This window comes from Altererythrobacter lutimaris (assembly GCF_013371495.1).
GTDB classification, from domain to species: Bacteria; Pseudomonadota; Alphaproteobacteria; order Sphingomonadales; family Sphingomonadaceae; genus Erythrobacter; species Erythrobacter lutimaris_A.
In genome coordinates, this window is the sequence record NZ_JABWTA010000001.1 from 2,245,906 (window position 1) to 2,300,549 (window position 54,644).

Here is a 54,644-nt window from a genome sequence, read left to right on the forward strand (position 1 = left end):
TATTGATTGGATACACGCATGCCTGGTGCATTACTCGATACGTTAAACGGTCAGCGCCAGGACAAGGCGCCCATGTGGCTCATGCGTCAGGCCGGGCGCTATCTGCCGGAATATCGCAAGCTTCGGGCAGAGAAAGGTGGGTTCCTCGATCTCGTCTATGACAGCGAAGCGGCGTGCGAGATTACCTTGCAGCCATTGCGCCGGTTTGGTTTTGATGGCGCGATCCTGTTCTCCGATATCCTGATTGTCCCGCATGCGATGGGGCAGGGGTTGGAATTCCTCGTAGGCGAAGGGCCCAGACTGTCGCCGCCTTTGCTCGAAGCAGAACTGTCGAGCTTCACGTCGCAATATGAGCGTTTCGAGCCGATCTACGAAACCGTGCGTCTGTGCCGTGCAGCGCTCGATAACACTGTCACGATGCTGGGCTTTGCTGGCAGCCCGTGGACAGTCGCGACGTACATGGTGAACGGCGAGGGTAGCCGCGATCAGCATGCAACACGCGAGCTTGCGTACACCGATCCCGGCCGTTTTCAGGCAATCGTCGATGCGATTGTGGAAGTGTCTGTCACTTATCTGCGCGGACAAATTGATGCGGGCGCAGAAGCCGTGCAATTGTTCGACAGCTGGGCAGGGAGCCTTGCACCCGATCAGTTCGACAAATGGGTCATAGCGCCCAACTCAGCGATCACAGCAGCGATCAAGCAGTCGCACCCCGATACGCCAGTGATTGGCTTTCCGAAGGGTGCAGGCGCGAAGCTCGCCGCCTATGCGCATGAAACGGGGGTGGACGCGCTGGGTCTTGATGAAACTGTCGATCCGGTCTGGGCCAATCGCGAAGTGCCGCAAGGCATGCCGGTTCAAGGCAATCTTGATCCGCTGATGCTGATGGCAGGCGGCGAGCCTTTGAAGGATCGTATCCGGTTCATTCTCGATGCCTTTGCCGACCGTCCGCATGTCTTCAATCTGGGCCATGGCATTGGCCAGTTCACACCGATCGAGCATGTTGAGCAGCTGGTTGAAGCGGTGCGCGGCTCCTAGTGAGGATATACGTAGGCGGGCAGGGGGTGACGAAGGACCTCAGGCTTCCTAGATACTTTCGGTGATGCAGGATGTTATCGCAGTGACCTATCTCTGGTTTAAAGCAGCGCACATCATTTTCATGGTGTTCTGGCTGGCAGGGCTCTTCATGCTGCCGCGCCAACTGATTTATGTGCACGCAGCTTCTGCAGGCTCTGACGAGCAAGCCTTGTGGATCAAGCGGATGGGTCTGCTACGCAAGATCATCCTCACCCCCAGTATGATCATCGTATGGATCGCAGGGCTTCTCATGGCCTATCAGATCGGGTTGTTCAGCGGCGGCGCGGGGTTGGGGTGGCTTCATGCCAAATTGCTGCTCGTCGTGCTTCTGACAGGCTTTCACGGGTTCCTGGTCGCGCAAGTGAAGAAGAATGCGCGCGGCGAGCGGCCTTTAAGCGAGAAACAGCTGCGTCTGTTTGGCGAGATACCTGGGCTGCTGCTGGTCCTGATCGTCATTCTTGCGATCGTGAAGCCGTTTTAATCGGCGCATAGGCTCAGCTAATCGGAAACCGAGTTGACGCAGGGGTTCGCGCCCAGTATTTCGCACACTTCCAAACCGGCATTGCTGACGCGGCAAAACGCGAAGCAAGGTCTGCTTTCTCCAAGCCCTGGTCCTCATATCCGAGGCACTGACCTGTCGGCCAATCACTAATCCTCTTGGACTGAATAAACACATGCATCTCAAAGACTTGAAACTCAAAGCACCGGCCGAACTCGTTCAGATGGCCGAAGAACTCGGCGTTGAAAGCGCATCGACCATGCGCCGCCAGGACTTGCTGTTCAGCATCCTTCGCGAGCTCGCTGAAGATGAAGAATATGAAGAGAAGATCATGGGTATCGGCACGATTGAAGTGCTGCAGGATGGCTTTGGTTTTCTTCGCTCGCCTGAAGCGAACTATCTCGCCGGCCCGGACGATATTTACGTCTCGCCCAACCAGATCCGCAAATGGGGCCTGCGCACAGGCGATACGGTCGAGGGCGAAATCCGCGCACCCAAGGAAGGCGAGCGCTATTTCGCACTTACCGGCCTCACGACGGTCAACTTCGAAGATCCGTCGCAGGTCCGCATGCGCACGAACTTCGACAACCTCACGCCGCTTTATCCTGAGGAGAAGCTCAATCTCGATACGGTTGATCCGACGGTGAAGGACAAGTCGGCGCGTGTGATCGATATCATTTCACCGCAAGGTAAGGGCCAGCGCGCTCTGATCGTTGCGCCGCCGCGCACGGGTAAAACGGTTCTCCTGCAAAATATCGCGAAGGCGATCACGGACAACCATCCGGAAGTGTTCCTTCTGGTCCTACTAGTCGACGAGCGTCCGGAAGAAGTCACCGATATGCAGCGTTCTGTGAATGGCGAAGTGATTTCTTCGACATTCGATGAGCCTGCCCAGCGCCACGTACAAGTTGCTGAAATGGTTATTGAAAAGGCCAAGCGTCTGGTCGAGCACAAGAAGGATGTCGTGATCCTGCTCGACTCCATTACGCGCTTGGGCCGCGCCTACAACACGGTCGTGCCGAGCTCTGGCAAGGTGCTGACCGGTGGTGTCGATGCCAACGCTCTGCAACGTCCGAAGCGCTTCTTCGGTGCAGCGCGTAACATTGAGGAAGGTGGTTCGCTTTCCATCATTGCAACCGCGCTGATCGATACCGGTAGCCGGATGGACGAAGTAATCTTCGAGGAATTCAAAGGCACAGGTAACTCGGAAATCGTGCTCGACCGCAAGGTGGCCGACAAGCGGATCTTCCCGGCACTGGATGTCGGCAAGTCTGGCACACGCAAGGAAGAACTGCTGGTCGAGAAGGACAAGCTGTCCAAGATGTGGGTCCTGCGCCGTATCCTCATGCAGATGGGCACGGTCGATTCCATGGAATTCCTGCTCGACAAGATGAAGGATTCCAAGACCAACGAAGACTTCTTCGAAACGATGAACCAGTAAAGGTCGGGCCTCTTTCGATCTTGATGCAAAGCCCTGTCTTGCGGTCTCGTAAGGTAGGGTTTTGCGTCCCGATGGCTCCAGATGCCTAGGTGACTGTCTATCCCGCATTTAGGGAATCTTTAGGGCAGGGCGGTTAGTTAATCGCGAGCGATCCAGATCGTGAGATCGCGCATGGGTTAGCGACAATGAGCACCAGCTTGGAACAGATCATCTACACCAGCATTGCATCGCCCGATGTGCATGGCGGTGATGTGTTCGATATCATCGCGCAGGCTTCCAAGCGGAACAAGGATCGCGGGATCACCGGTATCCTGACATTTGTCAGAGGACGATTCTTCCAGGCGATCGAAGGGTCAAAGGAAGAATTGGACAAGCTATTGCGGTCGCTTGAGCGGGATGGCCGCCATCACAGCTTGAGAGTATTAAATCGACGCGTGATCTCAGAGCGGCAGTTTGAAAACTGGGCGATGAAGCGTCTTGCTGTGAAGGATATTGCTTCCGCACGGCGTGAAATCACAAGTTTGCTCGGCCATCACGCGGATGCAAAGACGATCCTTTCGAGCTTCGAATCTTTCCTCAAGAACGAGAGCAACAAAGCGGCCTGAGCCTATCCTGCTTTTTGCTTTTCAAGCTGCCGACCCATCATTTCCCAGACTTTGTTGACGGCTTGAAGCGGCCTCACCATCACTTTGAAATCCTTGATGGTTCCGTCTTCGTCAAACGTGATCATGTCAATCCCATTGACCTGAATGCCTTCCATTTCAGTCTTGAACTCAAGTACGAGGTTGTTTCCGTCCACAATCTCGCGTTCATAGTGGAAAGTGTCGTTGTCGAGCGTTTGTCCCGCTGCCGCCAGATAAGCGACAGTGATCGCGCGTCCGACTTGCGGGGTGTGCACGACGGGCGAGTGAAACACCGCATCTTCGGCAATGATCTCGGCCAGGTCTTCAGGCTTGCTGCCTGCTTCAATAACACGGTGCCAATTGGCGAGCCCTTTCTGAGCGCTCATTTGTATTCCCCCTACATTTCCGGTGAGGCGAGGGGTCTCTCACCCCCACGACTTCGCGTGTAATCCTCAACCCAGATGCTCGGCGAAGAATGCACTGGTTCGCCCGTCAGCCAATTGTGCACCTTTTTCGTTCCGGCGATTGCCCATTTCGGCAGCAAATCCGTGATCGAGCCCTTCATAATCGTACAGCGTGACTTTCTCGTGACCGTCGAGGCCAGCATGCATGGCAGCTTGCGCTTCAGGTCCGACAAAGTGGTCAGCGGTCGGGATATGCAGCAATAGCGGGTTTGCGATTGCGTCTTTCTCGTCCAGCATCTGGTCGATCATCACGCCGTAGTAGCCAACCGATGCATCCACATCGGTGCGTGCCGCTGCCATGTAAGCGAGCCTGCCGCCAAGACAGTATCCGACGCAACCGACTTTGGCGGTTTCGCCTGCATCCCGGATCCAGTCGATCGTAGCTGCGATGTCCTTTACCCCGTCATCAGGATCATATTTCCCAAAATATTCAAGGGCTTCATTGAATTCCGCTTCGACATCAGGATCAAGCTCAAGTCCCGGTTTCATGCGGAAGAACAGATCTGGCGCAACTGCGAGATAGCCCTGGCTTGCCCAATCTTCGCACTTCTTGCGAATGCCAGGGTTCACGCCGAAAATCTCCTGGATCACAATGATTGCGGCTTTGGGAGCGCCTTCAGGGCGGGCAACATAAGCGTTGAAGGACGCTTCGCCATCAAGCGTCGCGATGGAGACCGTTTCAGTGTTCGACATGGGGGAGGTTGCTCCTTTGAGTTGCACGCGATTTGCGCTTATTTCTTGCATGCAGGCTTTGCCAAAGCCAGACAGCCATGAGAAGCCTGCATTTGATGGGATAACGGAGAAAGCGCGATGAAGGTCCATGTAGAGATTGATTGTACGCCGGAAGAGGCGCGGGCGTTCATGGGGCTGCCGGACGTGTCCAAAGCGAACAGCGTCTATGTCGACACGATGACCAAGGCGATGAAGGGCGTGACGAGCCCTGACCAGTTGCAGGAATTTGCGCAACAGCTCGCGCCGATGGGCCAAGTCGGGATGAAGCTCTTCCAGAACTTTGTCGAAGGCTCGATGAAAGCAGGCGCGGCTGCGGCTTCCGGGGCGGCCAAGAAGAAGGACTGACGTCAACCCGTCAGCAGCTAACTGGGCTAACTTCTTATGAATGATACGATTTTCGCGCTTTCGAGCGGCATGCCTCCAGCAGCGATCGGCATTATTCGGATCAGCGGGCCTGAGGCGGGGGTGGCGTTAGAGGCCCTAACTGGCCGCGCTGTCGACCCTCGCAAAGCCAGTTTGGCGCGTTTGTGTGATGGTGATGGTGCTTTGCTCGATGAAGCGCTGGTCCTTTGGTTTCCCGGGCCGGGCACAGCCACCGGCGAAGACCTTGCAGAATTGCATTGCCACGGGGGCAGGGCGGTCATTGCTGCGGTTGAAGAGGCTCTCGGGGCTGTGGACGGCTTGCGCAAAGCCGAGCCAGGCGAATTCACACGCCGCGCTTTTGCCAATGGGCGGATGGATCTGGCTGAGGCTGAGGGATTGGCTGACCTTTTGGCAGCAGAAACCGAGCTGCAACGGCGGTCTGCACTCACAATGGCGGAAGGGAGTTTCTCGCGTGTCGTGGAGGGTTGGCGCGATCGCGCATTGGCCCTGTCCGCAGAAGTGGAAGGGGTGCTCGATTTCTCGGATGAGGAAGATTCGAGCGATATGCCGGCTGATTTCGCGGTGCGCTTGTTGGACTTGGCAAGTGAACTACAGGATTGGTTGGAGCGTCCACGCGCAGAGCGTCTGGGGGAGGGGTTTCGCGCGATCCTCGCAGGACCACCAAATGCAGGGAAGTCCACTCTTTTCAATGCCTTGGTGGATAGTGAGGCGGCTATAACCTCACCGATTGCCGGCACCACGCGCGATGTGATTGAACGTTCAGTGTCTCTCGCTGGTATACCGTTCACTTTCGTTGATACAGCCGGATTGCGCGAGGTTGACGATGATACCATTGAAGTGATTGGTGTGGAACGCGCTCGCGCGGCAACAGCGCGGGCGGACGTAGTGTTATGGCTGGGTGATGAGGGCCAGGGGCCAGCAGGCGCATGGGAGATTGCGGCTCAGATCGATCGACCCGAACATCTGTCCAAAGCTGATGCTCGCCACAGAGTGTCAGCGGTAACCGGTGAAGGGCTTGGCGATCTCAAGGACGACCTGATCGCGCTGGCCGGCAATTCGATGCCCAAGCCGGGCGAAGCGGCGCTTAACGCGCGTCAACATGACCTCATTGCTGAAGCGTATGCCGCTTTGACCGACATTCAGGATCGCAAGGACTTGCTCATCCTGGGGGAGGGGCTGCGCGCTGTGCGAGTAGCGTTTGACCGATTGATCGGCCGTGCAACGACGGAGGACATGCTCGACGCCTTGTTTGGACGATTTTGCATCGGGAAGTGATGTTCCACGTGAAACATCTGCGCGTTTTGGCGCCCTGACCCGAGAATCCCCTTTGACGCTGCGGCGTTGCAAGACTATTTGAGCCACGATCATGCAGAGCTTTGATGTCCTGGTTGTCGGCGGCGGTCACGCCGGTGTCGAAGCGGCTTGCGCCGCGGCGCGGATGGGCGCGCACACGGGGCTGGTTAGCTTTGATCTCGAAGCCATAGGGGCGATGAGCTGCAATCCGGCTATTGGTGGACTGGGTAAGGGCCATCTGGTTCGTGAAGTCGATGCGCTGGATGGTGTGATTGGTCGCGCGGCTGATGCTGGCGCGGTCCACTATCGGATGCTTAACCGCTCAAAGGGCAGTGCAGTTTGGGGTCCTCGCGTTCAGGCGGACCGGGTACTGTTCAAAGCGGCTGTTCAGAAGATCGTCCGGGCTCAAGCCAATCTGACATTGATCCAAGGCGAGGCAGCGGCGCTACGTCTCGAAGGTGACCGAGTGTCAGGATTAGAGCTTGCAGATGGAACGATGTTGGAGGCCCCGGCTGTCATCCTCTGTACCGGCACATTTCTCGGCGGAACGCTGTTCCGCGGCGAAGAGCGGTTCGAAGGTGGTCGCATCGGTGAGAACGCCGCCCATCGCTTGGGTGAACAGCTTCGTGGTGCGGATCTGCCCATGGCAAGGCTTAAAACCGGAACCCCGCCACGTCTGGATGGCCGAACCATCGACTGGGCCTCGCTCGACGAACAGCCTTCCGATGGCGAGAGTTGGACGATGTCTCCGCTGACGGAGAGCCGCGCGAACCCGCAAGTGTTCTGTGCCATTACCAGGACAACTGAAGCCGCGCATGATGCCATTCGCGCGAACCTCCACCGTTCTCCGCTCTTCACCGGAGCGATCGATGCGGCTGGACCGCGCTATTGCCCTTCGATCGAAGACAAAATCCATCGTTTCGGGGATCGCGATGGTCATCAGGTCTTCCTCGAGCCTGAGGGGCTCAACACGCATCTGGTTTACCCGAACGGGATCAGCACATCGCTTCCGGTGGATGTACAGCTGGATATGCTTCGCGCTATGCCCGGGCTGGGGCAGGTCGCCATGGAAGTACCCGGCTATGCGGTCGAGTATGATCACGTCGATCCGCGTGCATTGACCAGCGACTTGCAATTGAAAGCGATCCCCGGCCTGTATTGCGCAGGGCAGATTAACGGCACTACCGGATATGAGGAGGCGGCGGCGCAAGGGTTGGTTGCCGGCCTCAATGCGGCAGCCAAGCTCCTCGATAAAGCACCACCGGCTTTGGATCGCGCAAACTCCTACATGGCGGTCATGATCGACGATCTCACTTTGCAGGGAGTTTCCGAGCCCTACCGTATGCTGACTTCGCGGGCGGAATACCGGCTTCGGCTGAGAGCGAATAATGCCAGCACGCGCCTGACACCGCTTGGGATTGATGCGGGTTGTGTCGCTCAAGAACGGGCCGAGTGGTTTGCGCGCCGCGAGGTCTCACGTGAAACACTTCAGACGCAGTTCGACGTTAGCTTGAACGCGAAATCACTTTCCGATGCAGGTCTGCCGGTTCGTCGCGACACCGGCGATAAACCGGTTTCCGAATGGCTGCGGCATGATGGCGTGAGTTTGGCGGATCTGGCGGCACTGCTTGATGGTGCGTTCGACCCTGAGGACGCTCTAGCTGAGGAGATGGCTGAGGATGCCGCTTATGCGCCTTATCTTGCTCGTCAGGAAGCGGAGTTGCGCGATCTGCGTGCGAGCGAGGGATTGGCGCTAGGGGGTGATTTTCCCTTCGGTGAGGTCCCCGGCCTTTCCAACGAGATGGTTGAGAGACTGTCCGCCGCTCAACCAGAAACACTTGCTGCTGCAGGTCGTATCTCAGGCATTACGCCCGCCGCGCTTTCCGCGCTGCTCGTCCATGCAAAGCGTCGCAATGGCGCTGTCGAGCAGGCGGCCTAGGCTTGAGGCGCGAATCGCCTTTGACGACGGAGGAAGAAGCTCGCCAGTATTGCGCTCAATGGGGCGATGAGGGCGCGATGGAGCGGTTGGAGACGTTTGCCGCGCTACTTCTTGAGGAAAACCGCAAACAAAACCTGATCTCGCGAAAGAGTGAGGATTCGCTCTGGCTGCGCCATATGGCCGACAGCGCGCAATTGCTCGGATTTGTTTCACGTGAAACATCGGGACCGTGGCTGGATCTCGGTACCGGTGCGGGATTTCCCGGTCTTGTGATTGCGGCCCTACGCCCGGAAATGCGCGTTGTTCTGGTGGAATCGCGAGCAAGACGCGTCGAATTCCTTGAGCGTGTCTGTGAGGCCCTTTCTCTCAAGAAGGTCCGCGTTGAGGGTAAGCGATTAGAACTGGTTGAACCCTTCGAAGCCGCAGTAATTTCCGCCCGCGCATTCGCGCCCCTAACGAAACTCCTCAGTTTATCCGCCCCATTTTCCACAAGAGCGACCACTTATCTCTTGCCCAAAGGGCGTTCTGCCGCGCAAGAATGCGATAAGCTTCCGAAAAAGCGTCGCGCGCTGTTTCACGTGGAACAATCGATCACTGACGCAGAAGCGGGCATCATCGTCGGGCAGGGTGGCTAATCCACCATTTTCACCCGACCAGCAGTCGAGGATCGGGCATGATTACAATCGCGATAGCCAATCAAAAGGGCGGGGTGGGTAAGACCACCACAGCCATGAATATCGCGACTGCTATGGCGGCCACGGGCTGGAGAACCCTGCTGATCGATCTGGATCCCCAAGGCAATGCCTCGACAGGGATGGGTGTCCCTGCCGCCGCGCGCACCTTGTCCAGCTATGATCTTCTTGTTGATGATGTACCTCTTGCAGAGACAGTGGTGCCTTCGACGATCCCGGGCCTGGATATTGTTCCTGCTACCGTCGATCTGAGCGGCGCAGAGGTTGAGCTCGTTTCAGTCGATGAGCGAACCGAAAGGCTGCGGAAGGCTCTCGCACAGCATCGCGGCCATGATGTGTGCTTTATCGACTGTCCGCCTTCCTTGGGGCTTTTGACGCTCAATGCGCTGTGTGCAGCCGACACGCTGCTTGTTCCGCTACAATGCGAATTCTTCGCGCTGGAGGGCCTTAGTCAGCTTCTACAGACCGTTGAGCGGGTACAACAGATGTTCAACCCGTCGCTCGGTATTGTCGGGGTGAGCCTCACCATGTTTGATCGCCGTAATCGTCTAACAGATCAGGTTGCGGAGGATGTGCGCGAATGCTTGGGCGATCTTGTGTTCGAGACGGTTATCCCGCGCAATGTCCGGCTTTCGGAAGCACCCAGCCATGGTTTGCCAGCGCTCATCTACGACCATGGATGCGCGGGGAGCCGAGCCTATATGGCCTTGGCGCGCGAATTGATCGGGCGTCTGCCGGAAGAAAGGAAAGCGGCATGAGTGACAAGTCCGATTCCTCGAGCAAAACTCCGCCACTAACTGTGCCGCCGCGTAGTCCGGCGGATCGCAAACGCAAGCTGGGCAAGGGTCTGGGGGCGCTTTTGGGTGAAACGCGCAAGGAAGAGCCGCTAACGCTCACAAATGAGGTTTCTCACGGGAAAATCGGCGATAATTCAGGTAATTACATCGCAAACGGCTTGGCTCAACTGGCGATATCCTCGATCGAGCCACTGCCCGGTCAGCCGCGCCAGCACTTCAATGAAGAGGCATTGGAAGAGCTCGCAAGTTCGATTGCGACGCGCGGAGTAATCCAGCCCATCATTGTGCGTCCGCGCGGGAATGGGAAATATCAACTCATTGCCGGCGAGCGCCGCTGGCGCGCTGCGCAGAAAGCGCGTCTGCATGAAATTCCTGCACTTGTGCGTGATCTCGATGACACGGACACAATGGCCCTGGCCCTCATCGAAAATCTTCAACGTGAAGATCTCGGCCCCGTCGAAGAGGCGCGCGCCTATCAGAAGCTTGCAGACAAGCAGGACATGACGCAGGCCGATATCGCGAAAATGGTGGAGAAATCACGCAGTCACGTCGCGAACCTGATGCGCCTTTTGAGCTTGCCGGAAGGCGTGCTTGAGATGGTAGAGGGTGGAAAGCTCTCCATGGGTCATGCGCGGGCGATGATCGGCTATGACGGTGCGGTTGACCTCGCCAAGCGGGTCGTGGCTAACGGATTGTCCGTGCGCGAAGTCGAACGGCTGGTCAAAGGTCCGATCGAGACCAAATCTGCCAAACGCCCGAGCAAGGTTACGAGCGAGAAAGACGCCGATATTGCAGCCGTGCAGACCCATCTGGAAGATTTTCTCGGCATGACTGTCAGGATCAATACCGATGGCAGTCCTACGAGTGGTGCCGTGACGATCAAGTACCGCACACTCGACCAGTTAGACCTTATTTGTCAGAGGCTTACCGGCGGAGATATCTGATTCTGACCAAGCAAGTTGCGCGGCGCTACTTTTGCGAATTATCCGCCAATTCTTGCTGAAACGGCATCGATTAGAACCTCAAAACCCACTGCATCTTCTGGCTTGAAACGCGCTGGCTCCGGTGAATCCAGATCGAGCACGGCGAAAACTTCACCATTCCTCATGATTGGCACCACCAATTCGCTTCGGCTGGCTGCGTCGCACGCAATATGTCCGGGAAAGGCGTGAACGTCTTCAATGCGTTGTGTCGCGCCGCTTTCCGCCGCAGTACCACAAACACCTGAGCCCCACGCGATGCGAATACAGGCTGGACGGCCAATAAACGGTCCAAGTACGAGCTCATGCGCGCCATCCTTCTCTGTGACTCGGTAAAACCCCGCCCAATTGAGGTATGGAACGGTCTCCCAGATCAGCGCTGCAATATTCGCCATATTGGCAATCGCATCGTCTTCACCCTCAGTCAGCGCGAGCGCCATTTCAGTCAGATCACGATAGCGCTCTTCGGCAGGCAAAGCGGGGTCGAGTTGGAAATCGTACATGTCGCTCACTTAGGGGCACCGGCTTCATCCGCCAAGACATCACGTCATTGATTTCGAACGCGAAGGGCATTGCCGCATAGGCAGGCGTCGCTTATCACCAAAGATATGACACGCACTAGCAAAATTCTGCTCACCCTTCTGGCGCTTATCCTGCTTATTGGAGGTGTGCTGTTCTTCCTCACACGAGGCGATACGGCAGATCTCGCTTTGGAAGAGGTCACCGGCACCGATCCGACCCTGCAGGAGCCGAACGCGGAAGCCATCCCGACGGTTCAGATCGCTGAGCCCGTGGGCTGGGCCGAAGGCGATGCGCCCGTCCCGGCGGAAGGCCTTGCCGTGCAGCGATTTGCTGAAGGGCTCGACCATCCGCGTGTGATCCATGCCCTGCCCAATGGCGATATATTGGTCGCTTTGACCCGCTCGCCCAAATCCGAAGACGACGGCGGTCTTGTCGCCTGGGTTGCGGATTGGCTGATGACAAAGGCGGGTGCAAAGGGCGACTCAGCTAACCAGATCATGCTTTTGCGCGACAGCGATGGCGACGGCGTTGCGGAAACACAATCGGTGCTGGTCGAGGGGCTGGACTCTCCCTCCGGGATCGCCTGGCGAGATGATACGCTTTATCTTGCCAACCATAACGCATTGATTTCATTCCCTTATGAGCTTGGGAATGACGTCATAACGTCAAAATCGACCAAACTTATGGACCTGGCACCAGGTGGTGGACACTGGATGCGCAATATCGAGCTGCACCCGGAAGATGATCGCCTGTTTGTCGCGGTTGGCTCGGTTTCAAATATTGGCGAGCAAGGTATGGAAGTCGAAGAAGGTCGCGCCATGATCTGGGAGTATACTCTCTCTACAGGGCGTCAGCGGCAGTTCGCTGTGGGATTGCGCAATCCCAATGGCATGGACTTTAATCCGTGGTCGGGCGAGCTTTGGACGACTGTCAACGAGCGCGACATGTTGGGCTCAGACCTCGTGCCCGATTACCTCACCAATGTGCCAGTGGGCGCGCAATATGGTTGGCCCTGGGTCTATTGGCGCAGCAACGTTGACGAGCGAGTGGAAGCGCCGATGCCTGCCTATCTCATGGAATATGCGCGCAGGCCCGAATATGCGATGGGCCCACATGTTGCCGCGCTTGGCCTCGTTTTCAATGCAGAAGGACATCGGATGGGAGATGCGTTCTCAAGCGGCGCATTCGTGGCCAATCACGGCTCGTGGAACCGCAAACCGCCGTCAGGCTACAATGTGGTCTATGTTGAGTTTGATGATCGCGGCAATCCGGAAGGCAAGCCGGTAGAGATCCTCAGCGGTTTCCTGAATGACGATGGGACCACGAAAGGTCGGCCAACGTGGGTCGAATGGGCCGGCGATGGTTCGCTTCTCGTGAGCGACGATACGGCTGGCATCATCTGGCGTGTGGTCGATCCGGATGCCGAACCTGCCGGAGCGATCAAGCCGATCAAACGCGAATCTTTGCGTGCTCAGCGAGAACTACGCGGTGATCCGCGCGCCGTGTTTAATGAAGAGGACTTCGCACGCGAAACGCCTGCGCAGTAAGGGCGGTGCAACTGGCCTGAAAAGTTGCGCAAGACGACTTTGAAGTCTCTGCGGGCTAAACCTCAGACGGATTTGCCCGCCTTACCGGCGAGTTCGACGACATAGTGCCAGGCTGAGCGGCCAGACCGCTGCCCTCGGCGCATGGCAAACTCCAGTGCATCAGCCTCTTCAAATGCAAGCCCGAGCGGTTCTGCGTAAGCGCGGACAATCTCGACAAATGTTTCCTTGCCGCAAGGGTGGAAGCCTAGTGTCATTCCGAAGCGATCCGCCAGAGCAAGTTTGTCGTCGACCGCATCGCGGCGGTTGAGCGCTCCGTCATCATCGCCGCCTTGCTGCTCGCTCGCTTGCCGCGCAAGGATTGCTCTTCGATTTGAGGTGACGACAAGCCGCGCATTGCCTGGCCGCGCTTCCACTCCGCCTTCAAGCCAGCTGCGCAGCTGACGCGGGCCGATTGTATCGTCTTCAGCGAAACCCAGATCGTCGACAAAGATGACGAATTGACGTCGCACTTTGCCAAGCTTGCGGAAGAGTTCCGGTAAAGAATCCAGCGCGTTAGCGGTCACCTGCACCAGTGCGAGTGCCATCGGTGCTTCATTCTGAATTTGCAGAACGCTCGCACGCAGGAGCGCTGATTTTCCCATGCCGCGCGCTCCCCAGAGCAGTACATCATGGGCGGCGTGCCCCCAGGCAAGTCTGCGCAAATTCTCGAGCAGAGCGTCTTTTTGTCGATCTATACCGCGCAACTGCTCAAGCGCCGGCGCTTCAATCTCTTCGAGCGCGCGCGCTTCAGTTCCTGACCAGACATAAGCGGGCGCATTGCGCCAATCCAACGCAGCAGGTGGCGGCGGTGAGATCCGTTCCAGCGCCTCAGCGATCCGGGCCAAATGATCGGCCATGTCCCTCCCGTCGCTCATGCCTTACGCGAAGGCGCTGGCCGGAAGCTCGTAAAGCAGTTCCGCACCACCCGTCGCGCCAGCTTTCAGACCGCTGGCCTCCGGAACAATCCGGTCGAGGAAGAACCGCGTTGTAACAGGTTTTGTCTGCGCCAAGGCAGGTGCATCGCCGCTTGCAACAGCCTGTGCCTGCTTGGTCAATTGCCACGCTGCGACTGCCACAGCCATCATTGTGCAGAAGGGCACGCTACCCGCGAGTTTGTCATCCAAGCTTGCTTCGTCGCGCATCCATTCCGCAATCGCTGCGCAGTCCTGCGCCAAGGCCACAAGAGCTGGTTCGTCTGAACATTCGCGAGCAATTTCGCTGAGCAGCGACAGCACGGCGTCGCCATTCGCAAGCCCCAGCTTGCGCGTCACAAGGTCGGCTGCCTGAATGCCATTCGTGCCTTCGTAAATCGGAGCGATACGCGAATCCCGCCAATGCTGTGCTGCGCCGGTTTCCTCAACAAAGCCCATACCGCCATGGATTTGAATGCCGAGCGAAGCGACTTCGATGCCGATATCGGTGCCCCATGCTTTGATCAGCGGCACGAGGACTTCGCCGCGTGCCTTTGCATTCTCATCACCAAGCGTGCCGCGATCGACCTGGCCTGCGCAGTAATAGAGCAGAGCCCGCGATCCTTCGGTCAGCGCCTTCATGCGCAGCAACATACGGCGCACATCGGCATGTTCGATAATCGCGACCGGGTTTTTGTCCGGCGAACCGGCGCGCGCCGACTGGACGCGGTCGCGGGCATAGTAGACTGCCTGCTGCGTTGCGCGCTCAGCGATCTGCACGCCTTGGTTGCCCACATTGATCCGCGCATTGTTCATCATCGTGAACATCGCGGCGAGGCCGCGGTTCTCTGCGCCCACAAGCTCACCCACGCACTCGCCATTGTCGCCATAGGACATCACGCAAGTTGGCGAAGCATTGATGCCGAGCTTGTGCTCGAGGCTGACGCAGCGCACGTCATTCTTAGGGCCTAGCGAGCCGTCAGCGTTTACGTGATATTTCGGCACAATGAAGAGCGAGATGCCGCGCGATCCTTCGGGCGCGTCAGGCAGGCGCGCGAGCACCAGATGCACTATGTTCTCAGCCAGATCGTGCTCACCCCAGGTGATATAGATCTTCTGGCCCTGGATCAGGTACTTGCCGGCATGTTCGCCATCTTCGATCGGCGTTGCGGTCGCCCGAAGCGCGCCTACATCGCTGCCCGCCTGCGGCTCTGTCAGGTTCATCGTGCCAGACCATTTCCCGCTGACGAGATCGGGCAGATACATCGACTTTTGCGCATCCGAGCCGTGATGCTCGAGTGCTTCGATGGCGCCGACGCTCAGCATCGGGAGCAAAGTGAACGCCATATTGGCCGAACCCAGATTCTCCAGCACGTTGCAGGCCAGCGTGAAGGGCATGCCCTGACCGCCAAATTCCTCAGGCGAAGCAATCGCGTTCCAGCCTTGCTCGATATAGGCTTCGTAGGCTTCTGCAAAACCTTCAGGCAAGCGAACCACGCCGTTTTCCAGTTTCGCGCCTTCCAAGTCGCCAATCCGGTTGAGCGGTGCAAACTCGCCTGCCGCAAACTGGCCAACACCATCGACGATCGCTTCGACGAGATCAGCTTCAGCTGCAGCGAATTTCTCCGACGCGGCGAGCTCTTCGATCCCGGCATTCACGCGGATCGCGAGCAATTGGTCCTGCGTAGGCGGCGTGTAATCGAGCACGTGTCTTTATCCTTTTGGCAATGGCGCTTGGGCAATAGCGCTTGGCATTTCTGAACATCCCCTATAGCGCGCCGCTATGTCCGGCAAGAACGCTACGGAAGTGCTGCTCGCTGACGCGCAGGGAATCGCGCGCGCGGCTGCAATTCTCGAACGAGGCGGGCTTGTCGCGGTTCCTACTGAAACGGTTTATGGCTTAGCGGCAAGGGCAGACAGCGCGGAGGCTGTTGCGAGGATCTACGCTGCCAAGGGACGGCCGGACTTCAACCCTCTGATTGTTCATGTGCGCGATGCGGCGCAAGCGGCCGAGTATGCCGAGCTGTCAGAGGTCGCTAAATCAATCGCCGGGCAAGAATGGCCGGGGCCTCTGACGCTTGTTCTCCCATTGCGTGAGGACGCGGGGCTTGCACCCGCGGTATCGGCTGGCTTGCCAACTCTGGCTGTGCGCGCGCCTGCCCATCCGGTGATGCGCGCACTTCTGGAGCAGGTCGACTTTCCCTTGGCTGCGCCATCAGCCAATCGCAGCGGGTTCATCAGCCCGACGAATGCAGAGCATGTGCTCGCTTCGCTCGATGGACGGATTGATTGTGCGCTCGATGGCGGCCCATGCGAAAAGGGTTTGGAATCAACGATTCTAGCTGTGCGTCATGACGGCAGTTTGGAAGAACTTCGCCCCGGTCCGATTGATGTGGTGGCGCTAAAATCTCGCATTAATGCAGAGCTAGTAGGCTCTGCGGACGCGTGCATGCATGATGGGTCGATTGAATCTCCAGGCCAACTCGCCAGCCATTATGCGCCCGGCAAACCTGTACGATTGAATGCACTCGCACCGGAAGCGGGAGAATTCATGATCGGTTTTGGCGAAGTCGAAGGCGAATGCTCGCTGTCATCTTCTGGGGACTTGGGTGAAGCGGCCGCGCGCTTGTACGACTGCCTGCATCAAGCGGCCCGCAGCGCAGCGCCCCGGATCGCGGTCGCACCTATTCCTGACGAAGGTGTGGGACGCGCGATCAATGATCGGTTGCGTCGGGCTGCGGCTTAGTCGGGTTCGGTAGGGATAGTCGGCAAAAGCAATTGCATCTCTGCATAGGTATCGCTCGCCGCATCGCAGGCATTGCGGTCTCCGTCTCGGCAATCTTCAAGCTCCTTGTCATAGCGCCGCTCAAGCTTGCCGAGCCGCTCTTCACGCTTGCGGATTTCGCGCCCGCGCTTCTCATCTGCCTCTGACTGGCTGGTCGTGGCGAGATCTGCGCCCTTGCTTACGACCTTTACAGGCGCGGTCACAACATTGGCCGCCGTCCGGGCAATGCATCCGTTGAGAACGAGGGCGATCGGCACCAAGACCAAAAGAGAAAGGCTGCGCATGAGAGCAGTCTCACGCACAGCCTGTGATTTGTCGAGTCCGGATGCGACCGGATGCGCTCGAAGCGGGTCTGTCGATTGCGAGCCTAAGCTTTGCGCGGCTTGCGCGAGGTGGACTTCTTCGCCACGCGCTTGGTCTTGCTGGGCTTTGCCTGCTTGCTTTCGGCAGCTTTGGATTTCGCGGCGACTTCCTTCTCCGTCGTCGTTGTTTCGGTGGTCGATGTGCAGGTCAAGGATCCAGAGCCGAAGGAATTGAGCGTGCAGGTCGCATCGCCTTTCACATCGACATTCCCGGATCCGCCGATATTCGCAACAACCTTGCCGTCAGATTGCAGGCTGACATTGCCCGATCCGCCGATATTGATCTCGGCATCGTCGACCTTGAGCTCAGCAAAGTCGCCATTGCCGTTGCCGCCAATCGACATTTCGAGCGATTCGGCAGTTCCGGCCGCAGCAACGCTGCCCGAACCACCAATTACAACTTCCAACGACTCGGCGTCGATTTGTTTGACTGCCACACTGCCAGAGCCACCAATCGCGATGGAAGCCTCACGTGCCATGGTGGATGCTTCAACATCCCCGCTACCGCCAATAGCAATTTCTCGCGGCGCTGGCATAGTGATGTTGACTGTGACGGCTGAACCCTTGCTCCAGTTTCCGCTTTCGCGAAATACTCCGAGTGTCTTGCCGTCTCTGTGAAAGCGAACCTGGTCTGCGTCTTCCGCATCGCCATCAATGGTGATGGTGAGCGTGTCGCCTTCCGTGAGAATGATTGTGTCCGGCCCTGACACGGCCAACTCTTCTGGCGCGGGACCGCTCATGTCGAGCTCAGCGAGCGGGACGCCCTCGCTATCGTTGATCTTCATGTCGAAGTCGCCGCAGCCGGCAAGCGCTGCGCTCAGCGCAATTGCGGCCACCGGCGCGAAGGTCTTTATCATCTTGTGCAGCATGGGTCGGGTCTCCCTCTCAAAGCATATATCGCATACTTGGCGTATTGCCGATGTAATACACTAAGTATGTGAATTCAAGTCTGGCGGCGGAGGGCAGGGAGCCATAAGAAAGGGCCGCGATCCTCAGCGGATGCGGCCCTATATCTTGAATTAAATCAGAGGCTTACGATTCATCCTCATCCGGATTATCGTAATATTGCGGCGCGTGCTTGCGCAGCACATCGAGAATTTTCTCAAGCGCCGTTGCCTCGTCGGTTTCTTCCATCGCAGCCAGTTCGCGGGCCAAGCGGCTGGAAGCGGCTTCAAAGATTTGACGCTCGGAATAGCTTTGCTCCGGCTGGTCTTCCGGACGGAACAGGTCGCGGGTCACTTCAGCGATGAGGACGATCTCACCTGAGTTGATCTTCGCTTCATATTCCTGGGCACGGCGGCTCCACATGGTGCGCTTGACCTTAGGCTTGCCTTTGAGCGTGTCCATCGCTTCCTTTAGCGTCTTGTCGCTGGAAAGCTTGCGCATGCCGATCGCTTCCACCTTGTTGGTGGGCACACGAAGTGTCATGCGTTCTTTCTCGAAGCGCAGCACATAGAGCTCAAGCTCCATGCCGGCGATTTCTTCATTCTGAAGCTCGATAACACGGCCTACGCCATGCTTTGGGTAGACGACATAGTCGCCAACGGTGAATGCAGGAGCCTTGCTGGCCATGCTCATTCCTTCCTAGTGACCCGGCCAGAAGCAAAACAGTCAAACCCGCTTTTCGGGCCTGCAAGAACAGGCTCGTTCACGCGTCTAGATCTGGTTGCTGCTGGTCTTTAGCCTTTCATGTCTCGCGTTTGCCGGGACCAAACCGGCGCGCTTGATCGATTATATAACACAATCGCAACAAAATTGCGAGTCATGAGTGGCATAATGAAATGCACCGCTCGAAAGCAGTGTTGGCTCAGCGAGGTAGTGAGGAAGAGGTCGCAACCCTAAAGGTGCAAAATGCACCTCACCGAGCACAATCAGTCGCCTTCGCCCGGCTCTTCAGTGAAGTACTTCTCGAACTTGCCTTCTTCGCCCTTATGCTCGTCGGCATCTGCAGGTGGTTCTTTTTGGCTGGTGATGTTCGGCCACTCGGCAGAATACTTTGTGTTGATCTCCAGCCATTTCTCTAGACCGTCTTCGGTGTCGGGCAGGATTGCCTCGGCCGGGCATTCGGGCTCGCAAACCCCGCAGTCGATGCACTCACTGGGATTGATCACCAGCATGTTCTCGCCTTCATAGAAGCAATCGACCGGACACACTTCAACGCAGTCTGTGTATTTGCATTTGATACAGGCGTCGGTGACGACATAAGTCATGGAGCGAATTCCCTTATTGGCTTTCCCTGCTGCTATCCGTGTTTATCCCGCGCGGTCAAGCTCGCGATAATGAGAACGTGCTCTTGCAGGTGCACCGCGGCGCTGCGGCAAGGCCTCGATTTCAATGATCCGGACTTCGTCGGCCTGTATCAGCGTGAGAACATCGCCCAGCGTAACGGAAGTATGAGCGCGTGTGACGCGTCCACCATTGAGGCGCATTGCTCCCGCTTCGATCATTGCTTGCGCACGTGAGCGGGTGCGAGCGAACCGGCAATAGACGAGGAACTTGTCGAGCCGCAGGCTGTCGCTCATGGCTTGAGCAAGTCCGCCAATCCGTCAAACGCACCGCCGGCGCGTGCCGGACCGCTGTCATGCTGTGGGCGAGGGCTTTTGTTCGAGTGTTGGCGCACGCCCTTGCCGCGTTTCCCACGATGCTGTTTCGCATCTTTCTCGCCGCTCCTGCCGCCTGAGCGTCGCTCCTCACGACGAGGGCCTGGCCTTCGCGGCCGCCAGGTCCATTGATCGGGAGCGGGTGGACCGAATGCACCCTCGGCCAAGACAGGTGCCCGATGCAACCGGAAGCCCGCGCCTCCGAGCAAGCGATGCAGGTTCGCTGCTTCCAATCCGATCGATACGCCAAGCGCTTCATCGATCACAAAGCGCACATTGCGGGCATTTCCCGCCTTGGCGCGTGCCTGGAAAGCTGCGCGCAAAATCTTCTCGGCCAAGTCGACACGGATGGCTTGCGAGCCTGCATGACGGTAGCCGGCGGGTAGTTGACCCTTGGCTATTTGATCGCCGCTCAGCACAGGCAACATGGCCTCCTGACATGGCCGCGTGTCGAGCCCCAGCGCATGGAGCAATTGACGCGGAGCGGGCTTCAACAGAGCAGGCGCAAACACGTCGAGCGCGCCGAAAGTTACGCCGAGCTTTCGCAGAAATGGCCGCAGCTCTTTAGGCAGGTGTTGCAACCCGGCCTTCTCTCGCGCCACCAAGCCGTTGCGCGCAATCAGCGTGTAAAGAAGCGCTCGTGCCTCCGAGCCTGCCTCCGGGTCGCGCGCTGCTTCTGCAAGCTTGCGCAAAGGCGCCAGCGTTTCCAATTGCGGCGCGAGCCATTGCTGTAGACCAGCTTCCAACCTGGCGCGAGCCGCATCCGGCAGCATTGTCACATCGCGGCTGAAGTCCAGGCGCGGCGTGCCGAGATCATCCGGCATCGTGATGGTCGCAAGTGAACGGCCTTGCCACTGGATCGCGCCCTTCGCGATCACCAGCTCGCTGAGACCCTCCGCAAGAAGCCAGTCCGCTCGCTGCGTGAGCAGTCCCGGCAGAGCTTTCTCACCTGCTGCAAGCAACATCTTGCGATCACTGGCGTTGACATCGGGATCGACTGAGAAACGAAACCCGTCGAGCTGACCGATGGTCTCGCCTTCGACAGTGATCTGGCCGCTCGCGCTCAGCTCAACCGGCAATTGCGCTCCGTCCTGGCCCAGCGATTTCATCAGTATGGTCGTCCTTCGATTGACAAAGCGCTCCGTCAACCTTGCATGTAGCGCATCAGACAGCCTTGCTTCCACCCCCCTTGCGCGCGCAGCCATTTCATCGCGGGCGAGCACCCAATCAGGTCGCTGGCAGATATAGGCCCAACTGCGAATGGCAGCGATGCGGCCTTGCAATGTGTCGATATCGCCCTGTGTCCGGTCGAGCTCAGCTATCCTGGCAGCGACATAATCCGCGCCGAGATAACCCTGGCTCAAATCCTGCCACAGCCGCGCAACGAAGCGTGCGTGGTTGTCCGCGCCAATACTGCGGAAGTCGGGCAGCTGGCACACCTCCCAGAAGCGTCGGACGTTGCCGGAGCCTTTGACGCTATCGCCAAGCGAAGTGCTGGCGAGATTTTTCAGAACGGCCAGATCAATCGCTTGCGGTGCGGCGCGCAGCATTGCTTCAGGCGGCGGAGATTCAAGATGCACGATGAGAGCCCCGAGGCTGTCAAAGCGCGGCTCGGCTTCACGCCAGAAGACGTGGCTCAGCGGCTGGAAGCGGTGTTCTTCAATCGCATAGACCTCTTCTTCGGTCAGCTCGTTGAGCACTCCGCGATCGCCGCGCATGCCGGTGAGTGTGCCAAATGTTCCATCGCGTTGATGCCGTCCCGCGCGCCCGGCGATCTGTGCCATTTCAGCGGGTGTGAGGCGGCGCTTGCGCTTCCCATCGAATTTGGTGAGCGCGGCAAAGGCGACGTGACGCAAATCGAGGTTAAGGCCCATGCCAATCGCATCGGTGGCAACGATGTAATCAACTTCACCGTTTTGGAACAATTCGACCTGCTTGTTACGCGTTTCCGGTGAAAGCGCCCCCATCACAACCGCTGCGCCGCCGCGAAACCGGCGCAGCATCTCCGCCATGGCGTAGACTTGCTCGGCCGAGAAGGCGACGACCGCGCTGCGAGGGGGAAGGCGCGACAGTTTCGTTCCGCCAGTACAGCGCAGCGTCGAGAAACGTGGCCGCCCGATCATCTCTGCTTTGGGAAACAGGGATTTCACAATGGGCTCAAGCGTCGCGGAGCCAAGCAGCATGGTCTCCTGTCGGCCCCGCGCATGTAGCATTCGGTCTGTAAAAATATGCCCGCGCTCCGGATCGGCCGCGAGCTGCGCTTCATCCAGCGCGACAAATGCATAGTCCTTGTGCCTCGGCATCGCTTCGGCGGTGCACAGGAAATAGCGCGCATCGGGCGGCTCGATGCGCTCTTCACCGGTAATCAAGGCGACCTGATTGTCACCTTTGATCGCCCGCACCCGGTCGTAAACTTCGCGCGCCAGCAGCCGCAGCGGAAAGCCGATCGCTCCGCTGGAATGGCCGCACATCCGCTCGATAGCCAAATGCGTCTTGCCGGTATTGGTGGGTCCGAGGACCGCTTTGATCGCGCCGTCGCTCATGTATCTCGTTACTTGCCAGCGGGTATAACGCCCGGCAACTGTGAGCGATCCTTGAAGGCAGCGATATGCCCATCAATGTCATGACGTATTGAGCGCGGTCTCAGCCGGCGTAGCTTCAGAACGCTTTGTCGCTTATGGGAATCGCCCGGTCGCAGCTTAAGCTCAAATTTACTTTGATTGCGCCAGATTTTCCGTCAGAGAGCCACAACAAGTCGGGCGCATGGGAGTAAGAGCCGTGGTCGCAAGCAGCGATCCCAATCTTGACGCGACACAATCTGCAGATCGCCGCGAAGCAGCGCACGCGCCAGCTGTGAAGCTCAAGCTCGCGCGCGCCAAAGGCCTGCGTGACCGCTTCGATGCATGGCGCGACAATGCTTCACATCGCCTGTCGAATGCTGATCTCGCGCCGGACCTTGCTTCGAACATTGGCAGCGGTCGCTGGTTCAGAGGCCTCGGCACCATGCTGGGCCTTGGAGCGATTGCGCTTGCCTTCTGGCCAAACCTCACGCCGCTTGAAGCCATGCCTGCGATGGAAATTGATGACTCCATGCAGGCTGAATTCGAGCATCAGGCAATAGCCCCGCTCGCTTTGGGGGCAAGCACAGGGACCATAGCCAAGCCGGCCGCGACGGTTATACCGCTTGCTGCGGCGCCGGAACGCCCCCAGATCAATGTCGTCACAACGCTGACCAGCGGCGATAGCATGGCAAGCACATTGCAGCGTGCGGGTGTTGGTCGTGGCGATGCCGATCGGATTGCACAGCTGGTGGCGGGAGCCATTCCACTGGAAGAGCTCAAAGCCGGCACGCAAGTCGACATTGTATTGGGTCGTCGGCCTGAGCCGGGCGCGCCGCGTCCGCTGGACCAGCTCAGTTTCCGCGCCCGCTTCGATCTGGAACTGATTGTCGATCGCAACGACCAGAACCTGTCGCTCACCCGCAATGTCATCCGCGTGGATGACACACCCCTGCGTATTCGCGGTGTCGTGGGATCTAGCCTTTACCGCTCGATGCGCGCGGCTGGCGCTCCAGCCAATGCGGTCCAGGCCTTCATTCGCACGCTCGATGATCAAGTCGACCTCAATCGGAGTGTCGCAGCGACTGACGAGTTTGACATGATCATCGCCTATCGCCGTGCTGCCACGGGCGAGCGTCAAGCTGGCGAACTGCTCTATGCCGGTATCGACCGTGGTGGCGAGCCCAAAACGCAGCTGATGCGCTGGGGCAAGGAAGGCCGCTTTTACGAAGCATCGGGCGTCGGAGAGCAACGCAGCGGTCTGGTTGCGCCCGTGCCCGGCCGGATCAGTTCGGGCTACGGCATGCGCCGCCACCCGGTCTTGGGCTATCGCCGGATGCACGCCGGAATCGACTTCCGGGCACGACACGGCACACCGATAGTCGCTGTGACAGATGGCACCGTGACGTCAGCCGGCCGCGCGGGTGGATGCGGTATCGCGGTAAGGCTCAAGCACGCCGGCAATCTCTCGACGCGCTATTGCCATATGAGCCGGATGTCGGTGCGGCGCGGCCAGACCGTCAAGCGGGGCCAAGTGATTGGCTATGTTGGTTCGACTGGCCTCTCAACCGGACCGCACCTCCATTACGAGATGTATCGCGGCAATCGCCATATCGATCCGCGTACCGTCAAGTTTGTGACCCGCGCGCAGCTTTCCGGACGAGAGTTGATGGATTTCCAAGCAGCTTTGCGCCGGCTGAAGACTGTGCCGGTTGGTGCTGCTCAAGAAGATCTGACAAAGCTGCCAAGTGAAAGTGAAGAGCCAGCGCGCGAGATCGAGAAGCTCAGCGATCCTGACGCAGTGATCTGATCTGGCGTTGCGCGGCCGAGGGCAAGCCACAAGCATTTGCAGTTGCGCGCAATTTGCGGCAACACTCGCGCCCATGACGGGATCCTATCCAAATATGCGCATGCGCCGCACCAGAGCGAGCGCCTGGAGCCGGAATCTCCACCGCGAGACACAGCTCACACCATCAGACTTGATCTGGCCCATGTTCGTGACATCGGGTGAGGACGTCGAAGAGCCCATCGCAACGCTGCCCGGTGTGTCGCGCTGGTCAGTCGACGGGATTGTCGCGCGGGCGAAAGAGGCTGTGCGTCTCGGTATTCCGGTGATCGCGCTGTTCCCCAATACGCCGCCAGACAAGCGGTCAGACGACGGGGCGGAGGCGCTCAATCCGGACAATCTGATGTGCCGCGCGATCAAAGCGGTGAAGGATACTTGCGGCGAGGACTTGGGCGTGCTGACCGATGTCGCGCTCGACCCGTATACGGCGCATGGACAAGACGGTCTCGTCAATGATGCGGGCTATGTCGTCAATGACGAGACGGTTGCTGTGCTGGTCGATCAGGCGCTCAATCAGGCCGAGGCGGGTGCTGACATCATTGCCCCCTCCGACATGATGGACGGCCGCGTTCATGCGATCCGTATCGCGCTGGAAATGAACAGCCAACCAAACGTCCAGATCATGAGCTATGCGGCGAAATATGCGAGCGCATTTTACGGCCCGTTTCGCGACGCGGTTGGCAGTGGCGGGCTGCTCAAAGGAGACAAGAAGACCTACCAGATGGACCCCGCCAATGCGGAAGAGGCTCTGCGCGAAGTGGCGCTGGATCTCGCGGAAGGCGCGGACAGCGTGATGGTCAAACCGGGGCTAGCCTATCTCGACATCATCCAGAGCGTGAAACAGCGCTTTGAAGTGCCGGTCTTCGCCTATCAGGTGTCCGGCGAATATGCGTTGATCGAGATAGGCGCGCGCGAGGGTATTGGTGACCGCGACGCCCTGCTTATGGAAAAGCTGATTGCATTCAAGCGCGCGGGCTGTTCCGGCGTCCTGACCTATCACGCGCCGGTAGCCGCCAAGCTCCTTGGAGCATAAGCTCCGTGAGCGATTTCCGTCTTGAAACCGAGCGTCTGATCTTGCGCGACTGGCGTGAGGGCGATGCCGAGGACTTCCACCGGCTGGGTTCTGATCCAGAGGTCATGGCGACCTTGGGCCCGCTCATGAGCTTCGAAGAAAGCCTCGCCCTTATCAATCGGCTCCAGGAACGCGCTGCGAGCGACGGCCATTGCATGTGGGCGGCCGAGCGGCGTTCGGATGGTCGCGTGCTTGGTTTCATCGGGGTCCAGCGCGGGCGCATCGAACCTATCGACGGAGAACTCGAAATCGGCTGGCGGCTGGCCCGTGACTGTTGGGGGCAGGGCTTGGCGACCGAAGGCGCACGCGCGACATTGGACTGGTTGAGCCGCCATCGCTCGGGCGAGCACGTTGTTGCCATCACAGCCAGTATCAACGACCGGAGTCGCGCGGTGATGGAGCGGCTCGGCATGACCCGCGATTGTGCGCGCGACTTTGACCACCCGAGTGTCGCCGAAGGCGATCCCCTGCGCCCCCATGTGACCTATGTGAAGGAACCTCCTCTATGACCACTCGTCCCGGCGTCAATATTATTCCGATCCACGGCAAGACGCCGAAGATTCACGAAACCGCCTTCATCGCTCCTGGTTGCACCATCATCGGTGACGTTGAGATCGGCGCGGCAAGCTCAATTTGGTACAATTGCGTGCTGCGCGCAGATGTCTTCAAGATCCGCATCGGAGAGCGCACCAACGTGCAGGATAGCAGTGTGCTCCATTGCGATCCGCCGCGTCCCGGCGATCCCCAAGGCAGCCCGCTCATTATCGGAGACGATGTGCTGATCGGTCACATGGCGATGGTCCATGGCTGCACTATTGAGAATCGCGGCTTTGTAGGGCTCGGCGCGATTGCTATGAACAAATCGGTGATCGGCTCTGATGCGATGCTTGCGGCAGGTGCGATGCTGACCGAAGGTAAGGTGATGGAGCCGCGGATGCTGTGGGCAGGGCGTCCCGCAAAACCCATGAAAGAGCTGTCCGATGCAGCGATTGCGGGCATGCGGATGGGCGTCGCGCATTATGCCGAGAACGCGAAGCACCATGCCGAAGCGGTGGATGAAGCGCTTTCCTAGTCGCGGATAAGGGTGCGCAAGCTTTCGATGCGGTCTGCCTCGTGCACCGGCTTGTCCCAGCGGATGCGGTGAATACGCGGAAAACGCATGGCGAGGCCTGACTTGTGACGCTTGCTTGTATGCACGCTGTCAAAGGCCACTTCGAAAACCAATGTTCGCTCTACTTCGCGCACTGGACCAAATCGGTTCAAAGTTGTTTGTCTGACTAACCGATCCAGTTTCTTGAGTTCGGCATCGGTGAAGCCTGAATAGGCTTTGCCCACGGGCAAGAGCTCTGCTCCCTGATCCGGGTCGCCATCCCAGCAACCGAAGGTGTAATCGGAATAGAAGCTCGAGCGTTTGCCGCTCCCGCGCTGCGCATACATCAGCACAGCATCGATCAGCAACGGATCGCGCTTCCATTTGTACCAGAGGTTTGCCTTGCGTCCTGCAACATAGGGCGCATCTCGGCGCTTGAGCATGAGCCCTTCAATCGCATCATCGCGGGCGCCTTCCCGGATCTCAGCCAGATGATCGAAATCGCGCGCTTCGACCAATTGCGACAGATCGAAATGCGTATCCGGCAGGCGAGGGTGGAAGCGTTCCAGCTCATCGCGGCGATGCTCCCAGGCCTTCTCGCGCAGGTCATCGCCTTCCAGGATCAGCGCATCATAGAGGCGCAAGAAGGCAGGTAGCTCGCTGAGCATTTTCTTGCTGACTGTCTTGCGACCCAAGCGTTGCTGCAGCGCGTTGAAACTAGCTGCCCCTCCTGCTTCGCCGCCTTGCGTGCTGCCGCGCACCAGCAGTTCGCCATCAAGCACGGCGGGAATGGTCAGCGCATCAAGCAATTCCGGAAATGCGCGGCTGATATCATCGCCCGAACGCGAGTAGAGGCGTGTCACGCCGCCCGCATGGACGAGCTGCACGCGGATGCCATCCCACTTCCATTCCGCTGCATAATCCTTGAGATCAACCCGGGTATCCTCCAGAGGATGGGCCAGCATGAAGGGCCGGAAGAGCGGGCGGTTCTCTGTGTCTGGTGGGTCGGCGCCATCAGCGGCCCATGCGAAGAGCTCGGCGTAGGGCGGATCCAGTGCGTGCCAATATTCCTCGACCTCTTCCACATCGACATCAAAGGCCTGCGCAAACGCAGTCTTCGCAAGCCGCGCGGATACGCCCACGCGCATGCCGCCTGTGGCGAGCTTGATCAGCGCGAACCGCCCTGCAATGTCGAGCCGGTCGAGCAGTTTAGGCAACTCGCTCATCACGGAATTGCGCGTCATTGCGCTCAGCAAATCGACAACTTCGCTGACTGACGGAGTGACCCCAATGTCGCTATCAAGGGGTTCCGGCCACAGAAGGCTCGCTGTCTCTGCCGTGTCTCCGACAAAATCGCGACTGAGGGTCCAGAGCACGGGGTCAACCCGTTCTTTCATCAGATTACGAATGGTCGAGCTTTTGACCGCAGGAAAATCGAGCGAACTTGTCAGGCCGCCGAGAGCCCAGCCACGATCCGGGTCAGGCGTTGCGCGCAAATAGTCCGCGATCAGCTGCAGCTTGCGGTTGCGGCTGGTGGTGTAGACGAGCGCGTCGAGGAGTTTGGCAAATTCCTCCACTTACTCGTCCTCTTCCTCGCGGCCGACCATGGCAAGCGCACGTGCCTTCTGCTGCGTCAACTCGCACCAGCGCAGCAAGGCATCTTCGCGGCCATGAGTGATCCACGTTTCCTGCGGATTGACCTCCGCGATGGTGTTGGCGAGTTCGTTCCAGTCAGCATGATCGGAAATGATCAACGGCAGCTCTACTCCGCGCTGACGGGCACGGCCGCGCACCCGCATCCAGCCAGAGGCCATCGCAGTGATGGGCGAAGGCAAACGCCGAGACCAACGGTCATTAAGCGCAGATGGTGGTGAGATAATAATGCTGCCACGCATGTCGTCTTTTTCGTGATCCGCCACGAGACGCAGCTCGCCCAGATCAACGCCATGCTCTTCATAGAGGCGGCACATCTTTTCCATCGCGCCGTGAAGGTAGATCGGTTGTGTGTGCCCCGCGCGCCGCAATTCCGCGATTACCCGCTGCGCCTTGCCAAGCGCGTAAGCGCCGACCTGCACACAGGCTTCGGGATTGCCTGCCAACGCTTTGGTCAGCTTTGCGATCTCGTCTTCAATCGGAGGATGGGTGAAGAGCGGTAGTCCGAAGGTCGCTTCTGTAATGAAGATATCGCACGGCATGACTTCAAAAGGCCGACACGTCGGATCTGCGCGCCGCTTATAGTCGCCAGTGATGATGACGCGCTCGCCCGCATGCTCGAGCAGGATTTGCGCGCTCCCGAGCACGTGACCTGCGGGGATATAGGTCGCATCGACGCCGCCCTTGAGGCGCACTGTCTCGCTATATTCGACCGGCGTCGCGCCATCGCGGGTGGCATAACGAAGCTCCATGATCGCGAGCGTTTCGGGCGTGGCATAAGTCTCGCCATGCCCGCCGCAAGCATGGTCGGCATGACCATGCGTGACGAGCGCCGTGTCGACCGCTTGGCTGGGATCGACCCAGGCATCTGCCGGGACAATCCGAATGCCGCTCGGATGCGGTTCGATCCAGGAAAAGGGCGCGCTCATCAGCGCACTAACGAAGGGGGCGCGGGAAAGGTTTCCCTCGCTCCGCGCCCTTTCATTGTTTCAATTGCGATTAGCTTTCGCTCTTGTCGCTCTCGCCCTTAGCATCATTGCCATCGCTTGAAGCAGCTGGAGGTGCTTTCTTGGCCGCAGGCTTTTTTTTGGCCGGCGGCTTGCGCTTGGGTTTGGCCTTAGGCGGGGCAGGCGTAAGCTCGAAGTTCGGCTTGCCATCCTTGATGCTGACATGCACTTCGCCGCCGTCAGCGAGCTTGCCGAACAACAGCTCTTCCGCGAGTGGCTGCTTGATCCGTTCTTGCAGCAGACGCCCCATCGGACGCGCACCGTAAAGCTTGTCGTAGCCTTTGTCAGCGAGCCAGCTGCGGGCATCGCTATCAAACTGGATGTGGACGTTCTGTTCAGCCAGCTGCAGTTCAAGCTGAAGGATAAACTTGTCGACCACGCGCGCAACCGTACTCTTGCCGAGATAGGCAAACGGTACAATCGCATCGAGACGGTTGCGGAATTCAGGGGTGAACATCTTCTTCACCGCTTCATCACCGGCATCGGCCTTCGAAACATCGCCAAAGCCGATACCCTGACGCGCCATGTCAGATGCACCCGCATTAGTGGTCATGATGAGGACCACATTGCGGAAATCGACCGTCTTGCCGTGATGGTCGGTCAGACGACCATTATCCATCACCTGCAGCAGGATGTTGAAGAGGTCCGGATGCGCTTTCTCGATCTCGTCGAGCAGCAGCACACAATGCGGGTTCTGATCGATCGCATCGGTGAGCAGGCCGCCTTGGTCGTATCCGACATAGCCCGGAGGCGCACCGATCAGGCGCGACACGCTGTGACGCTCCATATATTCGGACATGTCGAAGCGCTTGAGTTCAATACCCATGATGGACGCAAGCTGACGCGCGACTTCTGTCTTACCGACACCGGTTGGGCCAGAGAACAGGAAGCTGCCAATCGGCTTGTCCGGATCGCGGAGACCCGCACGGCTGAGCTTCATAGCCGTCGACAGGCGATGGATCGCCTCGTCTTGCCCGAACACAACGTGCTTCAGATCGCGCTCAAGATTTTCGAGCGCTTTCTTGTCATCCTTGCTCACTGACTTCGGCGGGATGCGCGCCATCGTTGCGATCACTGCTTCGATCTCGCGCGCAGAAATCTTCTTCTTGCGGCGGCTTGGCGGGACCAGCATCTGCATCGCGCCAACCTCGTCGATGACGTCGATCGCCTTGTCCGGCAGCTTGCGGTCATTGATGTAGCGCGCGGAGAGTTCCACTGCGGTCTTTAACGCATCGAGCGTATATTTGACTTTGTGGTGATCTTCGAAGGCCGATTTGAGGCCTTTGAGGATTTTGACGGTCTCTTCAATCGTCGGCTCGTTCACATCGATCTTCTGGAACCGGCGCAGCAGAGCGCGGTCCTTTTCGAAGTGGTTGCGGAATTCCTTGTAAGTGGTCGAGCCGACGCAGCGGATCGCGCCGGAAGACAGCGCGGGCTTTAAAAGGTTGGACGCATCCATCGCGCCACCACTGGTTGCGCCAGCGCCGATCACTGTGTGGATCTCGTCAATGAAGAGGATCGCGTCAGGCATTTGCTCAAGCTCTGCCACGACTTGCTTCAAGCGCTCTTCAAAGTCGCCGCGATACCGCGTGCCCGCCAGAAGCGCGCCCATGTCGAGCGAATAGATCACTGCATCTTGGAGCACATCCGGCACTTCGCCTTCGACGATCTTGCGCGCAAGGCCTTCTGCAATCGCGGTCTTACCAACGCCCGGATCGCCCACGTAAAGCGGGTTGTTCTTGGAGCGGCGGCACAGGATCTGGATCGTGCGATCGACTTCAGGCCCGCGGCCGATCAACGGATCGACTTTGCCGGCTTCTGCCTTCGCGTTGAGATTGACCGTGAACTGGTCGAGCGCGGTTTCCTTCTTTGCGCCGCCTTCTTTGGTTTGCTCACCATCGGCTTGCGGGCCTTCAGCGCCTTCTGCAGGCTTGGCTTCAAGCTGGCGGCCGCCTTTGCCGATGCCGTGGCTGATATAGCTCACAGCATCCAAGCGGCTCATATCCTGCTGCTGCAGGAAATAGACGGCGTAGCTGTCACGCTCGGAGAACAAGGCAACCAGCACATTCGCGCCTGTGACCGTGTCCTTGCCTGAAGACTGCACGTGCAGGATCGCGCGCTGGATCACGCGCTGGAAGCCTGCCGTGGGCTGAGGATCAGCGCCTTCTTCAGTCTTCAAGGACTGATATTCCTGGTCGAGATATTGCTTCGCGACTTCACCGAGCTCTGCCAGATCAACGCCGCATGCCGCCATCACTTGCGCTGCATCTTCATCGTCGATGAGGGCGAGCAGCAGATGCTCCAGCGTCGCATATTCATGCCGCCTTTCAGAGGCATGGCCGAGCGCGTTGTGCAGCGTGCGTTCAAGGTGTTGCGAAAAACTTGGCATGTGGGCCTTCTTTGTTTGTCCTGTTCTTATGCGGACAGGTGCGAGTCGTCTCTATAGGAAAAGTATGCGCCGGTAAGATTACCGTTCCCTGTATGCAGAGCTATATGGTTAGCCTCGCTGTAATTGCGAGTCCTGCGCAAAGGCCGCAAAACCATCACGTTCCCGGCTTCTTGAATAGCGCATCGGCGGCGCTGCGACGAGCCGCCGCTTTGTCATAATGCGCCTTTACCCGCGCGATTTCGGCTTCGAGCAAAGCTACACGCTCATCAAGCTCGTCTTGCGAATAAGGGCCGAGGTCTTCCTTGGCGAGCTTGCTCGCCGCATCGCCTTTAGGGCGCGGGAGATCGTCTAAATCCATCAGCGTGCAAGATCGCGCGCCAGCCCGCTTGCTGTCAATGCGTCACACCGCTAGTCCCCCCCAAATCGCATGAAGCTGTGACGAAGGCGCATCACAGTGCGAGAGACGCGGCCAGTTCCGGGGGCAAAATTGATCGATTCCATCGCAAATCCAGAGCTTCCTGCAGATATGCGCGCCATCGGCTTTGCAAAAGCGGGCGGTCCGGACGTGCTTGCACTGGAGCGCGCGCCTTTGCCGGAATTGAAGCCGCAGGATGTGTTGATCCGTGTTGCCTATGCAGGCGTCAACCGACCGGACTGCATCCAACGCGCAGGCCATTATCCCGCGCCTCCGGGCGCTTCGCCAATTCTGGGGCTGGAAGCTTCAGGCCAGGTGGTCGCCGTTGGCGAGGAGGCTCCATCCGAGATGCTCGGGCAATTTGTCGCCGCACTCACACCGGGCGGGGGCTATGCGGAATATTGCACCGCGCCATGGCAGCATTGCTTGCATGTGCCGGAAGAACTGCCTTTGAAAGAGGCGGCAGCGCTGCCCGAAACGCTCTTCACTGTCTGGCATAACGTCTTTGAACGCGGGCTCGCGGCCGAAGGCGACCGGCTGCTGATCCATGGCGGCACTTCCGGCATTGGCACCATGGCGATCATGCTCGCTAAGGCGTTCGATATCGAAGCGATCGTGACGTGCGGCGATGACGCCAAGTGCGAAGCCGCGCGCGCGGTCGGCGCAGACCTTGCGATCAATTACCGCGAGCAGGACTTTGTCGAAGTCGTCAAAGACCATACCGGCGGGAAGGGCGTAAACGTCGTTCTCGATATGGTTTCAGGCGACTATGTGCCGCGCAATCTCAAATGCCTTGCTGAAGACGGGCGGCATGTGACCATCGCTGTGCTGGGCGGCCCCAAGGCAGAGCTCAACATGGCGTATATCATGATGCGGCGGTTGACGTTGACGGGCTCAACGCTGCGCCCGCGTTCAGACGCGTTCAAGGCCGCGCTTGCTGACGAGATCGCACAGACCGCATGGCCGCTATTCACCTCGCGCGAGCTGAAACCGGTGATGGATCAGAGCTTTCCATTGGAGGACGCCGCTGCGGCGCATGCGCGGATGGAGGCAGGCGAACATATCGGCAAGATCATATTGGAGGTTGCGCCAAATTAGCATGAGCACTGAAAGCTACATCCTTCACGAAGACCCTCGCAGCGGCAATTGCTACAAGATCAAGCTGACCGCTGCGTTGCTCGGCATACCGCTCGAAACGCGGCAATACGATATCATTCAGGGGGAAACGCGAACGCCTGAATTTCTCGACCAGGTCAACGCCAATGGCCGCATCCCTGTTTTGCAGATTGATAGTGCGGAAGAGACTCGCTTCCTGCCTGAGAGCAACGCGGCTTGCTGGTATCTCGCGAGCGGTTCGCATTTGATCCCTGACGATCGCTTCGCACAAGCAGACATGCTGCGCTGGATGTTTTTCGAGCAGTACAATCACGAGCCGAACGTGGCGACTTTGCGTTTTTGGCTGCGATTTGTCGGTGAAGCCAACCTGTCAGACCAACAGCGCGCTCAGATCATGGCGAAGCGCATCGCGGGACAGGATGCACTCGCGCTTATGAACGACAATCTGGAGAGCCGGGCTTTCATGGCCGGAGATGCACCGACGCTCGCTGACATGGCGCTCTTTCCTTACACCCATGTAGCGGAGGAAGGCGGCTTCGGTCTCGGCAATTACCCGCATATCGAAGCCTGGATTGCTCGCATCAAGGACCTGCCCGGTTTCACCGCGATGGAGTGATCCGGGGCGCAAACACGCCCGGCATCCGCCTTCGCGCTTGCCGAATCCGTCTCGCTCGCCTATCTCCCTCTACGCAACGGCCGCTCCGCAAGGGGCGGCCCTTTTATATTCAACGGAGATTTTCATGGCCCAGGCAACCCCGCTGATGCCGCATGCCACCGCCACCTGGCTGGTTGACCACACTGGTTTGAGCTTCGAGCAGATCGCTGACTTTTGCGGCCTGCACATTCTCGAAGTGCAAGCGATGGCGGACGATCTGGCTGGCAGCAAATATACTGGCCGTGATCCGCTCCACTCCGGCGAGCTGACACAGGAAGAGATTGCCCGCGGCGAAGCCGATGAGTCTTACGAGTTGAAGATGCAGAAGGCGCCTGTTGAAGTGACTCGCACCAAGGGCCCGCGTTACACGCCGGTGTCGAAGCGTCAGGATAAGCCTGATGGCATCGCATGGCTGCTGCGCAATCACCCTGAGATTTCCGATGCACAGATTTCCAAGCTGATCGGCACGACGCGCAACACGATCAATGCGATCCGCGAGCGGAGCCACTGGAACATCCAGAATATCCAGCCGAAAGACCCTGTGACGCTCGGTCTGTGTTCGCAGCGCGAGCTTGACGCTGTGGTTGCGAAGGCTGCGAAACGCGCTGGCGTGACGGAAGCGGAAACGCCTGCTGAAGATGTCGTGATCGACAATCGCTCCGACAAGGAAAAGCTGATCGAAGAGCTGCGCGCTGAGCGTGAAGCCAATGCCAAGGCTGCTGCCGAGGCCGCCCAAGAAGCGGAAGCCGAAGCATGGCTTGAACAGAAGCGCGAAGCTGAAGCAGCTGACGAGGCCGCTGCACCGACGCCGGAAGAGGCGTTCATTGAAGCGCCTGCAGAAGAGCCGGCTGAAGAAGCAGCCCCAGAAGCAGACGCTGAGGACAGCGACGAAGACGAGAACCCGCCGACTTTATAGAGCTTGCGAGGTCTTTGCTCTTAACTCGCATTCCGCAATTTTAATCGCGCAGCGGCTCGCTTAACCGCTTGTAGAATCTCGCTTGCTAGGCCATTCAACTGACATGCCTGTCAGTAATGCGCCCTATCATCACCCAACGCCATGGGACACGCAGTTCGAACCTGTCGCGCTGCCGGATATGCTGGCGCGAACAGTCGCGAGAAATCCGGAATCACCGTTCCTCCATTTCATGGGGCGGACATACAGCTACAAGGATATCAGCAAAGAGGCGAACATCTTCGCACGTCGCCTCAAGCAATTGGGCATCGAGAAAGGCGACCGTGTCGGCCTGTTCCTACCCAACGTGCCGATCTATGCCGCAGCCTATTACGGAGCGATGATGGCAGGCGCGGTGGTTGTGAACTTCTCGCCGCTCTACACCGTTGAGGAACTCTCATGGCAGGTCGAGGACTCCGGCACAAAGCTCTTGGTCACCGTCGACGTACCCGAGTTGTACGACACCGCGAGCAAGGTATTGGAAGAGTCGAGCCTCGAGACACTCGTGGTCGGCTCGCTTGCTGAACAATTGCCAACTTTGAAGAGCCTTGCTCTGCGGCTGCTTGGGCGCAGCAAGATCGCCAAGGTCGGCTGGTCGGACAGTATTCGCGCGTGGTCGGACATCAGCTTTGATCCCACAGCGGACTTGCCCGATGTGTCGCATGAAGATCTGGCGCTGCTCCAATATACCGGCGGCACAACGGGGCGGCCAAAAGGCGCGATGCTCGGGCATGACCAACTCTCCGTGAACGCGCAGCAGGTCGCCGCGATCAATCCGTTTGGCGATGCGTACAAGGAAGTCTTCATGGGCGCGCTTCCCTTCTTCCATGTATTCGCGAACACCAGCCTCTTGAATCACGCGGTTGCGACAGGGGCATCAATTGCGATGTTGCCGCGTTTTGATGCGGGCCAGGTATTGAAGACAATCGCCAAATACAGGGCAACCGGCTTCCCCGGTGTGCCGACTATGTTTCAGGCTCTGCTCGATCATCCCGATCTGGCGAAGACTGATCTTTCCTCTTTGAAGGTTTGCATCTCGGGCGGCGCGCCGATGCCTGCTCCCGTGCATTCGAAGTTCGAAGAAGTCACCGGCGTTCGCGTTGTCGAAGGCTATGGCTTGACGGAGAGCTCCGGGGTGGTTTCCGTCAATCCTTACGCGGGCATGCGCAAAAAAGGCACGATCGGGCAGCTGGTGGCCGGCACTGAAGTCGTGTTCCTCGACAAGGAAGATCCGAACACTCTTGCGCCCGAGGGCGAGCCTGGAGAGCTCGCTGTTCACGGCCCGCAGATCATGCGTGGGTACTGGAACAGGCCCGATGCTTCGGACGCAACCTTCGTTACGCGCGGCAACAAGGCCTATTTGCGCACGGGCGATGTCGCGACATTGGATGAAGATGGCTTCCTTGAGATCGTTGACCGGATCAAGGACATGATTGCGGTCGGGGGTTTCAAGGTCTTCCCGAGCCAGGTTGAAGATGTCCTGTTGGAACATGCCGCCGTCAAAGAGGCGCTCGTGATCGGTGTGCCGCACGATTATCTCGGCGAGATGCCGCGCGCTTACATCACCCTGCAGGACGGCGCCGATGATAGCGTTGAAGCGCTCGCTGAATGGCTTAATGGCCATGTCGGCAAGCATGAGCGGGTGGAAAGCATCGTTATCCGCGACGAATTGCCCAAGACGCTGGTCGGAAAGCTTGATCGCAAGGCTCTGCGCGCGGAAGTGTTCGGCAACAGCTGAGATCCGGCGGCGCAAACAAAAAGGGCGCTGCCATTTCTGGCGCGCCCTTTTCGCACAAGCCCGTTTAAGGGTTGAGCTCAGCCAGCAAGGCTTAGCTTGGGCTCATCACCCGAACCGTTTCCCTCAGCACTCGCTTCGGGTGCTTTGGACTTGGCAGGAACCGCGTCGTTCTGGCGGCGCTGCGGTGTGCTGTGTGCGAAGCGACCTTCCACTTGTGCGCCTTGCTCGATGGTCAGCGCGTCATAAGCAACATCGCCGTCGATGCGCGCGCTCTTGAGGATCACCAATTCGCGCGCTTTGATGGAGCCAGTGACTTTGCCGGCAAGCCGTGCGGTTTCCGCTTCGATCCCGCCGGTTACGTGGCTGCTTTCGCCCTGGACCAGGCTCGCGCATTTGATGTCGCCTTCAACCTTGCCGTCAATGTGCAGATCAGCTGACGCTTCGACATCGCCGCGAATCGAAACATCCGAGCCGAGCACGGAGAAAGTGGATGAGTTGTTGTTGCGGGTCGCCATAGGGGGAATCTCCGGTTCAGCGGGACGCGAGCTCTGTCGGGCGTCGGACTTCTTCGAGAACATCTGGCACGGTCTCCAGAAAGAAGCGCGGATTGACCGCGCGGTCATTGATACGCACCTCGAAGTGGAGATGCGGCCCGGTCGAACGGCCGGTTGAGCCGATGGCGCCGATCAGGTCGCCAGCGGAAACTTGGTCTCCCACTTTCGCATGGAAGCGAGACATGTGGGCATAGCGGGTGATTACGCCATTTCCATGGCGGATCTCTACGGTCTTGCCGTAGCCTGCCTTGTGGCCAACAAAGCTTACGACGCCTTTGCCGGTCGAATAGATGTCAGAACCGGTTGGCCCTTTGAAGTCGAGCCCGCGATGCATGGCTGCGCGGCGCGTGAACGGATCGCGGCGCGGGCCAAAGCCCGAGGAAATGGTTGTTTGCTGAGCGCTTGTCGGCATGACTTGGGGCAAGCCGTCCAAACCGTTTTCTAGCGCAGTCATCCGCGCAAGGCTAAGGCCCAAGCGCTCGAAACGCGGGTCAATCGAGCCGTCAGCAGAGGTTGAAAGCAATTCCAGCGGACCACCCATCGCATCGCGTTCAGCGCGGCTTACGATTGCTTTGGGATCGAGACCGAGTTTCTGGATGCCTTTTGCAGCGCGCGCCGAGCGTTGGTCGGCAAACTTGGTCAAGCGCTCGACGAATGCGATCTGGCGGGCTTCAATGGTTGCGAGGCCAACGGCTTCTGGGAAAGAAGCACCGACCTTCTCGATCATCTCGGCAGCTTCACCCGATGAATCAGTGACAGTGCCCTTTTCCAGCGCATCGACCGGTAAAGCATCCGTGATGCCTTCCAGAAATTCCTGACGGCGTTGAAGATCGTCGGCAACTGCCTGCAGGTTTTCGCCGTAAGCTGCGCGACGCTCCTCTGCCGTAGCAACCTTGGCCTCACGCTCCAGCAGCGACAGCCGGTTCGCTTCAGCCTGATACTTGGTCCACGCCATCGCGCCGAGCGACAGCGCCCAGCCGATCAGCAAGCCGAGCACCACCGCGGCGGCAGCCATCTGCACACGCGACGACACTTTGATAAAGCGAACATGTCCCTGCGAGCGCATAAAAAACTCGCGATCCGGGAACCAGGAACGCACACGGTCCAACCAACCGTTAGCTTTTGCGTTTCTGAACAAAGCGAACCCTCATTGACGGCGATCATTTTTGATCTGTGGACGCGGTATAGCGGGCCTAGCCGTTAGGGCCATATAAAGTATTAATGCGCGGGGTGAGATGCGCACATGATGCGGTGAGTTGTGAAAAGCGCATGCTTGGTAAACAGATCGCCTGCAAATCTTCACTCTAATGCAAGCAGAATCACCAAGCATATCGAAAAGATTCAGGGCACTTTTCATCCAGGACTGACAGCTTGGCAGGAGGCTGCTATGCGGGCCGGTGTTATGGCCAGTGCAGCGAATCTTAGCTCCGATCCGGCGGCGACTATCGCCGATCTCGCAACCTCAGCGCGTAGCGCGCAGCGTGTGCTCGCAACCATGCCGAGCGAGGCCAAGCAAGCCGCGCTGATGAAAGCGGCGGAGGCCGTGCGTGAAGACGAAAGCGCAATTCTGGCCGCCAACGCGCAGGACATGGCAGCAGGCGAAGCCAACGGTCTGACGTCTGCCATGCTCGACCGCTTGAAACTGGACGAAGCGCGGTTGGAAGGGATTGCAAGCGCGGTCGAAGCTGTCGCGCAGCTCGCCGATCCGGTGGGCGATGTGATTGATCAGAGCGAGCGACCCAATGGCTTGAAGCTGGCACGGGTACGCATTCCTATCGGTACGATCGGGATCATTTATGAAAGCCGCCCCAATGTGACCGCTGATGCAGCGGCGCTGTGTGTACGCTCAGGCAATGCTGCGATCCTGCGCGGCGGCAGCGAAGCGGTGCATTCCAATCGCGCGATTGCCGCAGCGATGGCGCGCGGCCTTGCGGCCGGCGGGATTCCTGAAGGCGCAGTGCAGCTCGTGCCGACGCAGGACCGCGAAGCAGTCGGCGCAATGCTGACAGCGGCAGGCCAGATCGACATGATTGTCCCGCGCGGCGGCAAGAGCCTCGTTGCGCGCGTCCAGAACGATGCCCGCGTGCCGGTGCTCGCGCACCTTGATGGTATTTGTCACACCTATATCCATTCGGCGGCTGACCCGCAGATGGCGCGCGATCTCGCGCTTAATGCGAAAATGCGGCGCACAGGCATTTGCGGCGCGATGGAGACACTGCTGCTCGATACGTGCTTTCCCGAGGCGGCGAGCGTGGTCGCGGCACTCATCGATGCAGGCTGCGAAGTGCGCGGGGACGCGCGCGTTCAAGCGCTCGAAACGCGAGTGACACCTGCCAGCGACAATGACTGGGATACCGAATATCTCGAAGCGGTTGTGTCTGCCGCCATGGTGGACGGCGTTGAAGATGCGATGGCGCATATCGCGCGGCATTCCTCAGGCCATACCGAGGCCATCGTCACGTCCGATGAAACGGCAGCAGAGCGGTTCCTCGCTCAAGTGGATTCCGCCATCGTCATGCACAATGCCTCGACACAATATGCTGATGGCGGCGAGTTTGGTTTGGGCGCGGAGATCGGCATCGCTACCGGCCGCTTGCATGCACGCGGACCGGTCGCGCTCGAAGGGCTTACCACTTACAAATGGCAAGTGCGCGGCAGCGGGCAAGCGCGCCCGTAAGCGCCTCATATGGCTCAGCTTACCGGACTTCTTGGCGGCAGTTTCAATCCTGCGCATGGCGGGCATCGCCGCATCACGCGCTTTGCGATTGATGCGCTCGGCCTTGATGAGGCCTGGTGGCTGGTCTCGCCCGGCAATCCTTTAAAACCGAAGAAAGGCATGGCGCCGCTCGCCGCTCGCCTCAGAAGCGCTCAGCAGATGGCGCGTCGCGCCCCTATTACAGCCACGGCAGTGGAGCGAAAATTGGGCACGCGCTACACTGTCGAAACGCTTGCTGCGCTCAAGCGCCGCTACCCCAAACGCGACTTTGTATGGCTGATGGGCTCTGACAATCTCGCGCAGTTCCATCTGTGGAAAGACTGGCGACGGATCGCGGCAATGATGCCGATTGCAGTGATCGCACGTCCCGGTTATGATGCCGATGCCTTGGCGAGCCCCGCCATGGCCTGGCTCAGGCGGTATCGCATGTCGCTCGCCAGTTTCCGAAACGGGGGCTACAGGAGCGCACCGGCACTGGTGTTTTTGCGTTTTGATCCTGATCCGCGCTCAGCCACGGCGATCCGCCGCGCTGATCCGAATTGGGCCGCAAGACATGCCGGAAAATCTGCAAGAGACGGGCTCACGCATCGCTTGGTTTCAAGCGAGGGGGAGCCATGAGGCGAGGCTCACACGGTTGGCCTTATCCTCATCTTGCGTTCAGCGCTTTTGTGTCATCCGATTCCACATTTGGGAGTATAAAATCCGCCTATGAACCAGGCGCAAAACACTGTGGCTTCGGCCGAGAACGCAAAGGTAGTCGCAATGGCCGCTAACTCATTAGATCTGTCTCCGGACGCGCTGCATGCGCTCGTCATGAGCCAATTGGATGATGACCAGGCGCAAGAGATCGTTACGATCCCGCTCGCTGGGAAAAGTTCGATTGCCGATCACATGGTGATCGCATCAGGTCGTTCGACACGGCAAGTGGCCTCCATCGCGCAAAAGCTGGCCGAGAAGATCAAGCAGGCTGGCTTTGGCCCTGCGCGGGTTGAAGGCCTTCCGGCCGCTGACTGGGTGCTGATCGATGCAGGCGATGTGGTCGTGCATCTTTTCCGTCCGGAAGTGCGCAGCTTTTACAATCTGGAGCGGATGTGGGCGCTAGGCGATGCGCCGGATGCTGCAATAAGTAGTTAGGAAGTAGCGCAACTGGCGCGCCGCGAAGCGGCCAGAGGGCGAACGCCCGACCGCAGCTGCCCTGCAGCGTAGCGGAGGGAATAGCAGCGAGGACGCCCGCGCGGATGCGCGGGCGAAAGACCAAAAACAATGCTCCTTCACATCATCGCACGTGGAAAAATTGCTCGCTCGCCTGAAGCGGAGCTTGTCGGGCGCTATGAAAAGCGGATCACCTGGGGTCTCAAGCTGACTGAGCTGCCGGAAACCGGCGGGCGCATTCCCGAGGCGCAAACGCCTTACAAGACTGTGCTCCTTGATGAGCGCGGCAAAAACCTTTCCTCTGAAGAGCTGGCCGAGATTATCGGGCGCTGGCGCGATGACGGTATGCGGGAGGCGCGCTTTGTGCTCGGCGCGGCTGACGGGCATTCCAGGGAAGAGCGCGCTAACGCCGATCTCTTGCTCGCTTTCGGCAAAGCGACATGGCCGCATCTGATGGCACGCGCGATGCTGGCGGAGCAGCTTTATCGCGCAACGACAATCCTTGCAGGCCATCCCTATCATCGGGCAGGATAGCGCCATGCGCGCGATGGCTTCAGTTTTGGGAATAGTGCTCTTATGCGGTGCGGCCATCACGGCTGTGCCTGCATTGACCGGCGCGCAAACCGATTTCGCGTCAGGCGCACGCGGCAGCGAGGCTGCTGATGCGCGCATGTCCTTGAAGGAAGCCCAGGATGCTGCCGCTGCGGCTGCGGAGCGCGCAGAGGCTCTCAACGCCGAAGCGCGTGAAGCGAGCGAAGCCGAAGAGCAAACGCAGGCACAAGCGGCTGCGCTGGCTGCGGAAATCCAGCAATCCGAAGCGCAAATTCAAGCCGCTGAAGCGCGCATTGCCTTGATCGCGACACAACGCGAAGAGCTCGATGCGAGGCTTGCTGAGAAGAGCCAGCCACTAACGCGATTAGCGGCGGCTTTGCAGAATATGGCGCGCCGGCCTCTGGCGCTGTCAGCCTTGCGGCCCGGCTCCCTGAAAGACACCGTCTATGTCCGCGCTGTGCTGTCTACCACTATGCCGGAGGTCCGCAGTCGCACAGAAGGGCTGCGTGAGGATATCGCGGAAGGCGAAGCGCTGAAAGCAGAGACGGAAATGGCACTTGCTGAACTGCGCGAAGGTGAAGGCGAACTCGAAGAACGCCGTGCACAATTAAATGCACTTGCCGCACAGCAACGCATTGCGGGCCGCGAAGTGCGCGGGGCAGCAGCGCGCGAAAATGAACGCGCACTCGAGCTGGCGGAACAGGCCCGCGATCTCGACGCGCTCGTCGGGCAGTTGGATGCAGCGACCGGCTTGCGCGAAGAGCTTGCACAATTTCCGGGGCCAATCATGCGGCCTGCCCGGCCTGAAGATGCGCGGGTAGAGGCGCGTCCTTCCATCGATCTTGGCAGTGCCCCCGGCGGCGGCCCGCCTCAGCTGCAGCTGCCTGTTCAAGGTCGCACTGTCACCGGATTTGGCGAGCGTGCGGCTGATGGTCTTCGCAGCGCCGGCTTGACGCTCGCCCCGCGCGGCAATGCACAAGTGATCGCGCCAGCGCGCGGACGGATTGCTTTCGCAGGGCCCTATCGCGGCTATGGCCAGATCGTGATTATCGCGCATGATGATGGGTGGACGAGCCTTGTGACGGGCCTTGCCAATGCCGAGGTACAAGCGGGCGATGAAGTGATTGGCGGGAGCCCGATCGGCCTTGCAGGTGTGCGAAATCCGCGAATCACGCTGGAATTGCGGCGCAATGGTTCTGCGGTCAATCCGCTGCAATATTTGCGCTGACTCGGAGCGTTACGTCTGAAATTCGCTTCAAATTCACTGTATTTTTCGACGAATGGGTGATCAGAGCCTTCAGGTGGAGCGCCAGAAAGCCGCTCTCATCTGGCATTAAGGCATTTCGCGTTATAGGTTGATGCGAAGACTAAGGAGCTTTTGCGCCATGAAACTGCCCGCCTTGCTGAAGAACACAGCGCTTATCGCCACTGGAGCCATATTGGCGACCACTACGACTGTGGTTGCACAAAGCAATAGCCGCCAGAATGATGAGTTTGCGAAGCTGTTTGCGGTCTATCAGCGCATTCAGGCTAGCTATGTCGAGCCGGTTGAAGATGAAAAGCTGATCCGCGGCGCGATTGACGGCATGCTTTCTTCGCTCGATCCGCATTCCTCTTACATCGATGGCGCGGAGATGCGGCGGCTCTCGACACTGATCGACGGCAATTATTCAGGCCTCGGTCTGTCAGTCATTTCCGATGACGGCGCGGTCAAGATCATCTCGCCTTTCCGCGGTAGTCCGGCAGACAAAGCAGGCCTTAAGGCGGGCGACTATATCACGCATCTGGATGGCGACCTCATCTATGGCGGCGATCTGGACGAAGCGGTCAACCGCATGCGCGGCCCGGCCGGCACCTCGATCCGCCTGACTGTCTTCCGCGCCGGCCGTGACGAACCGTTTGACGTCGAAGTGACGCGCGGTGTGATCGAGCTTGAGCCGGTTACGCACGAATTGTCTGCTGGCAATATCGGCGTAATCACAGTCAATGAATTCTCGCGCGATGTCGGCAGAGACGTCTATACCGCTTGGGACGCATTGCAGGAAGAAGCCACCGGTCGTTTGAACGGGCTGGTGCTCGACCTGCGCTCCAATCCCGGCGGCTCGCTGGATGAGGCAGTCGCGCTCTCTGATCTGTTCCTCGATGAAGGCCGGATCGTATCGCAGCGTGGGCGCGCTCGCGGCGAGACACTGCTCTATGATGCAGAATCAGTGTTCCGCGGCGACATGGCGGAAGATGTGCCGATCATCGTGTTGATCGATGCGGGCTCGGCCTCAGCGGCGGAAATTGTAGCAGGCGCATTGCAGGATCACCGCCGCGCGCTGGTCATGGGTGAGCGTAGCTTCGGCAAAGGCAGTGTGCAGACGCTTCTGCCACTGAGCCGCGAGACAGCATTGAAACTGACAACCGCGCGCTACTTCACGCCGTCAGGCCATTCGGTGCAGGAAGGCGGGATCAAGCCCGATATCATCATCCCGCAGCTGTCCGATCCTGACTATGCCAAGCGCAAAAAGTATACGATGCGCGAAAGCGATCTGCGCGGTCATCTGGTGAACGAGCTGGGCCTCAAGGATGAAGAGCTGGAAAGCGATGATCTGGCTGATCCGCGCTTCCAGAAAACCGCCGAAGAGCTTGAAGCGGAAGGCGTTGAAGATTTCCAGTTGCATTACGCGCTGGAAACGTTGCGCCGAACAACACCAAGCGCTGTGGCATTGCGCAAGTAACACTACTATAGCTTCGGCCGATGGCTGACGCAGAACGCACACAACGAGGGCTCTGGATCGCACAGGCGATCGCGGTGGCGGTCCCCGCTGCACTGCTGGGCGGCGCTTACGTGTCGCAATATGTGTTTGAACTTTACCCGTGCGAGATGTGCTGGTGGCAGCGCTATCCGCATTTCGCCGCGATTGTGCTGGCGATGCTGTCGCTGTTTGTGGCCCCTAAACGCTTGTGGGTCTCGCTCGCGGGGATCGCGATCATCATTTCCGGCCTTATCGGCGGCTTTCATGCCGGCGTTGAATATGGCTGGTGGGAAGGCATCACGCAGTGCGCTACAGTGATCGAGCCGGGGCAGGACCCGATGGAAGCGATCCTCAATGCGCCATTGGTGCGCTGCGATTCGGCACCGTGGGACCTGTTCGGCGTTAGTCTGGCAGGATACAATTTCCTCATCTCCTGCGGGGCAGGGCTGGCTGTGCTCTGGTTCGCGTTGAAGCGGGGTTGAGGCGAAAGACGATCAGGAAAGAGAAGAAACGAATATGACCACGAGCCCGCGCATCTCCAAAGAAGAATTGCACCGCATGATCCGCGTCGATCAGGCAGGCGAGTTTGGCGCGACGCGAATTTACGAAGGCCAGCTCGCCGTCATGGGCGATCGCGGCCCGCATGCAGCAGAGATCGCTGGAATGGCAGCCCAGGAAGAGGGCCACCGCGCCAAATTCGATGCGCTCATGGCAGAGCGCGGTGTTCGCCCGACGGTCCTGCGCCCATTCTGGTCTGCCGCAGGCTATGCGCTGGGCGCGACCACAGCCTTGATTGGCCCTGAGGCCGCGATGGCGTGCACTGCGGCTGTCGAAGAAGAAATCGATAAGCATTACTCCGACCAGCTTGACCGCTTGCAGGAAACCAATGCCGATCCCGAGCTTGCGGAAATGATTGAAGAATTCCGCGAAGACGAGCGTGAGCACCGCGACGCGGCACTGGCAGCTGGTGCAGAGCGTGCACCGGCCTATCCGCTACTCGCCGGCGTGATCCGGCTGGGTTGCCGTGCAGCCATCAAGCTGGCTGAACGCATTTAATCTTCTCGAGGATTTGCGCTGGATCAATGCGCGTCGCCGCGTTGCAGACCAATCTGTCTTCAGCTGGCATTCAGTGCCCGGAGCGCTTACATAAAGCCAGAATTGAACTGAGGACCTTCCGATGAAACGCTCAATCGCCGCCACTCTCCTTGCCAGCCCGGCACTCTTGCTTGCGGCGCCTGCTGCCGCGCAGGATGAAGCGGGTGACAAGGTCAATATGGTTATCGCTTACGATGAAAGCGAATGCCCGGAATCGGCTGCGGAGAATGAAATCGTCGTGTGCGAGATTCTCGTCGAGGCGGAGCGCTACCGTGTCCCGGCTGCCTTGCGCACCAGCGATTCGCCAGAGAACCGCTCGTGGTCGCAGCGCGTTGAAAGCATTCGTTACATTGGCGAGTTCGGCACAATGTCATGCAGCCCGGCGGGCGCAGGCGGCTTCCTTGGCTGCACGCAACAGATGATTGATGCGGCTTATAAGGATCGCAGCGAAGCTTCGAATGTCCGCTTTGCCCAGCTGATCGAGCAAGCGCGTGCGCAGCGTCTTTCTACGATCGACGAAGATGCTGCTGCTGAACAAGAGCGGGTCGAGCAGATCGAGCGCGAATATCTTGAGCGGCTGGAACGCGAGCGGGATGCGCCGCTTCCGGGCGAAGCGACCGAGACAGCTCTTCCGCCTTTGGTCGGACCGGAAGCGCCCGCCGATGTCGAGGATGCGGACGAAGACAGCGAAGCTGCGCCTGAGTAAGCGCGGGCTTCCCCTCTCATCAGATCTGATAATAGTCCCGATACCACGCGACGAAGTGCTTGATGCCTTCGCGAACGTCGGTTTGCGGTGCATAGCCGGTTAGCTCTTTCAGCAAGGTCGCATCGGCCCAGGTCGCCGGAACATCGCCTTTTTGCATCGGCATGAAGTTCTTCACCGCTTCGCGCCCGCATTCAGCCTCGATGGCTTCAACAAAATCCATCAGCCGCACGGTCTGGCCATTGCCGATATTGACCACGCGGTAAGGTGCAGCAGGCGAGAGGCTGTCCCATTCGGGAATGTCCTCGGCGCTGTCTGGCCGCTCAGGCGCTGAATCGACTAGCAAGCGGATGCCGCGCACAAGGTCTGCGACATAGGTAAAGTCGCGGTGCATGTCGCCCTGATTGTAAATGTCGATCGGCGTGCCTTCGAGGATGCCGCGCGTGAACTTGAACAGCGCCATGTCAGGCCGTCCCCACGGGCCATAGACAGTGAAGAAGCGAAACATCGTCGTCGGCAGATTCCATAGATGGGCATAGCTGTGGCCCATCGCTTCGTTGGCTTTCTTGCTCGCGGCATACAGCGTAAGCGGCGTGTCGACTTTCTGGTGCTCGTCAAACGGCATGTCAGTGTTCGCGCCATAGACGGAACTGGTGGAAGCCATCAGGATGTGATCGACTTCCAGCTCGCGCGCGCACTCCATCACATTGAATGTGCCGACGAGATTGGCTTCGATATAAGCACGCGGGTTTTCAAGGCTGTAACGAACGCCTGCCTGTGCTGCCAAATGCACGATAACGTCGGGCTGTGTTTCCATTGCGAGGGCATGGAGCCGCTCGAAATCTTCCAGCATGCCTTCAGTGGCGCTGAAGTTCGGGTTCTGCAGCAGCATCTGATGACGGCGCTGTTTGAGCGCGACATCATAATAGTCGGTCATCCCGTCATAGCCGACGACGCGGAACCCTTCATCCAGCAAGAGCTGCGAGAGGTGATAGCCGATGAAACCGGCAGAACCTGTGACGAGAACAGTGCGCATAACAGAGCTTGCCTTACGGCTCACATCCAGCACCGTCCAGCCGGGTTTGTGCATGATAGAAGGTAGACTGGTTGCGCGAACGCATATCGCTGTGCCACTAGGCATCCATACGTAGTGAGCGAAAGTTCGACTGCGCCCGACAACAAACGTGGAATGCCAAGGGCTTGGCTAAAAGTTTGAGTTGATTTGTACAGTGCGAAGAGCGCATGATGCGTTTTGCAAAGGGGATGGACGATCGTGAGCATGTCACACACTAAATCGGCATTGGTGAAATCGGGATTAGGATTGGCGCTGGCCTTGTCTCTTTCTGCATGCGCAGGCGACAAATCGGTGGCTGGGGCACCAACTATCGAAGTGGCAAACCTTGAGACGCTGCCGCGCCCGACTGCGACGAACCCCTTCCTGCTGACGCCGCTGTCCGAGATTGAAGTCAATGTCTATCAGTCGCCAGAACTCTCCGGCACTTTTGTGATCGATGAGAACGGCAATGTCCGCATGCCATTGATCGGTGATGTCGCAGCCTCAGGCGAAACGCCCGGCGCGCTCGCTCGGACATTGGAAGCAAAGCTGGCTGAGAAATTCATGCGCGACCCGCAAGTCCAGGTTCGCCCGACTCAATTCGATCCACCTTCGGTTGCGGTCGGCGGGCAAGTCACAAACCCAGGCACCTATCCGATCTCAACCTCGCGCTCGCTGATGCGCGCTGTGATCAATGCAGGCGGAAGCGCAGAATTTGCAGACAATGAAGATGTGCTGATTTTCCGCGAAGTCGACGGTCAGAGATATATCGGGGTCTACAATCTCGCCGGTATTCGCCGCGGTCACTATGAGGACCCGCCGATCTATGCAGGCGACATTATTGCCGTGGGCGATAACCCACGCAAACGGGCTATTGCGAAATTCCTTGAGGTGGCACCGCTGGTGACGAACTCGCTGATCCTGGTTGATCGCCTTAGCGACAACGACTGATCGGGCTCAAGCAGGCCGCGCTCTACTTCTCCAATGCTATATCAGGCGCGTCTTCCTGCTTCATGCCAACGGTATGATAACCTGCATCGACATGGTGCACTTCGCCTGTAACGCCGCTCGCAAGGTCTGAGAGGAAGTAGAGCGCCGAGCCGCCGACGTCATCGATCGTGACTGTGCGGCGTAGCGGGGAATTCAGCTCATTCCATTTCAGGATGTAGCGGAAATCGCCAATCCCGCTTGCTGCTAACGTCTTTACGGGCCCAGCGCTGATGGCATTTACGCGAATATTGTCAGGACCAAGGTCGTTCGCGAGATAGCGCACGCTGGTTTCCAGCGCGGCCTTGGCAACGCCCATGACATTGTAATGCGGCATGACCTTCTCAGCGCCATAGTAGGTGAGCGTCAGGATCGAGCCGCCCCCGCTGCCATCTTCGGCTCGCGGTGGCATCATCGCTGCCGCGCGTTTGGCGACGGCGACCAGCGAATAGGCCGAAATGTTCATTGTCATCAGGAAATTGTCGAGGCTGGTGTCAAGATATTTGCCGCGCAATTCATTCTTGTCTGAGAAGCCGATTGCGTGGACGACAAAGTCGATTGTTTCCCAACGCTCTTTCAAGGTCGCGAACGCGTTATCGAGTGAGGACATGTCCGAAACGTCGCATTCAAAAACAAAATCGCTGCCCAATTGTTCAGCGAGCGGTTTCACGCGCTTGGCAAGCGCCTCGCCCTGGTAAGAGAAAGCCAGCTCCGCGCCATGCTCGGCCAATTGTTTCGCAATGCCCCATGCGAGAGACTTGTCATTGGCGAGCCCCATGATCAGCCCGCGCTTGCCTGCCATCAATCCGCTCATTGGGTTTCCTTCTCATCTGTGCTCGCTTCCGAGCTGTCGCTGTCACCGCCCGCTTTGGTTAGCGCGATGGCGGCATTCAATTCCGCGCCAATAACCACTCCGAGGCCCACGAGCCAGAAAAAGAACAGCGCGACCATGATCCCGGCAAGCGAACCATAGGTGAGATCATAGGTGAATACGCTGCCAAGCACGAGCGGCATCAATGTCGCAACCACCATCCACCAGCTCGCTGTGAACAAGGCTCCGGGCCAGACGCGGTAGCCTTTGCCGCGAAAGCGCTCCGGCGTGACAGTGTAGAAGATCATCCAGAGCGATCCGAACAGCACAATTGCTGGCAAGCCGCGCGTGACCCGCAGAGTTGACACCCACTCCTCCATGTTCGGAATGAGTTCTGCAATCAATTGCTGCGCGGTCCCAATCAGGACTTGCACAACCAGGGAAACGATCAGCAGCACGACCGACACGAGTATCAGTGCGAAGCTGAACAAGCGATACTTCCAGAAGGCGTGCTTGGCCTCTGCGCCATAGGCGCGGCGCATGATGTCGCGGATGGTTTCGACCAAGCTCGACACGGTCCAAAGCGCCACCGCTGCACCGATCCATAACAGCCAGCCGGAGCGTGCTTCGATTACGTCTTGCGCGACAGGTGCAATCGTCTTGTAGACAGTCGGCGGCATCGCGCTCAGCACCGCGCCGATCATCTGCGCGCGCTCGGCCTGTTCGCCGAACAGCGTGAACAAGGCCGCGCCGAGAATGAAGAAAGGAAAGATTGCGAGCATCGACAGGTAAGCGAGATTGCCCGCGTGGATGAAGCCGTCATTATACGTGCCAACCGCGGCGCGCTTTGTCACGCGGAACACCCGCGAACTTGGCCCGAACCAGCACAGGATACGCTCGATCACGTGGAGGGTATCGTCCGGCACATGCGCTGGATCGCCGATCGCATCGCGCTCAGGGGTTTTGGAGGGTGGCGTGGGAGCTTCGCTCACAGGCTTCGTTTACACGCCCAGCTTCGCGCGCACATCCTGGCTGTCTTCCCAGCCGTCCAAGCGCTCTGTCAGCTCGTCGAGATTATCAGGCAGCTGAATCTCCAGCGTCACCAATTGATCCCCGCGCGAGCCCGACTTGGTGCTCCAGCCCTTGCCTTTAAGCCGCATCACAGTGCCGCCATCGGTGCCGGGCTTGATCGTCAGCATGACAGGGCCATCGACTGTCGGGCATTTGACTTTGCCGCCGCGCAAGGCCTCGCCAAGCGTTATGGGCAAGTCCATGCGGATGTTTTCGCCATCGCGGCGGAAGAACGGATGTTTGCCAACTTCGACGAGCACGAGGCCGTCACCGGGACCTCCTGCGCCTTTTTCGCCTTTGCCTTTAAGGCGCATTTGCGTGCCGTCCTCGACACCTGCAGGCAGCTTCAAGTCGATGGTCTTGCCATCGGCGAGCGTAATCCGTTGATCTTTGCGCGTGGCTGCATCGATAAAAGAGACCGAAAGGCGATAATTGATGTCTGCGCCTTTGCGGGGAGGGGGCGAGCGTCGCTGGCTGCCAAAGCCGCCTCCGAAATTGCCCGGCCCCGAGCGTTTGCGTCCGCCGCCGAACAGGCCTTCGAACAGGTCGGACAGGTCCATGTCGTCCCCACCGCCAAAGCCCTGGAAATCCTCCGCGCGATAGCCGCGCTGCCCGCCGCCTGGACGCCCTCCGAAGCCTCCCCCGCCGAAGCCGCCACCGAACGGATTGGTCGGATTGCCATCGCCGTCAATCTCGCCGCGGTCGAATTGCGCGCGCTTGTCCTTGTCGGACAAGAGATCATAGGCGTTGGTGACGTTCGAGAACTTCTCCGCTGCCTTCGGATTGTCCTTGTTGCGGTCAGGATGCAGCTCCTTGGCGAGCTTGCGATAGGCGCTCTTGATCTCCTTTTCAGAAGCAGTGCGCGCGACGCCAAGGGTCTGATACGGATCACTCATGGTGAGTTAGCTAGGTGCAACAGTGGCTTGGTGCAAGATGAATGCTCATCTGGGCTCAGAGCATTTCAACGATTGAAGGCCCCCATCAACTTCGGATGATGCCTTCGGCTTTACGCCTTTTGAAACGTCCGTGGACGAATCCTGCAGTGTAGAAGAAAAGGAAAATGAGCTCATAGCCAAGAAGGATCGTCGGCATGGCGAGATATTCAGTCTGCTTACCCTTAAGGAGATCTCCTACCAATACGACCACGACAGCGATCGTTGGCACACCGAGGAAATGCAACCAGAATTCGTACTCGAAGAAGTAATCCGTCTTCATTCCCAAACGCCACCAGATGAATGGTATGAAGAGGGGCAAGACGACAAACACCGCCAAAGCAACAATTATGACCATCCATTCCGGCATTACTGCAGACTAGCCAAACCTAAGCGGAAGCTCAATTCACCTCGCTTTCCTACCCCTGACGGGAAACATAGGAACGCGCGCATGTCCCGCGTCATGCCTTCGGCAATGCCTCATATGCCTTCGGCAATGCCTCATGCAAACTATGCGCTGCAAGCCGCGTCGAAACGTGTATGGAAAGCGCCTGAGATTTCATTCTCTGGACTGTGTAACATGTGTATCCAACAAGCAGGAAAACCGGCCCGTGCCTGAACCAACCGCTGAACAGATTGCGCGCCTTGCGACGAGCGAGATCCCGTCGGGCGCCGACCCCTTTGTGTTGTTCGAACGATGGTTTGCGAAAGCCCAAGAGAGCGAACCCAATGATCCCAACGCGATGGCGCTGGCGACTGCGACGCCCGAAGGTGCGCCGTCAGTGCGCATGGTGCTGTTGAAAGGGCATGGTCCTGAGGGCTTTACGTTCTACACCAATGCGCAGAGCCGCAAGGGCGGCGAAATCCGCGCAAATATGCAGGCAAGCCTGCTGTTTCACTGGAAGAGCCTGCGCCGCCAGATCCGCATCGAAGGGCCGCTAACTGAAGTGAGCGAGGAGATGGCCGATGCCTATTTCCACTCTCGGCCATTTGTGAGCCAGGTCGGCTCTGCTGCGAGCGACCAGTCGCGCCCGCTTGGCGATCGCCAGACCTATCTCGACCGGATCGAGCAATTGGAAGAAGCGTGCAAGGGCGCAGGTGAAGTGCCGCGCCCATCGCATTGGACCGGCTTTACGCTAAGCCCGCAACGGATCGAATTCTGGATGGACCGCGCGAACCGCTTGCATGACCGGCGCGAGTTTGTGCGCGGCGGACCCGACGAGGGCTGGCAGGACAGCTTGCTTTACCCATGAATGTAGCTCCGCAGTCTGACGCAGAGAGAACCCGCGCTGAGCTTACGCGCAGTGCCGCCTATGCTTCGATTGCTACGGCGCTCTTCCTTGTCGGACTGAAACTGTGGGCGACATACCGCACGGGCTCGACCGCGATGCTGGGCAGCCTTGCCGACACGGCGCTTGACCTGGTTGCGAGCATTGCGACTCTCGTGGGTGTGTGGATAGCGGCACAGCCTGCCGACGCAAACCACCGCTTCGGGCATGGCAAGGCGGAGTCCCTCTCAGCCATGTTCCAGGTCATCCTGATTGCGCTGTCAGCGGCCGGGATCGGCTTTCGTGCCATCAGTCGCTTGATCGACGGCGCCCCGACGCAAGGTCTGGAGGAAGGCGTAGCCGTCTCGCTCATCGCGATTGCGGCGACTTTCCTGTTGCTCGCGTGGCAGCGGCACGTGATCCGCAAGACCTCCTCAGTCGCGATCAAGACCGATCACTTGCACTACCAGACGGACGTATTGCTCAACCTTGCCGTGATTGCTGCGCTGGTGCTGGATCAGGTGATGGGCTTTGCGATGGCGGACCCGCTATTCGGCCTCGCGATTGCGGGTTGGCTTCTCTGGGGCGCGTGGCGTGCTGCCGGCGAAGCGATCGACAATCTGATGGACCGTGAATGGCCGGCCGAAAAGCGCGAGCAACTCGTCGCCATCGCCGCGCGTCATCCGGAGCTTGAGAGCCTGCATGATTTGCGGACTCGCTCGACCGGCACTCGCGACTTCGTGCAGTTCCATGTCGATTTGCCCGGCGACATGACCGTCGAACAAGCCCATGGCATCATCGAGCGGGTAGAAGCTGACATGCTGGCAGAGTTCCCCGATATGGAGCTGCTGATACATATCGACCCTGAAGGTCACGTCGATGAACCCGGCAATCCGCTGGCTGAAACTGACGAACTGGCAAAACTGGAGAAAGATCAATGAGCACATCGCCAACCGCAATCCCCTATTGGCATGTCGACGCCTTCGCGGCCTCAGCCTTTGGCGGGAATCAGGCGGCAGTGATGGTGCTTGACGAATGGCTGCCGGATGACACGCTGGTGAAGATTGGCGGCGAAAACCTGTTTGCTGAAACTGCATTCGTCGTGCGCGATGACACTGGTGAAGCGGATTGGGAGCTGCGCTGGTGCACGCCAACCTACGAGATTGCGCTGTGTGGTCACGCGACGCTGGCGGCAGGTCATGTCTTGCTGACGCGCGATGGCGGAGATCACATTCGGTTCCGCACGCGCAAGTCGGGTATCCTTGAAGTGCGCCGCGACGGAGACGGGTATGTAGTCGGCTTGCCTGCGACCGAGACCATGCCCGGCGATAGCGATGCGACGGCGCTCATGGGAGGCAATCCGACCGCGATCTATCGCCCTCAGGGCAAGGAGATCCGCTACCACATCTTCCTTTATGAAACCGAAGCCGAGGTCCGCGCGCTCGAACCGCAAATTCGCGCGCTGGGCGCTTTGGGCAAGGACCAGTTCATCGCCACTGCGCCCGGCGATCCGGGATCAGGCTATGACTGCGTGAGCCGCGTGTTTGTGCCGGGTGGCGGGGTCGATGAAGACAGCGTAACCGGATCCGCTCACTCGCTGTTGACCCCGTTCTGGGTCGCGCGATTGGGGCGCAACAATCTGCGCGCACATCAGGCAAGCGAACGCGGCGGCGACCTTACATTGCGGCTAGATGGCGAGCGCGCGTGGCTCGGCGGGCCATGTGTCACAGTCGTTGCGGGCGAGTTTTATCTCTGAGCTTTAGGGCCCGGCCACCCGCGCCCTCAGTCAACGGACGGGATACAATTCCAGAATATCCGCCAGCTCTTGCATCATCGCGATACGCTCTTCGCGGTTGGAATGGCCGAGCCGGACAATAGTGACCCGCTGGCTTGGTGAGACGATCACATACTGGCCCATATGCCCGATCATTGCGAACACGCTTTCAGGCGCGCGGTCAGGGAACAGAGGATGGGGCAAGTCCGAACCGGCCTCGCGATATTCGCGGTTGAGCCAAGTCTGATAGCCGTAATGCGGGCTCGCAGGGCTTGGCCGGACCATCGCGGTGACCCAGTTCGAAGGCACCAATTGTTCGCCCGTCGGCGCTTTGCCGCCGCGCCGCATCAGCTCGCCAAGCTTGGCCCAGTCGCGCGCGCTTGCATGCATGAGGCTTCCGCCTATCAGCGTTCCCGAAGCGTCAAACTCAGGCACCATGCTCGTCATATCGAGCGGCTCGAACAGGCGCGCTGCGAGATAATCAGCCACCGCTGTGCGCCGCGTTTCCGCATCATCGCTGCGGGTCAAAGCGCGCGCGGCAATGTCAGCGAGGATCACGCTGGTGCTGGAGGAGTATTCGAATGTCTCGCCCGGCTCGGCTTCCAGCGGTTGTTCGTTCGCCCAGCTCGCCATGTCGTCGCGCCCGTCAAGAAACAGCATGCGCACTTCAGACGATTCATAAGGTGGATCGCCTGCTTCGGTGTGGCGCAAACCGCTGCGCATCTGGAGGAGATGTTTAAGAGTAATCGCGCCGCGCGGATCGCCGGGACGCTGCCACAGGCTTACAGGCGCAGGCTCTTCAACGCTTAACCGACCATCGGCGACCAGCATGCCGATCAGCATCGCAGACACAGTCTTCGCCATCGACCAGCTGATATGCCGAGTGTCGGCATCATAGCCTTCGCCATACCGTTCCGCAGCAAGTTTGCCATTGGCGATAACGACCAGCGCGCGGGTTTCCCCGATACCTTCCTTCGAGAACAGGTCATCGACCTGCCGAGCGAGATCCTCGCGCGGTGCGCCCGCATCTTCGGCCACAGCTGCCATGGCTTCATC

56 protein-coding genes (1 of these 56 running past the window's edge) are annotated in these 54,644 nt (G+C 59.0%); 33 read left to right on the forward strand and 23 right to left on the reverse strand.

Translation table 11 applies throughout. The features are described from left to right. Positions 1-18 precede the first annotated feature (18 nt). The 4 genes from hemE (at position 19) to HUO12_RS10905 (ending at position 3,622) form a co-directional block, all read left to right on the forward strand. Positions 19-1,038, forward strand: a complete 1,020-nt coding sequence (hemE, locus tag HUO12_RS10890) for a uroporphyrinogen decarboxylase (RefSeq protein WP_176273626.1) — start codon at positions 19-21, stop codon at positions 1,036-1,038. A gap of 64 nt (positions 1,039-1,102) precedes the next feature. Then, positions 1,103-1,558 carry a CopD family protein gene (locus HUO12_RS10895; RefSeq protein WP_176273627.1) on the forward strand — a complete coding sequence of 152 codons (456 nt, stop codon included), beginning with the start codon at positions 1,103-1,105 and terminating at the stop codon, positions 1,556-1,558. A gap of 193 nt (positions 1,559-1,751) precedes the next feature. Continuing rightward, a complete protein-coding gene (gene rho / locus HUO12_RS10900; protein WP_176273628.1) occupies positions 1,752-3,017 on the forward strand; it encodes a transcription termination factor Rho in 1,266 nt (421 codons plus the stop codon). A 185-nt stretch (positions 3,018-3,202) separates the two neighbouring features. Further along, positions 3,203-3,622, forward strand: a complete 420-nt coding sequence (locus tag HUO12_RS10905) for a BLUF domain-containing protein (protein ID WP_176273629.1) — start codon at positions 3,203-3,205, stop codon at positions 3,620-3,622. A gap of 2 nt (positions 3,623-3,624) precedes the next feature. Here HUO12_RS10905 and HUO12_RS10910 read toward each other — a convergent pair whose 3' ends face one another. Both HUO12_RS10910 and HUO12_RS10915 read right to left on the reverse strand, forming a co-directional pair. Beyond that, positions 3,625-4,026: a nuclear transport factor 2 family protein gene (locus tag HUO12_RS10910; protein ID WP_176273630.1), complete on the reverse strand. Its 402-nt coding sequence runs from the start codon at positions 4,024-4,026 to the stop codon at positions 3,625-3,627. Positions 4,027-4,092: 66 nt separating this feature from the next. After that, entirely contained in the window at positions 4,093-4,797 is a 705-nt protein-coding gene (locus HUO12_RS10915; RefSeq protein WP_176273631.1) for a dienelactone hydrolase family protein, read from the reverse strand. A 117-nt stretch (positions 4,798-4,914) separates the two neighbouring features. Here HUO12_RS10915 and HUO12_RS10920 point away from each other — a divergent pair, with 117 nt between their 5' ends. From HUO12_RS10920 to HUO12_RS10945, 6 genes are all read left to right on the forward strand, one after another. After that, positions 4,915-5,181 (forward strand): DUF6489 family protein, encoded by a 267-nt coding sequence (locus HUO12_RS10920; RefSeq protein WP_176273632.1) that lies wholly within the window; start codon positions 4,915-4,917, stop codon positions 5,179-5,181. Positions 5,182-5,217: 36 nt separating this feature from the next. Next, the gene (mnmE, locus tag HUO12_RS10925; RefSeq protein WP_176273633.1) at positions 5,218-6,495 is read left to right on the forward strand and encodes a tRNA uridine-5-carboxymethylaminomethyl(34) synthesis GTPase MnmE; all 1,278 of its coding nucleotides are present in this window, start codon (positions 5,218-5,220) and stop codon (positions 6,493-6,495) included. 91 nt (positions 6,496-6,586) lie between these two features. Next, positions 6,587-8,452, forward strand: coding sequence for a tRNA uridine-5-carboxymethylaminomethyl(34) synthesis enzyme MnmG (gene mnmG, locus HUO12_RS10930; protein ID WP_176273634.1), 1,866 nt, complete (start codon positions 6,587-6,589; stop codon positions 8,450-8,452). Between the two features lie 77 nt (positions 8,453-8,529). After that, positions 8,530-9,087, forward strand: a complete 558-nt coding sequence (rsmG, locus tag HUO12_RS10935) for a 16S rRNA (guanine(527)-N(7))-methyltransferase RsmG (RefSeq protein WP_176274423.1) — start codon at positions 8,530-8,532, stop codon at positions 9,085-9,087. A 38-nt stretch (positions 9,088-9,125) separates the two neighbouring features. Continuing rightward, entirely contained in the window at positions 9,126-9,902 is a 777-nt protein-coding gene (locus tag HUO12_RS10940; protein ID WP_176273635.1) for a ParA family protein, read from the forward strand. Continuing rightward, positions 9,899-10,885, forward strand: coding sequence for a ParB/RepB/Spo0J family partition protein (locus tag HUO12_RS10945; protein WP_176273636.1), 987 nt, complete (start codon positions 9,899-9,901; stop codon positions 10,883-10,885). Before HUO12_RS10940 ends, HUO12_RS10945 begins: the two co-directional genes overlap by 4 nt. Before the next feature lie 38 nt (positions 10,886-10,923). Here the strand turns inward: HUO12_RS10945 and HUO12_RS10950 are convergent, their stop codons facing one another. After that, on the reverse strand, positions 10,924-11,424 hold the full coding sequence (locus tag HUO12_RS10950; RefSeq protein ID WP_176273637.1) for a GAF domain-containing protein: 501 nt from the start codon (positions 11,422-11,424) through the stop codon (positions 10,924-10,926). A 105-nt stretch (positions 11,425-11,529) separates the two neighbouring features. Here HUO12_RS10950 and HUO12_RS10955 point away from each other — a divergent pair, with 105 nt between their 5' ends. Beyond that, positions 11,530-12,990 carry a PQQ-dependent sugar dehydrogenase gene (locus HUO12_RS10955; RefSeq protein ID WP_176273638.1) on the forward strand — a complete coding sequence of 487 codons (1,461 nt, stop codon included), beginning with the start codon at positions 11,530-11,532 and terminating at the stop codon, positions 12,988-12,990. Positions 12,991-13,052: 62 nt separating this feature from the next. Here HUO12_RS10955 and HUO12_RS10960 read toward each other — a convergent pair whose 3' ends face one another. Together HUO12_RS10960 and HUO12_RS10965 are read right to left on the reverse strand one after the other, a co-directional pair. After that, positions 13,053-13,904: a DUF815 domain-containing protein gene (locus tag HUO12_RS10960; protein WP_232367378.1), complete on the reverse strand. Its 852-nt coding sequence runs from the start codon at positions 13,902-13,904 to the stop codon at positions 13,053-13,055. A gap of 3 nt (positions 13,905-13,907) precedes the next feature. Next, positions 13,908-15,647 carry an acyl-CoA dehydrogenase gene (locus HUO12_RS10965; RefSeq protein ID WP_176273639.1) on the reverse strand — a complete coding sequence of 580 codons (1,740 nt, stop codon included), beginning with the start codon at positions 15,645-15,647 and terminating at the stop codon, positions 13,908-13,910. Positions 15,648-15,723: 76 nt separating this feature from the next. Between HUO12_RS10965 and HUO12_RS10970 the strand changes: the two genes are divergently transcribed. Next, entirely contained in the window at positions 15,724-16,686 is a 963-nt protein-coding gene (locus HUO12_RS10970) for an L-threonylcarbamoyladenylate synthase (protein WP_176273640.1), read from the forward strand. On the opposite strand, the gene HUO12_RS10975 is transcribed toward HUO12_RS10970, so the two are convergent. From HUO12_RS10975 to HUO12_RS11000, 6 genes are all read right to left on the reverse strand, one after another. After that, positions 16,683-17,009, reverse strand: coding sequence for a hypothetical protein (locus tag HUO12_RS10975; RefSeq protein WP_176274425.1), 327 nt, complete (start codon positions 17,007-17,009; stop codon positions 16,683-16,685). The two genes, HUO12_RS10970 and HUO12_RS10975, sit on opposite strands and share 4 nt — an antisense overlap. An 83-nt stretch (positions 17,010-17,092) precedes the next feature. Next, the gene (locus tag HUO12_RS10980; protein ID WP_176273641.1) at positions 17,093-17,956 is read right to left on the reverse strand and encodes a head GIN domain-containing protein; all 864 of its coding nucleotides are present in this window, start codon (positions 17,954-17,956) and stop codon (positions 17,093-17,095) included. A 163-nt stretch (positions 17,957-18,119) separates the two neighbouring features. Then, entirely contained in the window at positions 18,120-18,659 is a 540-nt protein-coding gene (locus HUO12_RS10985) for a CarD family transcriptional regulator (RefSeq protein ID WP_176273642.1), read from the reverse strand. Between the two features lie 299 nt (positions 18,660-18,958). Then, on the reverse strand, positions 18,959-19,297 hold the full coding sequence (gene fdxA, locus HUO12_RS10990) for a ferredoxin FdxA (protein WP_176273643.1): 339 nt from the start codon (positions 19,295-19,297) through the stop codon (positions 18,959-18,961). Positions 19,298-19,339: 42 nt separating this feature from the next. Then, a complete protein-coding gene (locus HUO12_RS10995) occupies positions 19,340-19,609 on the reverse strand; it encodes a S4 domain-containing protein (protein WP_332310404.1) in 270 nt (89 codons plus the stop codon). Next, positions 19,606-22,230 (reverse strand): helicase-related protein, encoded by a 2,625-nt coding sequence (locus HUO12_RS11000; protein ID WP_176273644.1) that lies wholly within the window; start codon positions 22,228-22,230, stop codon positions 19,606-19,608. The genes HUO12_RS10995 and HUO12_RS11000 overlap by 4 nt, the downstream gene beginning before the upstream one ends. Positions 22,231-22,465: 235 nt before the next feature. On the opposite strand from HUO12_RS11000, the gene HUO12_RS11005 reads away from it, so the two are divergent. The 4 genes from HUO12_RS11005 to HUO12_RS11020 all read left to right on the forward strand — a co-directional run bounded on the left by HUO12_RS11005 (position 22,466) and on the right by HUO12_RS11020 (position 26,235). Further along, complete coding sequence (locus HUO12_RS11005; RefSeq protein ID WP_332310405.1) at positions 22,466-24,055, forward strand: peptidoglycan DD-metalloendopeptidase family protein; 1,590 nt, start codon at positions 22,466-22,468, stop codon at positions 24,053-24,055. Between the two features lie 73 nt (positions 24,056-24,128). After that, positions 24,129-25,124, forward strand: coding sequence for a porphobilinogen synthase (gene hemB, locus HUO12_RS11010; protein ID WP_176273646.1), 996 nt, complete (start codon positions 24,129-24,131; stop codon positions 25,122-25,124). 5 nt (positions 25,125-25,129) lie between these two features. Next, a complete protein-coding gene (locus HUO12_RS11015; RefSeq protein ID WP_332310406.1) occupies positions 25,130-25,672 on the forward strand; it encodes a GNAT family N-acetyltransferase in 543 nt (180 codons plus the stop codon). Beyond that, positions 25,669-26,235 (forward strand): gamma carbonic anhydrase family protein, encoded by a 567-nt coding sequence (locus HUO12_RS11020; RefSeq protein WP_176273647.1) that lies wholly within the window; start codon positions 25,669-25,671, stop codon positions 26,233-26,235. The genes HUO12_RS11015 and HUO12_RS11020 overlap by 4 nt, the downstream gene beginning before the upstream one ends. Here the strand turns inward: HUO12_RS11020 and HUO12_RS11025 are convergent. The 4 genes from HUO12_RS11025 to HUO12_RS11040 form a co-directional block, all read right to left on the reverse strand. Then, positions 26,232-27,830, reverse strand: a complete 1,599-nt coding sequence (locus HUO12_RS11025; RefSeq protein WP_176273648.1) for a cisplatin damage response ATP-dependent DNA ligase — start codon at positions 27,828-27,830, stop codon at positions 26,232-26,234. The two genes, HUO12_RS11020 and HUO12_RS11025, sit on opposite strands and share 4 nt — an antisense overlap. Continuing rightward, a complete protein-coding gene (locus HUO12_RS11030) occupies positions 27,831-28,835 on the reverse strand; it encodes a ligase-associated DNA damage response exonuclease (protein ID WP_176273649.1) in 1,005 nt (334 codons plus the stop codon). 70 nt (positions 28,836-28,905) lie between these two features. Beyond that, positions 28,906-31,302, reverse strand: coding sequence for an ATP-dependent Clp protease ATP-binding subunit ClpA (clpA, locus tag HUO12_RS11035; protein WP_176273650.1), 2,397 nt, complete (start codon positions 31,300-31,302; stop codon positions 28,906-28,908). Positions 31,303-31,456: 154 nt separating this feature from the next. Beyond that, the gene (locus HUO12_RS11040; RefSeq protein WP_176273651.1) at positions 31,457-31,660 is read right to left on the reverse strand and encodes a DUF1192 domain-containing protein; all 204 of its coding nucleotides are present in this window, start codon (positions 31,658-31,660) and stop codon (positions 31,457-31,459) included. A gap of 168 nt (positions 31,661-31,828) precedes the next feature. Here HUO12_RS11040 and HUO12_RS11045 point away from each other — a divergent pair, with 168 nt between their 5' ends. From HUO12_RS11045 to HUO12_RS11060, 4 genes are all read left to right on the forward strand, one after another. Then, complete coding sequence (locus tag HUO12_RS11045; protein WP_176274428.1) at positions 31,829-32,815, forward strand: NAD(P)H-quinone oxidoreductase; 987 nt, start codon at positions 31,829-31,831, stop codon at positions 32,813-32,815. Between the two features lies 1 nt (position 32,816). Continuing rightward, positions 32,817-33,449, forward strand: a complete 633-nt coding sequence (locus tag HUO12_RS11050) for a glutathione S-transferase family protein (RefSeq protein WP_176273652.1) — start codon at positions 32,817-32,819, stop codon at positions 33,447-33,449. A gap of 124 nt (positions 33,450-33,573) precedes the next feature. Then, positions 33,574-34,404, forward strand: coding sequence for a DUF1013 domain-containing protein (locus tag HUO12_RS11055; protein WP_176273653.1), 831 nt, complete (start codon positions 33,574-33,576; stop codon positions 34,402-34,404). 103 nt (positions 34,405-34,507) lie between these two features. Continuing rightward, on the forward strand, positions 34,508-36,178 hold the full coding sequence (locus HUO12_RS11060) for an AMP-binding protein (RefSeq protein ID WP_176273654.1): 1,671 nt from the start codon (positions 34,508-34,510) through the stop codon (positions 36,176-36,178). Between the two features lie 77 nt (positions 36,179-36,255). Here HUO12_RS11060 and HUO12_RS11065 read toward each other — a convergent pair whose 3' ends face one another. Both HUO12_RS11065 and HUO12_RS11070 read right to left on the reverse strand, forming a co-directional pair. Then, positions 36,256-36,693 carry a bactofilin family protein gene (locus HUO12_RS11065; protein WP_176273655.1) on the reverse strand — a complete coding sequence of 146 codons (438 nt, stop codon included), beginning with the start codon at positions 36,691-36,693 and terminating at the stop codon, positions 36,256-36,258. Positions 36,694-36,709: 16 nt separating this feature from the next. After that, on the reverse strand, positions 36,710-37,747 hold the full coding sequence (locus HUO12_RS11070) for a M23 family metallopeptidase (protein ID WP_332310407.1): 1,038 nt from the start codon (positions 37,745-37,747) through the stop codon (positions 36,710-36,712). Positions 37,748-38,134: 387 nt separating this feature from the next. On the opposite strand from HUO12_RS11070, the gene HUO12_RS11075 reads away from it, so the two are divergent. From HUO12_RS11075 to HUO12_RS11115, 9 genes are all read left to right on the forward strand, one after another. Then, positions 38,135-39,409, forward strand: coding sequence for a glutamate-5-semialdehyde dehydrogenase (locus tag HUO12_RS11075; protein WP_232367379.1), 1,275 nt, complete (start codon positions 38,135-38,137; stop codon positions 39,407-39,409). 9 nt (positions 39,410-39,418) lie between these two features. After that, a complete protein-coding gene (locus HUO12_RS11080; RefSeq protein WP_176273657.1) occupies positions 39,419-40,066 on the forward strand; it encodes a nicotinate-nucleotide adenylyltransferase in 648 nt (215 codons plus the stop codon). A gap of 144 nt (positions 40,067-40,210) precedes the next feature. Continuing rightward, a complete protein-coding gene (rsfS, locus tag HUO12_RS11085; protein WP_176274430.1) occupies positions 40,211-40,582 on the forward strand; it encodes a ribosome silencing factor in 372 nt (123 codons plus the stop codon). A 129-nt stretch (positions 40,583-40,711) separates the two neighbouring features. After that, complete coding sequence (locus HUO12_RS11090; RefSeq protein ID WP_176273658.1) at positions 40,712-41,134, forward strand: 23S rRNA (pseudouridine(1915)-N(3))-methyltransferase RlmH; 423 nt, start codon at positions 40,712-40,714, stop codon at positions 41,132-41,134. 4 nt (positions 41,135-41,138) lie between these two features. Further along, entirely contained in the window at positions 41,139-42,380 is a 1,242-nt protein-coding gene (locus HUO12_RS11095; protein ID WP_232367380.1) for a murein hydrolase activator EnvC family protein, read from the forward strand. Positions 42,381-42,537: 157 nt separating this feature from the next. Beyond that, on the forward strand, positions 42,538-43,875 hold the full coding sequence (locus tag HUO12_RS11100; RefSeq protein WP_176273660.1) for a S41 family peptidase: 1,338 nt from the start codon (positions 42,538-42,540) through the stop codon (positions 43,873-43,875). A gap of 20 nt (positions 43,876-43,895) precedes the next feature. Then, entirely contained in the window at positions 43,896-44,375 is a 480-nt protein-coding gene (locus HUO12_RS11105; RefSeq protein ID WP_176273661.1) for a disulfide bond formation protein B, read from the forward strand. 34 nt (positions 44,376-44,409) lie between these two features. Continuing rightward, positions 44,410-44,949 carry a demethoxyubiquinone hydroxylase family protein gene (locus HUO12_RS11110; RefSeq protein ID WP_176273662.1) on the forward strand — a complete coding sequence of 180 codons (540 nt, stop codon included), beginning with the start codon at positions 44,410-44,412 and terminating at the stop codon, positions 44,947-44,949. A 121-nt stretch (positions 44,950-45,070) separates the two neighbouring features. Next, positions 45,071-45,694, forward strand: coding sequence for a hypothetical protein (locus HUO12_RS11115; RefSeq protein ID WP_232367381.1), 624 nt, complete (start codon positions 45,071-45,073; stop codon positions 45,692-45,694). A gap of 19 nt (positions 45,695-45,713) precedes the next feature. Here the strand turns inward: HUO12_RS11115 and HUO12_RS11120 are convergent, their stop codons facing one another. Further along, positions 45,714-46,727, reverse strand: coding sequence for a GDP-mannose 4,6-dehydratase (locus HUO12_RS11120; protein WP_176274431.1), 1,014 nt, complete (start codon positions 46,725-46,727; stop codon positions 45,714-45,716). Positions 46,728-47,057: 330 nt separating this feature from the next. Between HUO12_RS11120 and HUO12_RS11125 the strand changes: the two genes are divergently transcribed. Then, a complete protein-coding gene (locus HUO12_RS11125; RefSeq protein ID WP_176273663.1) occupies positions 47,058-47,696 on the forward strand; it encodes a polysaccharide biosynthesis/export family protein in 639 nt (212 codons plus the stop codon). A 22-nt stretch (positions 47,697-47,718) separates the two neighbouring features. On the opposite strand, the gene fabI is transcribed toward HUO12_RS11125, so the two are convergent. From fabI to HUO12_RS11145, 4 genes are all read right to left on the reverse strand, one after another. Then, positions 47,719-48,546, reverse strand: a complete 828-nt coding sequence (fabI, locus tag HUO12_RS11130) for an enoyl-ACP reductase FabI (protein WP_176273664.1) — start codon at positions 48,544-48,546, stop codon at positions 47,719-47,721. Beyond that, a complete protein-coding gene (locus HUO12_RS11135; RefSeq protein WP_332310408.1) occupies positions 48,543-49,535 on the reverse strand; it encodes a YihY/virulence factor BrkB family protein in 993 nt (330 codons plus the stop codon). The genes fabI and HUO12_RS11135 overlap by 4 nt, the downstream gene beginning before the upstream one ends. Before the next feature lie 9 nt (positions 49,536-49,544). Then, positions 49,545-50,510: a DnaJ C-terminal domain-containing protein gene (locus HUO12_RS11140; protein ID WP_176273665.1), complete on the reverse strand. Its 966-nt coding sequence runs from the start codon at positions 50,508-50,510 to the stop codon at positions 49,545-49,547. Positions 50,511-50,595: 85 nt separating this feature from the next. Then, a complete protein-coding gene (locus HUO12_RS11145) occupies positions 50,596-50,916 on the reverse strand; it encodes a hypothetical protein (RefSeq protein ID WP_176273666.1) in 321 nt (106 codons plus the stop codon). 265 nt (positions 50,917-51,181) lie between these two features. Here HUO12_RS11145 and pdxH point away from each other — a divergent pair, with 265 nt between their 5' ends. Genes pdxH through HUO12_RS11160 form a run of 3 tightly spaced genes read left to right on the forward strand, consistent with a single transcriptional unit; the run spans position 51,182 to position 53,570 of the window. After that, positions 51,182-51,799: a pyridoxamine 5'-phosphate oxidase gene (gene pdxH, locus HUO12_RS11150; protein WP_332310431.1), complete on the forward strand. Its 618-nt coding sequence runs from the start codon at positions 51,182-51,184 to the stop codon at positions 51,797-51,799. Next, positions 51,796-52,755, forward strand: coding sequence for a cation diffusion facilitator family transporter (locus tag HUO12_RS11155; RefSeq protein ID WP_176273667.1), 960 nt, complete (start codon positions 51,796-51,798; stop codon positions 52,753-52,755). Before pdxH ends, HUO12_RS11155 begins: the two co-directional genes overlap by 4 nt. Next, positions 52,752-53,570 (forward strand): PhzF family phenazine biosynthesis protein, encoded by an 819-nt coding sequence (locus HUO12_RS11160; RefSeq protein ID WP_176273668.1) that lies wholly within the window; start codon positions 52,752-52,754, stop codon positions 53,568-53,570. Before HUO12_RS11155 ends, HUO12_RS11160 begins: the two co-directional genes overlap by 4 nt. A gap of 30 nt (positions 53,571-53,600) precedes the next feature. Here the strand turns inward: HUO12_RS11160 and HUO12_RS11165 are convergent, their stop codons facing one another. Then, positions 53,601-54,644 carry the 3' portion of a serine hydrolase domain-containing protein gene (locus tag HUO12_RS11165; RefSeq protein WP_176273669.1) on the reverse strand. The gene runs 111 nt beyond the window's last position, so 1,044 of the gene's 1,155 nt are visible here — the last part of the coding sequence; the start codon falls outside the window, past its right edge; the stop codon is at positions 53,601-53,603.

What these genes read in the sequence shown, in the direction of transcription:
- fdxA (WP_176273643.1), bottom strand. Translation starts at nt 19,297, where the DNA reads ATGACTTATGTCGTCACCGACGCCTGTATCAAATGCAAATACACAGAC.
- HUO12_RS11050 (WP_176273652.1), top strand. Translation starts at nt 32,817, where the DNA reads ATGAGCACTGAAAGCTACATCCTTCACGAAGACCCTCGCAGCGGCAAT.
- HUO12_RS11000 (WP_176273644.1), bottom strand. Translation starts at nt 22,230, where the DNA reads ATGAGCGACGGCGCGATCAAAGCGGTCCTCGGACCCACCAATACCGGC.
- HUO12_RS10980 (WP_176273641.1), bottom strand. Translation starts at nt 17,956, where the DNA reads ATGCTGCACAAGATGATAAAGACCTTCGCGCCGGTGGCCGCAATTGCG.
- HUO12_RS11100 (WP_176273660.1), top strand. Translation starts at nt 42,538, where the DNA reads ATGAAACTGCCCGCCTTGCTGAAGAACACAGCGCTTATCGCCACTGGA.
- mnmE (WP_176273633.1), top strand. Translation starts at nt 5,218, where the DNA reads ATGAATGATACGATTTTCGCGCTTTCGAGCGGCATGCCTCCAGCAGCG.
- HUO12_RS11065 (WP_176273655.1), bottom strand. Translation starts at nt 36,693, where the DNA reads ATGGCGACCCGCAACAACAACTCATCCACTTTCTCCGTGCTCGGCTCG.
- HUO12_RS10960 (WP_232367378.1), bottom strand. Translation starts at nt 13,904, where the DNA reads ATGAGCGACGGGAGGGACATGGCCGATCATTTGGCCCGGATCGCTGAG.
- HUO12_RS11070 (WP_332310407.1), bottom strand. Translation starts at nt 37,747, where the DNA reads ATGGCTGCCGCCGCGGTGGTGCTCGGCTTGCTGATCGGCTGGGCGCTG.
- HUO12_RS11095 (WP_232367380.1), top strand. Translation starts at nt 41,139, where the DNA reads ATGCGCGCGATGGCTTCAGTTTTGGGAATAGTGCTCTTATGCGGTGCG.
- HUO12_RS11075 (WP_232367379.1), top strand. Translation starts at nt 38,135, where the DNA reads ATGGCCAGTGCAGCGAATCTTAGCTCCGATCCGGCGGCGACTATCGCC.
- rsfS (WP_176274430.1), top strand. Translation starts at nt 40,211, where the DNA reads ATGGCCGCTAACTCATTAGATCTGTCTCCGGACGCGCTGCATGCGCTC.
- HUO12_RS11155 (WP_176273667.1), top strand. Translation starts at nt 51,796, where the DNA reads ATGAATGTAGCTCCGCAGTCTGACGCAGAGAGAACCCGCGCTGAGCTT.
- HUO12_RS11160 (WP_176273668.1), top strand. Translation starts at nt 52,752, where the DNA reads ATGAGCACATCGCCAACCGCAATCCCCTATTGGCATGTCGACGCCTTC.
- HUO12_RS11140 (WP_176273665.1), bottom strand. Translation starts at nt 50,510, where the DNA reads ATGAGTGATCCGTATCAGACCCTTGGCGTCGCGCGCACTGCTTCTGAA.
- HUO12_RS10940 (WP_176273635.1), top strand. Translation starts at nt 9,126, where the DNA reads ATGATTACAATCGCGATAGCCAATCAAAAGGGCGGGGTGGGTAAGACC.
- mnmG (WP_176273634.1), top strand. Translation starts at nt 6,587, where the DNA reads ATGCAGAGCTTTGATGTCCTGGTTGTCGGCGGCGGTCACGCCGGTGTC.
- HUO12_RS10905 (WP_176273629.1), top strand. Translation starts at nt 3,203, where the DNA reads ATGAGCACCAGCTTGGAACAGATCATCTACACCAGCATTGCATCGCCC.
- HUO12_RS10910 (WP_176273630.1), bottom strand. Translation starts at nt 4,026, where the DNA reads ATGAGCGCTCAGAAAGGGCTCGCCAATTGGCACCGTGTTATTGAAGCA.
- HUO12_RS10975 (WP_176274425.1), bottom strand. Translation starts at nt 17,009, where the DNA reads ATGCGCAGCCTTTCTCTTTTGGTCTTGGTGCCGATCGCCCTCGTTCTC.
- fabI (WP_176273664.1), bottom strand. Translation starts at nt 48,546, where the DNA reads ATGAGCGGATTGATGGCAGGCAAGCGCGGGCTGATCATGGGGCTCGCC.
- HUO12_RS11090 (WP_176273658.1), top strand. Translation starts at nt 40,712, where the DNA reads ATGCTCCTTCACATCATCGCACGTGGAAAAATTGCTCGCTCGCCTGAA.
- HUO12_RS11115 (WP_232367381.1), top strand. Translation starts at nt 45,071, where the DNA reads ATGAAACGCTCAATCGCCGCCACTCTCCTTGCCAGCCCGGCACTCTTG.
- HUO12_RS10915 (WP_176273631.1), bottom strand. Translation starts at nt 4,797, where the DNA reads ATGTCGAACACTGAAACGGTCTCCATCGCGACGCTTGATGGCGAAGCG.
- HUO12_RS10955 (WP_176273638.1), top strand. Translation starts at nt 11,530, where the DNA reads ATGACACGCACTAGCAAAATTCTGCTCACCCTTCTGGCGCTTATCCTG.
- HUO12_RS10920 (WP_176273632.1), top strand. Translation starts at nt 4,915, where the DNA reads ATGAAGGTCCATGTAGAGATTGATTGTACGCCGGAAGAGGCGCGGGCG.
- HUO12_RS11105 (WP_176273661.1), top strand. Translation starts at nt 43,896, where the DNA reads ATGGCTGACGCAGAACGCACACAACGAGGGCTCTGGATCGCACAGGCG.
- HUO12_RS11145 (WP_176273666.1), bottom strand. Translation starts at nt 50,916, where the DNA reads ATGCCGGAATGGATGGTCATAATTGTTGCTTTGGCGGTGTTTGTCGTC.
- HUO12_RS10950 (WP_176273637.1), bottom strand. Translation starts at nt 11,424, where the DNA reads ATGTACGATTTCCAACTCGACCCCGCTTTGCCTGCCGAAGAGCGCTAT.
- HUO12_RS11055 (WP_176273653.1), top strand. Translation starts at nt 33,574, where the DNA reads ATGGCCCAGGCAACCCCGCTGATGCCGCATGCCACCGCCACCTGGCTG.
- HUO12_RS11020 (WP_176273647.1), top strand. Translation starts at nt 25,669, where the DNA reads ATGACCACTCGTCCCGGCGTCAATATTATTCCGATCCACGGCAAGACG.
- hemB (WP_176273646.1), top strand. Translation starts at nt 24,129, where the DNA reads ATGACGGGATCCTATCCAAATATGCGCATGCGCCGCACCAGAGCGAGC.
- HUO12_RS10895 (WP_176273627.1), top strand. Translation starts at nt 1,103, where the DNA reads ATGCAGGATGTTATCGCAGTGACCTATCTCTGGTTTAAAGCAGCGCAC.
- HUO12_RS10945 (WP_176273636.1), top strand. Translation starts at nt 9,899, where the DNA reads ATGAGTGACAAGTCCGATTCCTCGAGCAAAACTCCGCCACTAACTGTG.
- HUO12_RS11060 (WP_176273654.1), top strand. Translation starts at nt 34,508, where the DNA reads ATGCCTGTCAGTAATGCGCCCTATCATCACCCAACGCCATGGGACACG.
- HUO12_RS11045 (WP_176274428.1), top strand. Translation starts at nt 31,829, where the DNA reads ATGCGCGCCATCGGCTTTGCAAAAGCGGGCGGTCCGGACGTGCTTGCA.
- HUO12_RS11120 (WP_176274431.1), bottom strand. Translation starts at nt 46,727, where the DNA reads ATGCGCACTGTTCTCGTCACAGGTTCTGCCGGTTTCATCGGCTATCAC.
- rho (WP_176273628.1), top strand. Translation starts at nt 1,752, where the DNA reads ATGCATCTCAAAGACTTGAAACTCAAAGCACCGGCCGAACTCGTTCAG.
- hemE (WP_176273626.1), top strand. Translation starts at nt 19, where the DNA reads ATGCCTGGTGCATTACTCGATACGTTAAACGGTCAGCGCCAGGACAAG.
- HUO12_RS10970 (WP_176273640.1), top strand. Translation starts at nt 15,724, where the DNA reads ATGTCCGGCAAGAACGCTACGGAAGTGCTGCTCGCTGACGCGCAGGGA.
- clpA (WP_176273650.1), bottom strand. Translation starts at nt 31,302, where the DNA reads ATGCCAAGTTTTTCGCAACACCTTGAACGCACGCTGCACAACGCGCTC.
- rsmG (WP_176274423.1), top strand. Translation starts at nt 8,530, where the DNA reads ATGGAGCGGTTGGAGACGTTTGCCGCGCTACTTCTTGAGGAAAACCGC.
- HUO12_RS11030 (WP_176273649.1), bottom strand. Translation starts at nt 28,835, where the DNA reads ATGAGCGCGCCCTTTTCCTGGATCGAACCGCATCCGAGCGGCATTCGG.
- HUO12_RS11110 (WP_176273662.1), top strand. Translation starts at nt 44,410, where the DNA reads ATGACCACGAGCCCGCGCATCTCCAAAGAAGAATTGCACCGCATGATC.
- HUO12_RS11040 (WP_176273651.1), bottom strand. Translation starts at nt 31,660, where the DNA reads ATGGATTTAGACGATCTCCCGCGCCCTAAAGGCGATGCGGCGAGCAAG.
- HUO12_RS10995 (WP_332310404.1), bottom strand. Translation starts at nt 19,609, where the DNA reads ATGAGCGACAGCCTGCGGCTCGACAAGTTCCTCGTCTATTGCCGGTTC.
- HUO12_RS11080 (WP_176273657.1), top strand. Translation starts at nt 39,419, where the DNA reads ATGGCTCAGCTTACCGGACTTCTTGGCGGCAGTTTCAATCCTGCGCAT.
- HUO12_RS10985 (WP_176273642.1), bottom strand. Translation starts at nt 18,659, where the DNA reads ATGGCCAGCAAGGCTCCTGCATTCACCGTTGGCGACTATGTCGTCTAC.